The organism is Paenibacillus sp. FSL H7-0716 (genome assembly GCF_038002705.1).
Classification (GTDB): Bacteria; Bacillota; Bacilli; order Paenibacillales; family Paenibacillaceae; genus Paenibacillus_AQ; species Paenibacillus_AQ odorifer.
Genome location: NZ_JBBODA010000002.1, coordinates 346028 through 403698, shown reverse-complemented (window position 1 = coordinate 403698; position 57671 = coordinate 346028). Strand labels below are relative to the sequence as shown.

At 41.7% G+C, this 57671-nt stretch carries 60 protein-coding genes and 1 pseudogene (1 of these 61 cut by a window edge); 46 read left to right on the top strand and 15 right to left on the bottom strand.

Annotated elements, in window-relative coordinates:
- Positions 1–896 carry the 3' portion of a hypothetical protein gene (locus MHH60_RS04725; protein ID WP_076134596.1) on the top strand. 250 nt of this gene lie to the left of the window's left edge, so the window shows 896 of its 1146 coding nt (coding positions 251–1146); the start codon falls outside the window, past its left edge; it ends in the stop codon at positions 894–896.
- Positions 897–1304: 408 nt separating this feature from the next.
- On the opposite strand, the gene MHH60_RS04720 is transcribed toward MHH60_RS04725, so the two are convergent.
- From MHH60_RS04720 to MHH60_RS04710, 3 genes are all read right to left on the bottom strand, one after another.
- A complete protein-coding gene (locus tag MHH60_RS04720; protein WP_081388938.1) occupies positions 1305–1664 on the bottom strand; it encodes a hypothetical protein in 360 nt (119 codons plus the stop codon).
- 119 nt (positions 1665–1783) lie between these two features.
- Positions 1784–2185: a VOC family protein gene (locus tag MHH60_RS04715; RefSeq protein WP_076134595.1), complete on the bottom strand. Its 402-nt coding sequence runs from the start codon at positions 2183–2185 to the stop codon at positions 1784–1786.
- 80 nt (positions 2186–2265) lie between these two features.
- Entirely contained in the window at positions 2266–3126 is an 861-nt protein-coding gene (locus MHH60_RS04710; RefSeq protein ID WP_232061427.1) for a LysR family transcriptional regulator, read from the bottom strand.
- Positions 3127–3309: 183 nt separating this feature from the next.
- On the opposite strand from MHH60_RS04710, the gene MHH60_RS04705 reads away from it, so the two are divergent.
- The 12 genes and pseudogenes from MHH60_RS04705 to MHH60_RS04655 all read left to right on the top strand — a co-directional run bounded on the left by MHH60_RS04705 (position 3310) and on the right by MHH60_RS04655 (position 14388).
- Positions 3310–4491: an MFS transporter gene (locus MHH60_RS04705; RefSeq protein WP_076134593.1), complete on the top strand. Its 1182-nt coding sequence runs from the start codon at positions 3310–3312 to the stop codon at positions 4489–4491.
- 277 nt (positions 4492–4768) lie between these two features.
- A complete protein-coding gene (locus MHH60_RS04700; RefSeq protein WP_076134592.1) occupies positions 4769–5692 on the top strand; it encodes a helix-turn-helix transcriptional regulator in 924 nt (307 codons plus the stop codon).
- 248 nt (positions 5693–5940) lie between these two features.
- Positions 5941–6918 carry a phosphotransferase enzyme family protein gene (locus MHH60_RS04695; protein WP_076134591.1) on the top strand — a complete coding sequence of 326 codons (978 nt, stop codon included), beginning with the start codon at positions 5941–5943 and terminating at the stop codon, positions 6916–6918.
- Positions 6919–7543: 625 nt separating this feature from the next.
- Positions 7544–8362 carry a MerR family transcriptional regulator gene (locus MHH60_RS04690; protein ID WP_076134590.1) on the top strand — a complete coding sequence of 273 codons (819 nt, stop codon included), beginning with the start codon at positions 7544–7546 and terminating at the stop codon, positions 8360–8362.
- A 24-nt stretch (positions 8363–8386) separates the two neighbouring features.
- Positions 8387–9535 (top strand): MFS transporter, encoded by a 1149-nt coding sequence (locus MHH60_RS04685; protein ID WP_076134589.1) that lies wholly within the window; start codon positions 8387–8389, stop codon positions 9533–9535.
- A 124-nt stretch (positions 9536–9659) separates the two neighbouring features.
- Positions 9660–9941: a hypothetical protein gene (locus MHH60_RS04680; protein WP_076134588.1), complete on the top strand. Its 282-nt coding sequence runs from the start codon at positions 9660–9662 to the stop codon at positions 9939–9941.
- A gap of 159 nt (positions 9942–10100) precedes the next feature.
- Positions 10101–10193 (top strand): annotated as a pseudogene (locus MHH60_RS04675) (MerR family transcriptional regulator); the annotation flags it as partial.
- The gene (locus MHH60_RS33215; RefSeq protein ID WP_111506369.1) at positions 10186–10320 is read left to right on the top strand and encodes a pyridoxamine 5'-phosphate oxidase family protein; all 135 of its coding nucleotides are present in this window, start codon (positions 10186–10188) and stop codon (positions 10318–10320) included. The pseudogene MHH60_RS04675 and the gene MHH60_RS33215, both read left to right, overlap by 8 nt.
- A gap of 199 nt (positions 10321–10519) precedes the next feature.
- Positions 10520–11068, top strand: a complete 549-nt coding sequence (locus MHH60_RS04670) for an RNA polymerase sigma factor (protein ID WP_256715091.1) — start codon at positions 10520–10522, stop codon at positions 11066–11068.
- The gene (locus MHH60_RS04665; protein ID WP_076134586.1) at positions 11050–12189 is read left to right on the top strand and encodes a DUF4367 domain-containing protein; all 1140 of its coding nucleotides are present in this window, start codon (positions 11050–11052) and stop codon (positions 12187–12189) included. The genes MHH60_RS04670 and MHH60_RS04665 overlap by 19 nt, the downstream gene beginning before the upstream one ends.
- A gap of 782 nt (positions 12190–12971) precedes the next feature.
- Entirely contained in the window at positions 12972–13808 is an 837-nt protein-coding gene (locus tag MHH60_RS04660; protein ID WP_076134585.1) for a hypothetical protein, read from the top strand.
- A gap of 136 nt (positions 13809–13944) precedes the next feature.
- Positions 13945–14388: a GNAT family N-acetyltransferase gene (locus tag MHH60_RS04655; protein ID WP_076134584.1), complete on the top strand. Its 444-nt coding sequence runs from the start codon at positions 13945–13947 to the stop codon at positions 14386–14388.
- Between the two features lie 188 nt (positions 14389–14576).
- On the opposite strand, the gene MHH60_RS04650 is transcribed toward MHH60_RS04655, so the two are convergent.
- Complete coding sequence (locus MHH60_RS04650) at positions 14577–15284, bottom strand: SDR family NAD(P)-dependent oxidoreductase (protein ID WP_076134583.1); 708 nt, start codon at positions 15282–15284, stop codon at positions 14577–14579.
- A 170-nt stretch (positions 15285–15454) separates the two neighbouring features.
- Here MHH60_RS04650 and MHH60_RS04645 point away from each other — a divergent pair, with 170 nt between their 5' ends.
- The 8 genes from MHH60_RS04645 (at position 15455) to MHH60_RS04610 (ending at position 22877) form a co-directional block, all read left to right on the top strand.
- A complete protein-coding gene (locus MHH60_RS04645; RefSeq protein ID WP_076134582.1) occupies positions 15455–16039 on the top strand; it encodes a TetR/AcrR family transcriptional regulator in 585 nt (194 codons plus the stop codon).
- A 276-nt stretch (positions 16040–16315) separates the two neighbouring features.
- The gene (locus MHH60_RS04640) at positions 16316–17314 is read left to right on the top strand and encodes an MGDG synthase family glycosyltransferase (protein WP_076134581.1); all 999 of its coding nucleotides are present in this window, start codon (positions 16316–16318) and stop codon (positions 17312–17314) included.
- A gap of 42 nt (positions 17315–17356) precedes the next feature.
- Positions 17357–17500, top strand: coding sequence for a hypothetical protein (locus MHH60_RS04635; RefSeq protein WP_179088883.1), 144 nt, complete (start codon positions 17357–17359; stop codon positions 17498–17500).
- A 202-nt stretch (positions 17501–17702) separates the two neighbouring features.
- A complete protein-coding gene (locus tag MHH60_RS04630) occupies positions 17703–18767 on the top strand; it encodes a serine hydrolase domain-containing protein (protein ID WP_076134579.1) in 1065 nt (354 codons plus the stop codon).
- Between the two features lie 114 nt (positions 18768–18881).
- On the top strand, positions 18882–19991 hold the full coding sequence (locus MHH60_RS04625) for a hypothetical protein (protein WP_076134578.1): 1110 nt from the start codon (positions 18882–18884) through the stop codon (positions 19989–19991).
- 152 nt (positions 19992–20143) lie between these two features.
- Positions 20144–20602 (top strand): GNAT family N-acetyltransferase, encoded by a 459-nt coding sequence (locus MHH60_RS04620; RefSeq protein ID WP_076134577.1) that lies wholly within the window; start codon positions 20144–20146, stop codon positions 20600–20602.
- A gap of 28 nt (positions 20603–20630) precedes the next feature.
- Positions 20631–22103: an amidase family protein gene (locus tag MHH60_RS04615; protein ID WP_076134576.1), complete on the top strand. Its 1473-nt coding sequence runs from the start codon at positions 20631–20633 to the stop codon at positions 22101–22103.
- A 198-nt stretch (positions 22104–22301) separates the two neighbouring features.
- The gene (locus MHH60_RS04610; RefSeq protein WP_076134575.1) at positions 22302–22877 is read left to right on the top strand and encodes a dihydrofolate reductase family protein; all 576 of its coding nucleotides are present in this window, start codon (positions 22302–22304) and stop codon (positions 22875–22877) included.
- A gap of 140 nt (positions 22878–23017) precedes the next feature.
- Here MHH60_RS04610 and MHH60_RS04605 read toward each other — a convergent pair whose 3' ends face one another.
- Positions 23018–23215 (bottom strand): hypothetical protein, encoded by a 198-nt coding sequence (locus tag MHH60_RS04605; RefSeq protein ID WP_036683067.1) that lies wholly within the window; start codon positions 23213–23215, stop codon positions 23018–23020.
- Positions 23216–23312: 97 nt separating this feature from the next.
- On the opposite strand from MHH60_RS04605, the gene MHH60_RS04600 reads away from it, so the two are divergent.
- The 6 genes from MHH60_RS04600 (at position 23313) to MHH60_RS04575 (ending at position 26899) form a co-directional block, all read left to right on the top strand.
- Positions 23313–23936 (top strand): hypothetical protein, encoded by a 624-nt coding sequence (locus MHH60_RS04600; protein WP_076134574.1) that lies wholly within the window; start codon positions 23313–23315, stop codon positions 23934–23936.
- Between the two features lie 23 nt (positions 23937–23959).
- On the top strand, positions 23960–24310 hold the full coding sequence (locus MHH60_RS04595; RefSeq protein ID WP_076134573.1) for an MmcQ/YjbR family DNA-binding protein: 351 nt from the start codon (positions 23960–23962) through the stop codon (positions 24308–24310).
- 77 nt (positions 24311–24387) lie between these two features.
- Complete coding sequence (locus tag MHH60_RS04590) at positions 24388–24579, top strand: hypothetical protein (protein ID WP_076104342.1); 192 nt, start codon at positions 24388–24390, stop codon at positions 24577–24579.
- 136 nt (positions 24580–24715) lie between these two features.
- Positions 24716–25264: a GNAT family N-acetyltransferase gene (locus MHH60_RS04585; RefSeq protein ID WP_076134572.1), complete on the top strand. Its 549-nt coding sequence runs from the start codon at positions 24716–24718 to the stop codon at positions 25262–25264.
- Between the two features lie 27 nt (positions 25265–25291).
- Positions 25292–25588: a GNAT family N-acetyltransferase gene (locus MHH60_RS04580; RefSeq protein ID WP_256715090.1), complete on the top strand. Its 297-nt coding sequence runs from the start codon at positions 25292–25294 to the stop codon at positions 25586–25588.
- 171 nt (positions 25589–25759) lie between these two features.
- Complete coding sequence (locus MHH60_RS04575) at positions 25760–26899, top strand: 5-methyltetrahydropteroyltriglutamate--homocysteine S-methyltransferase (protein ID WP_076134570.1); 1140 nt, start codon at positions 25760–25762, stop codon at positions 26897–26899.
- 593 nt (positions 26900–27492) lie between these two features.
- Here the strand turns inward: MHH60_RS04575 and MHH60_RS04570 are convergent.
- The 3 genes from MHH60_RS04570 to MHH60_RS04560 form a co-directional block, all read right to left on the bottom strand.
- The gene (locus MHH60_RS04570) at positions 27493–28434 is read right to left on the bottom strand and encodes an NAD(P)H-binding protein (RefSeq protein ID WP_076134569.1); all 942 of its coding nucleotides are present in this window, start codon (positions 28432–28434) and stop codon (positions 27493–27495) included.
- A 78-nt stretch (positions 28435–28512) separates the two neighbouring features.
- Entirely contained in the window at positions 28513–29412 is a 900-nt protein-coding gene (locus tag MHH60_RS04565; RefSeq protein WP_076134568.1) for a LysR family transcriptional regulator, read from the bottom strand.
- A 91-nt stretch (positions 29413–29503) separates the two neighbouring features.
- Positions 29504–30694 carry a coenzyme F420-0:L-glutamate ligase gene (locus MHH60_RS04560; RefSeq protein ID WP_076134567.1) on the bottom strand — a complete coding sequence of 397 codons (1191 nt, stop codon included), beginning with the start codon at positions 30692–30694 and terminating at the stop codon, positions 29504–29506.
- Between the two features lie 147 nt (positions 30695–30841).
- Here MHH60_RS04560 and MHH60_RS04555 point away from each other — a divergent pair, with 147 nt between their 5' ends.
- The 5 genes from MHH60_RS04555 to MHH60_RS04535 all read left to right on the top strand — a co-directional run bounded on the left by MHH60_RS04555 (position 30842) and on the right by MHH60_RS04535 (position 36047).
- Positions 30842–32038: a macrolide family glycosyltransferase gene (locus tag MHH60_RS04555; RefSeq protein WP_076134566.1), complete on the top strand. Its 1197-nt coding sequence runs from the start codon at positions 30842–30844 to the stop codon at positions 32036–32038.
- Positions 32035–32982, top strand: coding sequence for a helix-turn-helix transcriptional regulator (locus tag MHH60_RS04550; RefSeq protein ID WP_076134565.1), 948 nt, complete (start codon positions 32035–32037; stop codon positions 32980–32982). The genes MHH60_RS04555 and MHH60_RS04550 overlap by 4 nt, the downstream gene beginning before the upstream one ends.
- Before the next feature lie 67 nt (positions 32983–33049).
- Positions 33050–33592: a DinB family protein gene (locus tag MHH60_RS04545; RefSeq protein ID WP_076134628.1), complete on the top strand. Its 543-nt coding sequence runs from the start codon at positions 33050–33052 to the stop codon at positions 33590–33592.
- A 465-nt stretch (positions 33593–34057) separates the two neighbouring features.
- Positions 34058–34948 (top strand): hypothetical protein, encoded by an 891-nt coding sequence (locus MHH60_RS04540; protein ID WP_076134564.1) that lies wholly within the window; start codon positions 34058–34060, stop codon positions 34946–34948.
- Between the two features lie 76 nt (positions 34949–35024).
- Positions 35025–36047, top strand: a complete 1023-nt coding sequence (locus tag MHH60_RS04535) for a hypothetical protein (protein WP_076134563.1) — start codon at positions 35025–35027, stop codon at positions 36045–36047.
- Between the two features lie 39 nt (positions 36048–36086).
- Here the strand turns inward: MHH60_RS04535 and MHH60_RS04530 are convergent, their stop codons facing one another.
- Entirely contained in the window at positions 36087–37703 is a 1617-nt protein-coding gene (locus MHH60_RS04530; RefSeq protein ID WP_076134562.1) for a response regulator transcription factor, read from the bottom strand.
- Positions 37704–37707: 4 nt separating this feature from the next.
- Positions 37708–39447: a cache domain-containing sensor histidine kinase gene (locus MHH60_RS04525; RefSeq protein ID WP_076104348.1), complete on the bottom strand. Its 1740-nt coding sequence runs from the start codon at positions 39445–39447 to the stop codon at positions 37708–37710.
- A 347-nt stretch (positions 39448–39794) separates the two neighbouring features.
- Between MHH60_RS04525 and MHH60_RS04520 the strand changes: the two genes are divergently transcribed.
- From MHH60_RS04520 to gnpA, 4 genes are all read left to right on the top strand, one after another.
- Positions 39795–41270, top strand: a complete 1476-nt coding sequence (locus MHH60_RS04520; protein WP_076134561.1) for a carbohydrate ABC transporter substrate-binding protein — start codon at positions 39795–39797, stop codon at positions 41268–41270.
- A gap of 90 nt (positions 41271–41360) precedes the next feature.
- Positions 41361–42302 (top strand): carbohydrate ABC transporter permease, encoded by a 942-nt coding sequence (locus tag MHH60_RS04515; RefSeq protein WP_244886367.1) that lies wholly within the window; start codon positions 41361–41363, stop codon positions 42300–42302.
- 9 nt (positions 42303–42311) lie between these two features.
- Complete coding sequence (locus tag MHH60_RS04510) at positions 42312–43166, top strand: carbohydrate ABC transporter permease (protein ID WP_076134560.1); 855 nt, start codon at positions 42312–42314, stop codon at positions 43164–43166.
- Positions 43167–43192: 26 nt separating this feature from the next.
- Positions 43193–45352, top strand: a complete 2160-nt coding sequence (gene gnpA / locus MHH60_RS04505; RefSeq protein WP_218640672.1) for a 1,3-beta-galactosyl-N-acetylhexosamine phosphorylase — start codon at positions 43193–43195, stop codon at positions 45350–45352.
- Positions 45353–45821: 469 nt separating this feature from the next.
- On the opposite strand, the gene MHH60_RS04500 is transcribed toward gnpA, so the two are convergent.
- Complete coding sequence (locus MHH60_RS04500; RefSeq protein WP_076134558.1) at positions 45822–46727, bottom strand: AraC family transcriptional regulator; 906 nt, start codon at positions 46725–46727, stop codon at positions 45822–45824.
- 182 nt (positions 46728–46909) lie between these two features.
- On the opposite strand from MHH60_RS04500, the gene MHH60_RS04495 reads away from it, so the two are divergent.
- Genes MHH60_RS04495 through MHH60_RS04485 form a run of 3 tightly spaced genes read left to right on the top strand, consistent with a single transcriptional unit; the run spans position 46910 to position 49837 of the window.
- Complete coding sequence (locus tag MHH60_RS04495; protein WP_076134557.1) at positions 46910–47758, top strand: sugar phosphate isomerase/epimerase family protein; 849 nt, start codon at positions 46910–46912, stop codon at positions 47756–47758.
- 20 nt (positions 47759–47778) lie between these two features.
- The gene (locus tag MHH60_RS04490; protein ID WP_076134556.1) at positions 47779–48792 is read left to right on the top strand and encodes a Gfo/Idh/MocA family protein; all 1014 of its coding nucleotides are present in this window, start codon (positions 47779–47781) and stop codon (positions 48790–48792) included.
- 31 nt (positions 48793–48823) lie between these two features.
- Positions 48824–49837: a Gfo/Idh/MocA family protein gene (locus MHH60_RS04485; RefSeq protein ID WP_076134555.1), complete on the top strand. Its 1014-nt coding sequence runs from the start codon at positions 48824–48826 to the stop codon at positions 49835–49837.
- Between the two features lie 77 nt (positions 49838–49914).
- On the opposite strand, the gene MHH60_RS04480 is transcribed toward MHH60_RS04485, so the two are convergent.
- Positions 49915–50124, bottom strand: a complete 210-nt coding sequence (locus MHH60_RS04480; RefSeq protein ID WP_036683023.1) for a hypothetical protein — start codon at positions 50122–50124, stop codon at positions 49915–49917.
- Positions 50125–50329: 205 nt separating this feature from the next.
- On the opposite strand from MHH60_RS04480, the gene MHH60_RS04475 reads away from it, so the two are divergent.
- From MHH60_RS04475 to MHH60_RS04460, 4 genes are all read left to right on the top strand, one after another.
- The gene (locus MHH60_RS04475; protein ID WP_076134554.1) at positions 50330–50644 is read left to right on the top strand and encodes a hypothetical protein; all 315 of its coding nucleotides are present in this window, start codon (positions 50330–50332) and stop codon (positions 50642–50644) included.
- A gap of 118 nt (positions 50645–50762) precedes the next feature.
- Positions 50763–51296, top strand: a complete 534-nt coding sequence (locus MHH60_RS04470; RefSeq protein WP_076134553.1) for a hypothetical protein — start codon at positions 50763–50765, stop codon at positions 51294–51296.
- 97 nt (positions 51297–51393) lie between these two features.
- The gene (locus MHH60_RS04465) at positions 51394–52512 is read left to right on the top strand and encodes a DNA alkylation repair protein (RefSeq protein ID WP_076134552.1); all 1119 of its coding nucleotides are present in this window, start codon (positions 51394–51396) and stop codon (positions 52510–52512) included.
- Positions 52509–53081 carry a type 1 glutamine amidotransferase family protein gene (locus MHH60_RS04460; RefSeq protein WP_076134551.1) on the top strand — a complete coding sequence of 191 codons (573 nt, stop codon included), beginning with the start codon at positions 52509–52511 and terminating at the stop codon, positions 53079–53081. Before MHH60_RS04465 ends, MHH60_RS04460 begins: the two co-directional genes overlap by 4 nt.
- 66 nt (positions 53082–53147) lie before the next feature.
- Here the strand turns inward: MHH60_RS04460 and MHH60_RS04455 are convergent, their stop codons facing one another.
- Positions 53148–53741 (bottom strand): hypothetical protein, encoded by a 594-nt coding sequence (locus MHH60_RS04455; RefSeq protein WP_076134550.1) that lies wholly within the window; start codon positions 53739–53741, stop codon positions 53148–53150.
- Between the two features lie 208 nt (positions 53742–53949).
- Here MHH60_RS04455 and rnhA point away from each other — a divergent pair, with 208 nt between their 5' ends.
- Genes rnhA through MHH60_RS04440 form a run of 3 tightly spaced genes read left to right on the top strand, consistent with a single transcriptional unit; the run spans position 53950 to position 55751 of the window.
- On the top strand, positions 53950–54603 hold the full coding sequence (gene rnhA, locus MHH60_RS04450; RefSeq protein WP_076134549.1) for a ribonuclease H: 654 nt from the start codon (positions 53950–53952) through the stop codon (positions 54601–54603).
- A 44-nt stretch (positions 54604–54647) separates the two neighbouring features.
- A complete protein-coding gene (gene ung / locus MHH60_RS04445; RefSeq protein ID WP_076134548.1) occupies positions 54648–55316 on the top strand; it encodes a uracil-DNA glycosylase in 669 nt (222 codons plus the stop codon).
- Between the two features lie 30 nt (positions 55317–55346).
- The gene (locus MHH60_RS04440; RefSeq protein WP_036683006.1) at positions 55347–55751 is read left to right on the top strand and encodes a hypothetical protein; all 405 of its coding nucleotides are present in this window, start codon (positions 55347–55349) and stop codon (positions 55749–55751) included.
- Between the two features lie 110 nt (positions 55752–55861).
- On the opposite strand, the gene MHH60_RS04435 is transcribed toward MHH60_RS04440, so the two are convergent.
- Both MHH60_RS04435 and MHH60_RS04430 read right to left on the bottom strand, forming a co-directional pair.
- Positions 55862–56971 (bottom strand): AI-2E family transporter, encoded by a 1110-nt coding sequence (locus MHH60_RS04435; protein WP_076134547.1) that lies wholly within the window; start codon positions 56969–56971, stop codon positions 55862–55864.
- A 189-nt stretch (positions 56972–57160) separates the two neighbouring features.
- Positions 57161–57433 carry a hypothetical protein gene (locus MHH60_RS04430; protein WP_076134546.1) on the bottom strand — a complete coding sequence of 91 codons (273 nt, stop codon included), beginning with the start codon at positions 57431–57433 and terminating at the stop codon, positions 57161–57163.
- Between the last annotated feature and the right edge of the window lie 238 nt (positions 57434–57671).

Sequence of the window (57671 nt, the reverse complement as noted above, 5' to 3'; positions counted from 1 at the left end):
TGTGGTCTCAATACTACCATAACGAGGGCATGAGGCACTTATTCGTCGAGCTGTCCTATTTTACCGCCGAATACTTGAATCTATGGATGCAGTCGGACAATGACGATATTTTAGAGGAGATTTATGATGATTGGGAACGGACACTTAATCACAACCCTGATATCAAAGAGTTCTACAAAAAAATAAAGAGCGAGTGTCCTGAGACGATTTTCCACGGTACAGACATCGGGCATCAATATGATATTACCGGGAGCCGCTTTTTATCTTATCTTGCGGCAAACGATCTGGGAGAATCGGAGAAGTATACTTTAACAATGGAAGCGATCCGGCAAGGTCGTGTTTTTTACAGCAAAGAAGACGGTGTATATCGGGAAAACAAGATGACCAAAAATTTTATCCGAGAATTTGAAAAGTTGAGCAACGAGAGTGTCATGGGCATTTACGGCTCAGCACATACCGGGCTTGATGAAATGGACTATACTACCCAAACCATCCCTTGTATGGCCAATCAATTACAGGAGCATTATGGTTTTAACATTTATTCTGAGAACCTAAGCAAGATTGCTAAAGATATTGAGCCATCCAGAGCAGATTACATCTCCTTACAGGGCAAGGAATATGCAGCATCTTATTTTGGTAAGCAGGATTTGAACGGGTTCAAGGATTACGCCCATCGAGAATTTTGGCGATTGGAGGACGCCTATGAAGATGTCCAAGACCTTCCGCTGGTGGACAATTATCTTCCTTACGATAACTATCTGATGCCGATAGAAGTAGGCCAGGTCTTTGTGGTCAATAGCACCAAAACAGACGGTTCAGTGCAAAGAGATTACTATCTGTCTAGCGGCCAAGTTGTGGAGGGTGTGAACTCAACACAACAATTCACAGCAGAGTGACGATCAGTAATATGATGATTATCTCAAGTACAACACGCTCGCTCATACATCGTGCGTTCATAAAAGCTAATTGGGAAAATTGTCACGTGCCGAAAATGAGTGCTCGGTTTATATAAGAGTGGATCCAAAATTCACCGCTTCAACCAAAGCGGTGAACCGTAGGTAGGGGTGAGTTTTTTACTGATTGCATTACGCTAACAGGAGACGTTATCTCAAATACGATTAGGCAGCCCGTCAGTCAAAGCGATCAGCTGCTTTTTTTAATGAACAGGTAGGATAGCGTAGCCACGATATTTGAATATAATACAGTTCACCGTAATGTGTCCAAACACAAAGTACAGTTTGACCACAAATGTATATCCGTATATAAAGCAAAAAAACACTCCTGACAATGGAGTGTTTTTTCTTTTATTCAAATTTATTTGAAGTCCATGTAGCAACTCCATTCATTGGACTTGCAACAACTAGCCAGTTATCAGATTCTACTCCCACCTGCCAACATTCATACTTCTCATGAAAACCAATACCAAATAATATGCTTCCCGATTCAAAGCTTATAATTAAATGTGGAGTGCTGTCTCCCAATTGTATATCTATAATCTTTTCACGTCTCATCTTTATGATCTGACTGTATTTTTCTTCCTCAGAAACATCTGCAATTCGACTTTCGTTGCTAGGGTATTGAGAGGGAACTGAATCAAATATAGTCCACTTTGATTCAATGTTTAGGTACAGTTGACCAGCTAAATCATCGAACTCGTTCAGCAAAGTCCCTATTTTCTTTATTCATTCCGTTCCCCAGCTCTTTTCATCAACGTATAAGCCAGAATCATTACACCATATCTTGGATATCTTGGATTTGTCGGTGTTGGCTTTTCGCTTCAAATTTAGCGTTTTGGCATTTTGCTCTCATCCATGTACAGCAGATTCCAGCGGTGACCGTCCAGGTCGGCAAATCCTGCGCCGTACATCCAACCGTCAGTCTCACTTGGCTTGCCAAAGATGTTTCCTCCGGCAGCCTCTACTTTTTGGATAAAGGCATCTACTTCTTCTCTGCTTTCAGCACCAATGGAGAATATTACTTCAGCGTTATGGGAAGTATCTGCGGTTTTTGAACCAGTAAATTTCTCAAACGCCGCATCCGGGAACAGCAGAATTGTTGTTTGACTTATAACAAGCTTAGCTCTCTCGTTCCCAACACTCACCGCTTGAAATCCAATCTCATTGAAAAAGGCAGTTGACCTCTCAACATCTTTGACTGGCAGGTTAATCCAAATCTCCTGTGACATGGCTGTAGCCTCCTAATATATTTTCATTCCTACTATACTCTACTTCTGGCAGCAGAAGCGATCTCTTTCGCATCTCACCTTTAGTTGAAATACTCGATAGTTTTCTCAATAAATGCCTTGGCCGATTTTGTCAGAAAACGGTCGGACCGATGAATGATCTCAAAGTGACGATATGGCGGATCGTCTGTAATTCGGATGCAGCGTAATGTTGGTTCATTCATTGCTTGGATCAAACGGTAAGGCAGCAATGTTCCTCCGACATTGGCTTTCACCAAGCTAATAATGGAAGTTGCCGAACTGGTCTCCATGATCGTATCTAAGCTGAATCCATATTTACGACAATAGCCATCAACCAATTCTCTGCCTGTAAATCCTTCGGGGAACATCACAGTTTGGATATTACGCAGTTCCTGGATTACGATCGTGCTTCGTTCAGCCCAATCATGATTCTCAGAAACGACAAGTACATATTCTTCACTGCACAAGGGAATGCGTACAAGCCGATCATCTGGAGCAGAGGTGATCTCGATCCCGATGTCTACTTCATTATCCAGTACTTGATTCAAGACGTAGATCGATGAGATAACCTTCAGCTGCACCTTGGGGAATCGCGTATGAAAATTCACGAGCAATGGGGTGAGCCGGTAGTCTAGATCGGAAGGGAGAACACCAATTACCAACCGACCTCGTTGATCATTGCGTAATTCAGCTAACGCATCCTGGGTATTCTGTAAATGCCGAATCATCTGTACACAGTGCTCCAAAAACAGATTTCCTGCTTGAGTCATCACAATCTTTTTGCCGACTCGGTCAAATAAGGGAACTCCGAGTTCATCCTCGAGCGCGCGTATTTGTTGACTTAACGTAGGCTGAGATATGCCAAGCTTCTCAGCTGCTCGTGTAAAATGAAGCTCCTCACACACAGCAATGAAGTTTTCCATCTGACGAATCTCCATAAGAATGACCTCTAATCATTGGTTTTAGTAATCATTTTAATAGAAACAATAGTATTGTTCAATCATTCTAATGATTCTATACTTAATCGTGCACCGACCAAAGATCTGTTATTAACAAAAAGGGTCATCGGTGAATGCATCGATACTACTACCATGAGGTGATTCATAATGAAAATTTTTTATATCGTCTTGGCGCTTATTCTGGCTTCACTGAATTTACGCCCCCCCATTACATCCATTTCTCCTCTAATGAGCACCATCCAGAATGATTTGGGTATAAGCGGGATTACCGCCAGTCTGTTAACCACACTTCCGGTATTATGTATGGGTATATTTGCTCCGTTCTCCGTAAGATTAAGTAGAAAGTGGGGAAATGAGGGCGCGATTGTTCTGGCTTTAATTCTCATTGGGTTAGGTACGGGATTACGATGGTTTGTTGGTACAACTCCTTTGATGATGTTCACTTCTTTTCTATCCGGTGTAGGGATTGCATTGGCAGGGCCGCTCTTGTCCAGCTTCATTAAGCAGTACTTCCCTGACCGAGTGGCATCCATGGTGGGTATTTACTCTACAGCGATGGTGATGGGGGCCAGCATTAGTGTGGGACTATCGGTCCCGCTACAGCATACGCTGGGTGGTTCGTGGAGAGGCTCGTTGGCTGTATGGGCATTACTCGCAGCTATTGCATTGCCGATCTGGTTGAGACTAGCCAGGTCTGCTCGCACAGATCGCCAATCCGGTAAAATCTCGAGTGTACTCAATGCACCACTTCCGGTGAACAACAGACGTGCCTGGGTGCTGACATTATTCTTCGGGCTGATGGCAGCGATCTTCTATTCGTTGACCGCTTGGCTTGCGCCAGCGATCCAAAGCCAGGGGTATAGCCAAGAGACTGCCGGCAAAATCCAAACTTTATTTACATTGATATCGCTGCCCTCTACTTTGTTCATTCCGATGCTTGTACATCATTACCAAAGACGTGTATTCTGGCTTGTCGGGTGTGCTTTATTGGAGTTGATGGGTGTCCTGATGCTTAACCTATCCGTTAGCCCCTGGCTCGCGGCGATTCCACTCGGTATTGGGGCGGGAGGGCTGTTCCCGATTGCACTGATGTTGCCCATTGATGAAACAAGTAATGCTCAGGAAGCCAGTAGCTGGTCCGCAATGAACCAATCTGGTGGCTACATTCTCGGAGCGCTTGGGCCGCTAGCCATTGGCTGGCTGCACGATGCAACAGGCAGCTTCGTTCAAGCATTTTATGGATTGGCTGTAATCATCGTGCTTCAGATTATCGTTCAAATGGCTATAGGAAATAAAAAAAGTTATCCATCCATTTCTCGTCTCCATTAAAGGTTTCGTGTGATAGCTTCATGTTGTTCAATTAGTGAAGTTGTGCTTGCATGGACCTGTGAACGTACGTGGTGTAATTCAACTAGCGGGCAGGATAATGGAAGTGATTTGTAGAAAAAAACCTATAAATGAAAATGACAAAAGTGGACAATTCTACCGACAGTTGAATAAAGCGCCTGTGAAAATTCAACCACCGCTTGATAGGATTGCGTTTGAGGAAATGCTATGCTGTTTTCGACAGTGCGCACTGTACATTTTGTTTTATTGGAGGTATACAATGCTCGACTTGCGTAAAATTGGAGCTTATATTTCGAAGCTTCGCAAAGACCAGGATTTGACCCAATTGGAACTTGCCGATCAACTGAATGTAAGTCATCAAGCGGTATCGAAATGGGAACGGGGCGACTCGCTACCGGATATCGGGACGCTTCCGCAGTTTGCGAGGTTATTCGGCAAAACGGTAGATGACATTTTAAATGCAGGAGACAACGCAGAAAATCGGGAGCACCTTCACCTAGGAACGATCGTTGAGGAGATCGCAGAGAACAGGCCGGACCAAGTTGCAGAGATGGTCAATATCGGTGAGATGAAGGTGGAAGAACTTGTTGAAGTAGCACCGTTTGTAAAAGCAAGCGCTCTGCATAAGGTTACAGAACGATTAGACAGCAGCGTCCTTAAGTTAGACTTGATCATGCGGCTGGCTCCGTTCCTGGGAACAGATACATTGGATGAACTGGTTCGTCAGGCAGAAGAGGGCGAAATTGTGTGGAATGTCATTACTGGACTCGCTCCGTTCGTCAGCAGCGACACATTAAGCCGACTGGTAGATAAATCGATTGACGGTTCCTTAGAAGTGCACAATCTTGTTGGAATTGCCCCGTTTCTTGAAAGAGAACATGTAGATCGGTTGGTTCAACAAACAGAAGAGGGTAGCTTGAGCTGGCATTTCGTTCAAGGGCTGGCACCCTTTATTAGCAGAAAAACGTTAAGCCGCTTGGTAGACCGGGTTGCAGATGGCACTATTGATGCGAACCGGATCATAAGCCTCGCCCCTTTTCTGGACAGGGAAAGTCTCGAGAAGTTAATTAGTGGAGTCGAAGCTGAACATATTAGCCCAGATCTGCTGGCAAGCCTTGCTCCTTTCGTCGATCAAGGGACATTGAGCAGAATGGTGACAAACTTATTAAATAAAGTAAAGTAGACACGTTAACGGAGATTGGTGATGCATAGGCAATGGCGTTAAGCTAACGGGAAACGCTAGTTCAATAAACACGATAAAGGCAGCCCGTCAGTAAATGTGATCGGCTGCCTTTATTCAACTAACGGCTAAGTTACCTTAATCAACTAAGTGGTGGATAAAATATAAATATAAGAGTTCTCTCCCGAACTATTAGAAAAAGTCATGGTACGATGTCCTTATTCGGTTGTTTCAGGGGGAGTGAGGAAAACATGTTAAATACTCATGATGTTGCAATAGAAGCATTAACTTGTTATTCAATTACTTATCAATCAATAGATCATATTGGTCAAAATGCAAACACTATCTATAAAGTGACAGATGAAGAAAGTAACTGCTATAGTTTGCGGATACATCTATCAAAAAATGATTCGATGGAAAGGATTTGGTCTGAGGAAAAAGTCATTCATTCAGAAATGATTTGGCTGGAATCATTAATAAATGATACTGATCTGGTGTTACCGTCACCTATAAAAAATAACATTGGTGAATATGTTACTAAGATAGCTGACATGAACTGTACATTGGTAAAATGGGTGGAGGGTGAGCAAAAACAATTTGTTCCAACAGTCAATGATGCCGAGTACGTAGGCGAATTGATCGGAAAGCTTCATAAACAATCAGCTATTTGGAAGGTTCCGCAATCATTTACTAGACCATCCTTTGATAATACTAGAATTTCACAATCATTAGAAAAGCTCAAACAGCTTGCTGACGGTGGTGAGCTCAATAAAAATGATGTGGCAATTCTGCAATTGGCCGGTGAACGTGCAATTTTAATGATGAACGATATAGAAAGAACGCCTGGTAACTGGGGGATAATTCACGCAGACTTGATTCCAAGTAATTTTGTGTTTCATAAACAAGAAGCTAGAGCCATTGATTTTGGTGCTTGCGGGTTCGGATATTATTTATTCGATTTAGGTTGGACACTTTCTTATATCCACCCAGCGTTCAGAAGCCAGTTGCTAGAATCATACGCCAAACAATTCGACCTGCCTCATAACTATGTTCAACAGTTAGAAGGCTTCTTTGTAGCGGCCCAACTCGAAACAATGAATTTTTGGCTTGGGTTGCCTGAATCTAATGAGTGGTTACCCAGTCACATTAGTAGATTAGCAAGTCGAGAATTTAAGTTATATGTAAATAAAGAAGAATTTCTTTTTAGTGGGACTCCTTACTGGGAATAGTTTGTTTAATTAACGGGAAACGATGGCTCGATAATCACAATCTGGCAGCTGCATGACCGCCTGCCTTTTACTTGATCTTGACCGTATCGGACCGTATTGCAGCTATTTCAGCATATGGGTTTATATTGCGAAGGTTTCGGACTGTATAGCTCTTATTGCCCTTGATTTGCGCAGAAAAGAAGTACATTTGAGAGAATAGCTGCAACTGAGTCCGATAGTGTGGCAAAACGAGCTGAATTATGGAAATAAGAGCAACTGAGTCCGAACAGTTGGTGAAAAGAACGCCGCCTGCAAATTTGCTCCTAAACGTGCTATCCAGTGTTTAAACTAGCCGTCTATAGCTCAAGCTATCTACACCGTGCGCGGAATTAGCTACCACTAGCCTAAGCTAACTACTCCGTGCGATAATTTAAGGATGGGCAAAGGTGAAAACGTTTATTCGCATATTACGCACCAATTAAACATTGGAAAGAAGCTTAATATAAACAAGAAGGCAGCCGATCAACACGATCAGCTGCTTTTGTTCATCTAAGAGTAATTCCTCAAATAAATAAAAGCATCCCTTGACTTTCCCCTACACGGGAAACTGTATACTCACATTATGTTATAGATTGGAGATGATATTTTGTTCAAAATCAGTGCTTTTTCTAGGCTAAGCAAGGTATCCTTAAAAACACTGCGTTATTACGACCAGATTGGTATACTTAGGCCGAAAAAAGTGGATCAGGATACGTGCTACCGTTACTATTCCGCAGATCAGCTTCTTGAGCTCAACCGAATTTTAATCTATAAGGAATTGGGTTTTACATTGCCTCAAATTAAACAGCTGCTTCAGGAAAATATTTCATTAGAAAATATTCAAGGCATGTTTAAGCTGAAAAGAAGCGAAATCCAGCATATCATCGATACGGAACAAGCTAAACTCGTCAGGATTGAGGAGCGTATGCAGCTTATAGAAAAAGAGGGTCAATTCGAAACGGGTCAAGAAATCAGAGTCAAGGCAGAGGCTGCTCAATGGTTTCTTTATCAGAAAGCATGCGGGAAAGAAGAGGACATTCCGGATTTGCTTCGCCAATTTGATCAGTTTATAACGACGGAAAATCGTCAATTATTTCAAGGTCCTCAGGTTGTTTTGTGGAAAGAAGTCGAAGGAAAAGAGGATGAGTTTGAGTTTGAAGTCGGGTATTTTTTAACCTGTGAGCTGCGATCATTTCCAGAACCGTTTCAGCTACGGACTCTTCCTCCTGAACCGATGATGGCCACAATGGCTTTTCATTCAAATACTAATTTTGATTGTGCGGCCTGTGTTCATTTAGCTAAATGGATTGAGAAAAACAACTATCAGATCAAGGAGAACGAACCGGGCAGGGAGTTGTATTTACCGTTAACTCCAGAACAAGATGCACAATTCATAGAAATACAAATTCCCATTATAAATAGATAACTGAAGAAGGTGGAGTGGGGGAAATTGAAAAATAAACGGATCATTTATATTCTGGCACTGGCTGTTTTTCTGATTGGAACCATTGAATATATTATTACGGGAGTTATTGAGATGATCGCTGTGGACTTGGGAGTATCTACTTCTGAAGTTGGATTATTGGTGACTGTGTTTGCCCTCTCTGCAGCCATTGTCGCTCCTGTTTTGATTGCATTAACGATCAATGCAGATCGCAAGAAACTACTAATGATCACCCTAGGTGTGTTTATTGCCAGCAACGGACTTATGTTTGTAGATCTTGCTTATGAGACAGTACTATGGATACGTATTATCCAAGGGGCTAGCGGAGGAATCGCTACCGTTGTAGCCATGGCAATAGCGACCCGACTCGTTGAAAAAGAAAAAAGGGGCAATGCCATCGGTATCATTTTGATGGGGCTTAGCAGTTCACTAGTGCTTGGTGTTCCTTTGGGCACATTTTTTAGTGAGATGTTTGGATGGAGAGTACTATTTATTTTAATCGGATTATTAAGTATTTTCCCATTACTTATCATTTATAAAAAGGTTCCGGCAATCAAAGAAGAGGAGAAGGTTACTCTTAGAATGCAGCTTTCTATTTTAAAAAATCCAACCCTTCTGATGGCCTTGGTTATTACGCTATTTTATGTCGGCGGCTATTCCACACTGTTTACTTATATTACGCCTTTCTTGCAAGCCACGTCCCCCCTTTCCATGACCGAAATCAGCGGTGTTCTGTTCCTAGCTGGCATTTGCAGCTTTGTCGGATCAAGGCTGGGCGGACAATTGGCAGATGCAAAGGGATCGAAATTTACCATTTGTCTCGGGCTCCTGTTACAAGGGGCGACTCTGCTTTTATTCGCTCTAGCTGGAGTCAATCTCTTGGTTTTAATATTGGTTTTAATGATTTTTATGTTAGCAACGTGGAGTATTTCCCCGGCCCAGCAACTATATCTGGTTACTCTGGCGCCTAGAAATCCGGACATTGCTCTTAGTGTAAATACTTCGTTCATCCAATTTGGCTTTGCACTGGGATCTGGATTAGGCGGGTTAGTCATCAGTCGTACATCTGTCCTATATTTGAATTGGCTGGGTTTTGCCACTGTATGCATAGCTTTACTTCTTGCCATCTTACTATTTAAAAAAAATGAGCAGTAGGACTAAAACTACTATGGTTATTAAATAAGAAATGGATTGGAGAACGACAAAGGGAGCTTTATCGTCGAATTTTTCATGGTAAAATAAACGTATTAGTGATCGATCTAAGGTGGAGTGGTGAAAAATGGATAAAAAGTGGTTGGCATATCGAATTTATCCAGAGCCATCTGGGACTGAGTATCAGCATTCCAATTTAATGGACAGAGCTAATGTTGAGTGTTTATTTGATTACTGTCAGATATTAGAAGCGACGATTTCGAGAGCCGGGTGGATAGAATTAATTGCCTATCATGGTTTTCAAGTGCTATATGAAATTAATGAAAAAAGTGGTTGGTTTGACTGCGATAACCTCGAAGAATTTATTTTTGAAATCGAATCACATGTCGATTCATTACCTGAACTTTAAGCTAGAGTGAAACGATATCTTAATAAAAACAAGAAGGCAGCCGATCAACACGATCGGCTGCTTTTGTTCATCTAAGAGTAATTTCTCGAATGAATAAAAGCATCCTTGACGTTTCCCAGCAAGGGAAACTGTATACTCATATTATGTTGTAGATAAAAGATGACACTGCGTTATTACGACCAGATTGGCATACTTAGGCCGAGAAAAGTGGATCACGATACGTGCTATCGTTACTATTCCGTAGATCAGCTTTGATGACCCGGACGTAATTCTGATTAAGGTCCATGCCGATGCAGCCCAATACTGGAAAAGCGGGAAGCTGGCTGAGAAGGTGATGCACATGTTCAAGCGGATCATAACCGGGATACCGGAGAGCTGAAACTCAACCAGACCGTCGAGTTAGAGCAGAGCAGACGGTTTCGGAAGCAGGCTCTACACACCTGGGAGATCAACAGGGATTCATCTGTAGGTCTCATTTGCTGTACAGCCGGAAGAAATAAATGTCACGCCTGAGGCTACTCAAGTGTTATATCTATAGAAACAGAAGAAATAGAAGAAAGGAGACCAACGTGGATTCTATGGAAGAGAAGATTAGGAGAATACAGGCCGGAGATGCCCGCCTGTTCTCAGATGTAATCAAGCTGTACCAGCAGCGGATATACCTCTACTGCTTCCGGATGCTGAACAGCAGGGAAGAGGCGGAGGATGCGGTGCAGGATGTCCTGATTAAGGCCTATCAGAATATCGGGCAATACAAGCCGCAAGCGGATTTCGTATCATGGCTCTACAAGATCGCTTACCACCATTGTCTGAATCAGTTGCGGCGGCAGAAATTTCAGCTTCAACTGCGCAAGCTGCTTCGGCAGGAGGTTGCGGTGGACAGTGCCGAACAGATGGTCGAGGACCGCCTGTTCAGCGAGCCAGTCTCAACCGCCCTGGGGAAGCTGAATGTGGAAGACCGGAATTTGTTGATTCTGCGTATTTATGAAGATAAATCGTTTGCGGAAATCGGCGAAATTCTGGGCGTCAGTACGGCTACCGTACGCAAAAGATATGAACGGGCCAAAGGCAAGCTTAAAAAGGTGTTGGAGAGAAAGGAGAAACAACTATGGACAAGAGTGAATTAACCTCGGAGGAGCGGTTTCTGAAGCACGGAGACCGGTCCGCCAATTTTATCCCCGTTGATGTTCATGAACAGGTAATGACAGCGCTCGGGCTTGGCGGGATCTTACCTGCTGCAGAAGAGCAGACCCCTCTGCAGACAATTCCGCCAAACGAAGGGGCTCCTAACGTTATGCGCAGGCTAAAGACAGAAGCCGGAACGGGACGGAGCCGGAGGAGAATCCTGCGGATTCCGGTGCAGGGCTGGGTGGCGGCACTACTTGTAATGGTCTTGTTGGGCGGCGGCTATACCCAGTATTCCGGTGAACTCCGGCAGGGGGCCCAAATTCAGTACAAGGTGCTGCCCTATAAGCCACTTCTGGCAACGAAATCAGGTGGTATGATAGAGAAGCCGAATGAACCCTTGATTCCCTGGCCTGCCAAAGTGCAGCTGAGCAAAGAGGATGAACTCTACAAGATGAAATATGCAAAGGGCTACAATGCCATTGAGAAGTTGCTGCTTCCTGGAGAGTATGCCACCTATGTTATCAAACGTGAAGACGGGAAAGAAGAATCTCATCTTGGCTTATACTGCCCGCCGATCATAGTCAAGGACTATTCCACTTATAAGACCAGTGTTGAGAAGCACCACGCTCCCGAAGTGAAGCAACCGGGATATATGCCGGACGGGTATACCTTGGACGAGGCGTTTATCAAGCCTTCTTTTATAAAGGTTGAAGATGACAAGCAGTTTAAAGGCGAAAGCGAGATTGACCTAGGAGACAACTTCCGGATGACCTGGAAACGGGAGAAGGCGGAGAACATTGCCTATGATTCTTCTACACTTGTGTACAAGAAGGGGAAGATTCAGGTGAGAATCAGTGCCTCACTTGTTGATGAAAAAGCTAAACCGGCAGAAAGCTTGATGTGGACCAAAACGACAACGGTGGAGAATATTGATATTGGCGGCAATCAGCTCATTTATCTCGAACCCTCCAGCAAAGAAAAGATTGACCTGGGGTATAAGTATAGACTGGTCTGGTCTGACCCGGAGGCGCAGATCATCTATAATGTGTCGGTTCGCCAGGAGAAGTCTGAGTTGACCAAGGATGAGGTCATCCGTATTGCAGCCAGTATGATGAATTAAACGAACACAGATATTATGCTCAGGGCTGTTTCGCTATCTATGATAGCGGGACAGCCCTCGAGCGTTTTTTGTATGTGCGAAGGACTGCATCGAAGGACTGCATATTCGTGAGATTTTATAAGAATTCGTGCATGGCTCTCATATGAACTTCCAATTCATATTATTATTTGTGATGGCTTATACAAAACCAAGTAGTCAATATTATGATAATTACCTCCATAAGGTTCACGGTCTTAAATGTGACAGTTCCGAAAGCGCAAATTACTTTCATACTATTAATGACTTGAAATCATCAAGTCTCACACATCAGATTATTTTTATGACAGCAGAAACAAAAATTTTTGGAGAGGCAGATAATAAAATACGAGTAGTAGGTATTTTCAATCATTTTTTTGTAATAGAAAATCGTCTTCATCCTAAATCAGATAATAACAATAATATCGAAGTTCCGTTAAGCTAACGGGCAGGATTGTTTAGAAAGTCCTGATTGTATTTACCTATGCTTACTGTTAATCTAAACAATAGAGATGCTAACAAAGGAGCATAAACCTTATCATGTGGAATACTCTGTAAAGATTAACAATTTGAAAGGATGCCTGAAATAGTGACTACACTATTTTATTAGGTATGCTTTTCTTTAATCTTACAGGGTGTGCAGGGAAAGGTGTATCATATACCCCTCTTGCGGATACCTGATGGTATCCGCTTTTATTTGTGGGAAACAGCATCTCTATTGATTCCTACCTGTTTATCCTTCTACTAGCGAGTGGAGGAACATTATTATGCGATCGAAGTTAGTCTTGATTGAGGGAATTCCAGGATCTGGTAAAACAACAACTGCTCAGCTCGTTCATGAAATTTTTACGGAAGTGAACATTACATCCCAGCTTTTTTTAGAAGGGAATCTGGAACATCCTGCTGATTATGATGGAGTAGCTTTCTTTAAGAAAACTGAATGCGATGAATTATTGAATACCCATAGAAAGTTTAAAGATTTGTTGAGTAATCTAATGATTCAACAAGATAACGATTACTTCCTAGAATATCGGAAAATAAAAAATGAAGTCTGGTCAAGTTTTCCAGCTGAATTGCATCACGCATTTTTTAAACATGATATTTATGAATTACCGCTAGATCAAAATAGGAAACTGATAACAGAACGATGGAAGAAGTTTGCGGATCGTGTTTTGTATGGCGCAGACACCTTTGTTTTTGATTGTTGTTTTATACAAAACCCTGTAACTATAGGGATGATTAAACATGGTGCGAAGAAAGAAGAAGTTATAAGTTATGTTATAGAACTGGCTACAATTGTAGAGCGGCTGAATCCATTGTTGATATACGTACAGCAGAATGATCTTGATCATTCTTTCAAAAAGGCTGTAAAGGAAAGACCTCAGGAATGGTCAGAGGGATTTATTGAATATTACACGAATCAGGGGTATGGAAAAGAACAAAATTATAAAGGGTTAGATGGAGCACTACAGGTTCTTAAAGCAAGAAGGGAACTAGAAGAAGAGATTTTTAACAGATTAAACATTACTAAAATAAAAGTTGATAACTCTTCTTATAATAAAAACGATTATAAGGAAGTTTTAGAGGGCATTTTATCAGAATAATATAAATCAATAAACTAATGAGAGATTGGATTCTTATGATTGCAGGCTGAGAAAGAGGGCAATCTATTAAGCTTACGGGCAGGATTACTTCATCAATTGTCGAATCCTTTGCTTGAATATTTCTATAAAGGAGGGGATGGAAATTCAGATACGAGAAGTTGTAGCAAATGATTATGCTGAAGTTGTTTTTTTATGGAACGATGTACTTGGTGTTCGCAATGTTAATATTGAAAACTTCCGAGTTACTATGGAAAACATGAATAAGGCTGGAAATTACAAAACATTCGTTGCATTATTTGAAAATGATGTGGTTGGTTTTGTCACTATAGTTCAGGCGTTATCCGTAGGGTCTTTGAGTGGTTATCTACATATTCAAGGGCTTGCCGTTAAAAAGGAATTACAGCATAGCGGGATAGGTACAGAACTACTAAAACACACTGAGAATTATGCTAAAGAAATGGGAATCTCAAGTATTATTTTATGTAGCGGATTTAAACGAACCGACGCCCATGCTTTCTATGTACATAATGGTTATGGCAAAGATTCATATTGCTTTGATAAGTTTATTAAACTTGACTAATTCTGAATATGTAATAGCAGAGAAGCCATTTTGTATTAAGTTAACGGATAACGATAACTCAATAGCGACACACGGGCAAGTCAGCGTGGAAGAACAAAAGAGACTCCAGAACAGTAGGAGCCTCTTTTTGCTACGGCATCATTTTTTTTTAAAAAAATATGTTGCATTCCCAAGTTACATCTCCAGCTTTAATTGTTGCTATTGTGGAAGGATAAGAGGGCTTCGGGAGTAATGCCTTCAGGATACTCTTGTTCCCAAACGGCTTTCTCGGTATAAGCTTTATACCACATATCAGCGATCACATCTGGATCACTCACTTTGCCCGACCCTGGTTCCGTAATGAATAAAGCTAATGAACGGTGACCAACGTAAATCTCTTTGTCTGATAGTTCAGTATGAAGATTCGCAACATAGTTACGCAGACCCGCAATACCAACGCCTATATTACCCATCATAGCCATTGGATGTAATGCTGAGAAGCCGGTTGTAAATAGTAATGCGCCGTCTTTGCGCTCAAGCATATCTGGCAAAACTGCATTTACGATATTGATTGAACTGGCTGCGTAACCTTCGAATGAATCACGAGCATTTTCTATTGTTAATTCTAAAACTGAAGTTGGAGGATAGTTACTGGGTACAGGACTAACTTCTAAAACATCGATTTTTCCGTATTTTTCTTTAATTGCTGCAATAGCCGTTTCGATTTCTTCTCTGCTGTAAATATCAGCTGTAAAGTAAGAAGATTCGATACCAATAGCTGTTAGTTCATTTACCATTTCTTGAAGTTTCACTGCATTTCGCGCAACTAATGCGACTTGAAAGCCTTCCTTACCGAATCGTTTTGCCAAAGATAATCCTAATCCTTTACCTGCTCCAATGACCGCTAATGTTTTCATTTGTTAATCTCCCTTATCCTTGATTTTTCATTGCAATTGTAGTTACATTTGATGCTATACATCATATTATGTATAATTAATATGCTCAATGGTCAATATTTATCAATGTGATAATTAATAGTCATAATGGTGACAAATGATCGATATCTTTATTGAAAGGAAGCTTTTAAATGGGAAAAGATAAGGTAGACCTCCGTATTTTAAAAACAAGGAAGGCTATTAAAGAAGCCTTCTTGACATTAGTTCAAACAAAAGGTTACGAACGGATAACGATACAGGACATTGCCGTGGAAGCTATGATAAATCGAAACACTTTTTATTTACACTATGTGGACAAACCTAGTTTGATGGAGGATTTATGTCAGGAAAGTATTGGGAAATTAAACGCTTGTATTAACTTAGAGATAAGAGATATCGATGAAATGAATAGGGACATATTTATTTCAATCTTAAGCGAAACGTTCAAAGCGATCGAAGCGGACATTATTTTCTTTAAAGCGATGCTTAGTCAGAATGGTCATCCTAACTTTTCGACATATTTAAAAGAAGCATTAAAAAATATTATGCTCTCCGGTATCGGTGAGCTTTATAATAATCAAAAAATGAAAATTGGTTTAGAGTACATGATTTCAGGATTAGTAGGTGTGATTTGTATGTGGATTACAGATTCTAAGAATTTGGTAGTGGAAGAGGTCGTCGAACATTTGAGCGAAATTCATTTTCATAACGTAATGGACTTGTTAAAAAACAAATAACTGCAATAGAACTACGCTCAGACACCAATTTTCGTTAAATTTGATCATATTACACGTTCCAAGATGCTACCGGATTCAATTGGCCTTTAACTAAACACAGAACATTAATCCTAGAGTTACTGGAGGTTGATGCGCTGTGTTTTTTTCTGAGGATTTCTTCGTTTGCTTCGCGCTATAGAAAATGTTGAAGTTAATATTCAGTTGAGGATGTCATCACTATCTGTTTACGATTTAGAGTTAGAGTTAGAGAAGGTCAAGCGAAAAAGGAGCTTTCTCATGAACACAGATCCTAAAGTACTTATTGTAACTTCGGCATTTGGAGACGGGCATATCAAAGTAGCAGAAGCGATAGATCATTCTTTTAGACGTAGAGGGATCAGCCGGATTGTCACCATGGATCTTTTTGCTGCAGTCTACCCTAGTCTGAATGAGCTGTCCCGCAGATTCTATCTGAACACCACAGGTTATACTCAAGAATTTTATGGATTAGTGTACAAGTTGACGAGTAGGATGAAACCAGACCAATTCATGGGCAGATGGATTCATTCTATGGGCAAGCGGAAAGTGCAAAGGATCATCGACGAGATCGGACCGGATATTATCATTCATACCTTTCCTTATTTGGCCGCTGCAGAGCTTGCATCAACAAAGGGAAGACGAATCCCCCTTTTCACTGTCATGACGGATTATGTGGTTCATGGCAGATGGCTTCATCCACAAACCACAAAGTATTTTGTCGCTACGGAAAGCATGAAAGCAGAACTGATGTCATTAGGTATTACTGAAGAAAAGCTTGTGGTTAGCGGGATTCCGATTCGTGAAGCTTTTGAACAGACTCAGGAACGTGAAGCCCTTTTGCGTAAGCATGGACTAGATGGAAATCGGCATTATCTATTACTTGCGGCAGGGGCTTACGGTGTGTTGAGTGATATTAACCATTTAATAATAAGGGTGCTGCAGCAATCAAACTTCGATGTAGTGGTATTGTGCGGGAATAATCATAAGCTCCAGATGGCTACGGAAGAGCTTTTTCAAGAGAATCCTCGGGTTCACATACGGGGTTATACAGAAGAAATGCAGGAGCTAATGTGCATATCCTCCTGTCTGTTGACCAAAGCAGGGGGGATTACCTTGACTGAGGCGATGGCTCTAGCACTTCCTGTAATTGTCTATCGTCCGCTCCCCGGTCAGGAGGCAGGCAATGCAGAATGGTTGTCTGAGCACAATTTAATAGAGATTGCCCGAGACGAGGAGCAGTTAGTAGAGCAGCTCTAGAGATTGGAACATCTTGGGTACAAGGATGAAAAGGTACAGGGTATGAAGAGTTTTTCCCGGAAATCAGCCGCGGATGCTATCGTTACTGAGGCTTTAGAGGTTATCAAGCTGCGGCAGCCGTCTGTTTCAGCTGTAAAATCTATGATTGTTGAAGGGCAGGCGAAGACGATTCCTGGATATTATTAGCAAGGTAGGAAGACTACGGGTTTGGGTCCTCTAATTTGAGGCTGGCTCGGAAGCTCGGGGGAATGAAGTGCTGCCTTTTCAAGTAATCACCTGTTTATTTGATTATAATTATTTATTACCAGATAAAGGGTGGATAAGATGTTATTATTTGTATGGGTGAATTTATTGAAAATGGTGCTTTATTGTCATTGGGGAGGACAAAATGTACACGAATCAGAAGATAGAGGATATTTTGCATGAAATGCTTATTAAGTCTGTGGAAATTGAAAAGTTTCCGGGATTAGCGGTCGGAATCGTAAAGGACAACCAAGTTCTGTTTACTGGTGAATATGGGACGGCAAATTTATCGACGGGTGATCCTGTAGTTCGTGGCACTTTGTTTCACCAAGCCTCTGTCTCCAAAACCTTCGTAGCTACCGCCATTATGCAATTAGTTGAGCGTGGTAAGGTAGAATTGGATGCTCCCATCACTAAATATCTGTCTTATTTTAAGTTAGTGGATGAGCGGTATCGAAATATAACAATAAGACAGCTTATGAATCATACCTCCGGTATGCCTGATGAGGAAGATTACGCGTGGGACCGCCCTGAATACGACGAGCAAAGTCTTGAACGATATGTAAAAGGGATAGGTCACCACAAGCTGTTAAGCCAACCGGGAGAGAAATTTGCCTATAGTAATATAGGATATGAGATCTTGGGAGATATGATAGCAAAAGTCAGCGATATGAGCTTCGAGCAGTATATGGAAAAAAATATTCTGGAACCGACAGGAATGCAGTCCAGTTCTTTTCTTAAACAGGAGGTTGAAGCTTATATTGCTGCACCTCATGTACTTGGAGCTACCCATGAATGCGGTGGCTGCGTTAGTAGTATTTTCCCATATAACAGGGCCCATGCCCCTAGCTCCACTTTATATACCCATGCCGAAGATATGTGCCAATATCTGCTGATGCAGCTAAACGGTGGAACAGCCGGGAACGGTAATGTAGTCCTACAGTCAGGTAGCTATAATGAAATGTGGAAACCTCATGCGCAAACAGGCTATGATCCGGAAAATGCACAGATAGGATTGGGCTGGTTTCTAGGAGAATATAAGGGTTCTCGTATTCTCTCACATTCCGGCTGGGATACTGGATTCTTGAGCAATTTGTTCCTGCTTCCCGATAAAAAAATCGCTATTTCTGTTATGAGTAATTGTGACTATGTCAACATGGGCAGCGTATGTTTCCCAATTCTTGATCTGTTACTTGGCTCCAATATTTAGAACTAGTTTGTAATTGATTTTACAACTTCATAACAAGGGGCTTCGTACTTTATAACATTCGTATCTTAAAGTACATGTAAGTCAAGCCCACTTACACTATGGAGGTTATAAGAAATGAAGAGTAAAGATGTGAAATCAGCCCTCGGGGTGATCGCGATATCCGCTGGTCTGCTGGCCCTTACTGCTTTGGCAGTGCCCAAAATCGTCGCTTATACTACAGTGAACCAGAATGTGTCTCAAGCGAACGTTTCCTACACGCAAGAACTCAACCAGAAGCCTGCTGTTCAACTGGCGAGCAGCCAGATCCCGGTACTTAAGGTTGCAACCAAAACACCGGTCTCGACGATCAAGTCGTATTTTGAGCGCACAGTCACCGCTGAAGAAATCAAGCAGATTAATGAGTATGCAGAAAAGGCCAGGCTCACTGGCAAGGATGAACAGCTTACGCGGCAATTTACGGACCAGGAGAATAAGCGGCGGATGTTATTGGATGATCAATACAAGTACGATGGCTTACGGCCCAAGCAGAAGCTACCTTTGAAATCAGGGAGCTCCGAATTTTATCTGGATCAAAGCAAATTCACCTATGTATTTCCTAACCGCGAACTGACCGATGAAGAAATGCTGCAATTGATCGACTGGAATTATCGTTTTAATTATGTGGTAAGCCTCAATCTTGTCGTGGCACAGCCAGATAAGAAGGACATCAGTCAGGATGAAGCCCTACGCAGAGCAAAAGAGAGTGTAAGCCGTCTATTCGGTGTCGATCTCTCAAAGTTGCAGGCTCAGACCTCATATTATAAACCTTTCCCTGATTCGAAAGGGCAATGGTTCGTTAATTTTTTACCTTACCGGGCAGAGACACTGCGGGCTCAGGATAAGTCTTATTTCATGTATAATACGTTCGTGGATGCAAAGAGCGGGACCGTACTTGATACCACGATAGTGGATCTGTCCTATAAGAGAACTCCGATTACAGCAGCTATGAATAAACAGATTAGCCAGGACTCAAGCTGGCTTCAAGCCGCTAAAACCATTGTGGTGGACAAGCAGGGCGAGACCCGTCCGATAACCAGCTCCTCTATCATTAAAGACAGTGCATATGACAAAAGCGGAGTAGTAGCGGTCTTGGCCAAACTGAAAGACGGTAGCTCCTACACGGTAGAGCTGCGCTATCCGGAGAAGACTCTGCGCTGCCTGATCTATACACCGGTTTCCAAGTAATGAAGTGAACCAGCGTTATAAACCACTTTAGTATTTACAACCTACAGCAAGCCCCACTCGGGGCTTGCTGCTCTGCATTTTGAGAGCTGGTGGATGACTATTGTGAGAGCAGGCATGGGTATAGGAATTTTTTTACAAGAAGGGATGGTTAGATGCTAGATATTAAATCCATACAAGAATGTCCTCTTCGTCAAAATGAGCTTATTGAGTATGTCAAAAAACGGTGGCCAAAAGTACAACAAGCTGTGCTCCCCAATATACAAAAAAGTTTAATCTCAAAAGGTGAGGAGTTCCCTTTTACATTTTTGCTCTTGAAACATGATGTAATCATCGGGTTTTATCAATTAATTGAGCAGGAATTTATAACTCGAAAAGATTTATCACCTTGGATTGCGCCATTGTTTATTGACGAAAGTGAGAGGGGCAAAGCACTAGGAGCCGTTTTGTTGGAGCATGCCAGAAAAATAGCTGGGCAACTAGGTTATGCAAAAGTCTACTTGGCGACGGATCATATTCTTTATTATGAGAAATATGGATTTAAAGAGATAGGTCTGGATAACTTCGAGTGGGGACGGCCCACCAAAATATATGAACATGACACTATTACATAAACGACCTAAATGGAAAGCAGGAGTTATCATGGAACATATCTTCGAATTAGCAAAAATAAAGAGTGAAGAAATAACGATACTCGAACTGCAGGATGCAATGGATAGAGGGGATGTTAGTTCTAGGGAACTTGTTATGTATTACATGTATCGGATAGCAACGTTTGACCAGAGTGGTCCCATGATAAACTCTATTATGGAAATGAATCCAGATGCGATTTTTATTGCTGAGGCATTAGATCAGGAGAGGAAATTAAGCGGAGCACGAAGTCTTCTACATGGTGTGCCTGTATTATTGAAAGGAAATATTGAAACGAATGATAAAATGCATACAACTGCGGGCGCATTAGCTTTGGAAAACCATGTTAGCTCAAACGATGCTTTTCTTGTCCAAAAACTAAGGGATGCTGGGGCGATCATACTTGCAAAAACAAATATGACGGAATGGGCAAATGGGATGTCATCATCCATGTGGGCTGGATATAGCTCAATAGGAGGACAAACCAAAAATCCATACGGGGATCATTTTCCAGGGGGTTCCAGTACGGGTTCTGCCGCTTCCGTTGCAGCCAATTTTTCAACAGTAGCCGTGGGGACAGAGACATCTGGCTCTATTTTAAGTCCAGCTGTGCAAAACGCGATTGTTGGTTTAAAGCCAACTGTAGGTCTAATAAGTAGATCAGGCCTAATTCCATGGTCATATTCTCAGGATACAGCTGGACCTATGGCAAGGAATGTGACAGATGTTGCGATCTTATTAAATGCGCTTACGGGAAAAGCTGAAAGTGATCCTGCAACTTGGAAAAATGAATATTCTACTATGGATTACACCGCATTTTTGGATAAAGACGGATTAAATAAAGCGACCATAGGCGTTTTTAGAAATGCTCTACCTAATAATTATTGTGACATGGGTGAATATGATGAACATTTATTTAATGATGCTGTGGCTAAATTAAAAGATTCTGGAGCCAACATAATAGAAGATATAGATATTCCATCGTTCCATAGAGAGTGGAAATATAACAAAATGAATCTTGAATTTAAGCATTCCGTTGAAAATTACTTATATAACCTTCCGGCTCAACTTCCTGTCCATAACCTAAATGAATTGATGGATTGGAACGAGCGGAATTCGGAAAAGGCTTTGAAATATGGACAAGATATGCTGAACTATCGATCACAGCTAGATAAACCGTTGAATCATTCGGAATATATTGTAGAGTCTATCTCTGACCTATATTATTCGCAAAATATGGGGATCGATCATGCTTTAGAAAAGTATGGATTGGATGCAATCCTGTTTCCTGCTTATGTCGGAGCTGATTTAAGTGCTAGAGCAGGTTATCCAACTATAGCAGTGCCCGCAGGCTTTCAAGAGAATGGAAGAGCCTTTGGGATCACATTTGCAGGAACGGCATTTAGTGAACCGACACTCATTCGGATTGCATTTGCATTCGAACAACAAACGAAACACAGAAAAATGCCGGCTCTAAAGAAATGAAAGATGAATTGAAAAATAGAAAAAGGTGCATTTACAAACGAACGTACGTTTGCTAAAATGTTAATGTGGATAAAAATACCAAAGTGAAGAAAAAAGCTTTTGAGATTAGCAATCCATAAAAAAAATCCAAGTAGAAATCTGCTAAAATGTAGTTAATGTCTGATGTAGGTATCCCTCATGAATAAAGGAGAACTGAAAATGAGAAAACTCGTTCTATTTCTTCACGCATCACTTGACGGTTTTGTAGAAGGGCCGAATGGTGAGACGGACATTGGCTGGGTTTCCTACGATGCTGATTTGGAGAACCATGCGAAAGAAATTCTGAGTACTGCCGACACTGTCATTTGGGGACGTGGGACTTATCAGATGATGCACAGTTACTGGCCATCTGTCCCTTCGAACCCCTCAGCTTCGCAGTATGAACGGAATCATGCCGAGTGGATCGAAAAGACAGCCAAAATCGTTTTTTCTACGACGCTGGAGAAAGTCGAATGGAATAATTCCAGACTCGTGAAAGAAGCTGTCGAGGAAGAGATCAATAACCTCAAACAGCAGCCCGGCAAGGATATGGTCATCCTCGGCAGCCCTAGATTCGCACACCACCTTATGCAGCTTGATTTAATTGATGAGTATAAAATTACGGTTTCTCCCGTCCTGATCGGTAAGGGATTGCCGTTATTCCAAGGTCTCAAGGAGAAGAGAAATCTTAAGCTAATCGAAAACAAGACCTTTGATTCTGGAGCCATAGGTCTCGTTTACCAGACGGTAAGATGACTTTTCACTTAAGGTGATTACGCTAACGTGAAACGTTAATGGAACGACAACAGCGGCAGTCTAAGACTTTATTTATCAAGTCTTGGTCCGCCGCTGCTTGTTTTAATGGATCCAGTCTAATACATTATTTCTACCAAACACTAATCAGATGTTGGTTCCTTCATAAACCATGAAATATGGGTGCATCGCTTACAAATAAGGATGGCAGCGTTTTTGTTCGCCCAGTCAAAGCCTAAAAATGATGCGCCGCTTGTGTTAAGCAGCTTATAATCCAGATCAAAGGTATCGTTCTGACAACAAGGACAGGTTATTGGTGCGCCTGCAGCACTGTATCTCATTTTAAAAACCTCCTGTGGATTTCTATAATACTTTAACGTATTTGAGGTTATTCAGGTTTCGTGCACTTGAACTTACTAGTTAATTTGGGGTGAAGTTATGTATAGCTGGAAAAAAGCTTTGTCAAAGGTATGTGAACTTTATTTTTCATCCAAAATGAATTCGAATTTAGAATGGATCTTGGTTGGCTCGGTTGGTTCGGTTCTTCAGGGCTGTGAAATGACCCCAGGAGACGTTGATATTTATACAAGGAATAAGGAAGGGCTTGACCAATTTGCAGAACTTCTTAAAGGATTTTCCCTTTTAGATAAATGTGAATTTCCTCATGGGGATAACTGGCTATCTTCTTTTGAAGAACCTACATTCACTCAAACCTTTTCTTCGGGATTTTCTTGGACAAAAGGGAGTTGGATAATCGATGGGTTTAAGGTGGAGGTTGTTCATATTTCCAATTCAGCTGGAATTCCTGATTCTATGGATGGTGATGGGATATGGGAAGGTGGACAATTCATTTGGAGCCATTTCAAAAACGTGGATATCGGACCGTATACTATTCCTACGGTTCCGTTAGAAATACAGTTGGAATCTAATTTAAGACGAAAAAGATCAGATAGGACACAAGCGATTATCGCTGCATTACAAAAAAAAGGCTATGATAAAGAACTAATCGATAAAGCCTTGTCAAAGGAACATTTATCTTATTTTTATTCCCAAATTGGTTAGGCTGAGAAGGCGAGGGACTGATTTTGACCCGTAATATTATTGAATACTGTTTAAAAAAGAACGGAGCTACAAAGGACTATCCTTTCGGATTCGATCCATTGGCGATTAAGATTGCCGGTAAAATGTTTGCACTTATTTTTGAGAATAAGGGGAATTATGCTTACATAAATCTTAAATGTGATCCGGTGATTGCAGGGAACTTGCGAGAGCAGCATGAGAGCGTTCAGCCAGGATACCACATGAACAAAAAACACTGGAATACGATTGTTTTGGATGGCTCCTTACCAGAGTCGGATATCTATTTAATGATTGATCACTCTTACGATATGGTTGTCAAAAATCTCCCTAAAGCCCTCCGACAAACGATATACTGAATGTGGCATTAAGTGGTCGTTTAAATGGCAATGAACTGGTATAATATGGTTTATAATCATGGGAAGGAGTTGTATTTATGTCTGACTTTTTTAATTCAGGACCTAATCCCAATTTGTCGGACCCTGCAGGCCATAAAGCAAACCATGATGTAAATGCGCAAAAATATCATACTGAAGGCGTTCCTGGATTTTGGAGCGAGGTAACCAATCTGTTGATCGTTGTGGCTATAATTGCCGTCATTTTTTTAGTTATAAGGTTTGTTTTATGATTACCCTGGTTTAGAGTGAAGATATTGACTTTTAGGAGGCGGTTCCATTGGTAACTAACATTAGGTGGACAGAATTTAGAAGGATAACGCCTACTCGTCCATAAACTGCGTATTTTCTTCTTAATGAGGGTACTAGATGCAAGAATATAAAATTTGTACAATGAAAGACTTTTCAAAGCATTACATTGATCAAATCCGGACATTAGAATATCTTTGCAAGACGTCCGACAGGTCAAGTTTGAGGGTGGGTGTAGAAAGCCTTAAGGAGATAGACGGAGATGAGGCATTCTTGTGCCAGATCGATAACCAATTAGTCGGATTTCTCAGTTGGTATACTTCGGATGGCATCGAAGCTAATATTAACGGAATGGTTCACCCGGACTTTCGTCGCCAAGGTGTATTCCACAGCTTACTGAAAAGTGCCGCATCAGATATGCTAATGCAAGGCATACAAACTTGTCGTTTTAGGATACCTTCTAATTCTCAATCAGGTATGGATTATATCCGGCATTTAGGGGCAAGTGCTGCACCGTCTGAATTCCTCATGGTTTTTAATCGGGCACAAATCGCTGGATCAAGCCAATCCGGTTTAGTTGTACGATTGGAAGAAGATCAGGATTTAGAGTTTATGGTTAAATGTTCATCACAAGCCTTTGGTGATTCAGAGTCCTGGACTAGGAATTAATTAACTCGTACAAGAGAACCTGCACGGATTACTTACATTGCTGTGGACAACATGATTCCGGTTGGGATGATCAGAGTCAATGATTTAGATACAAATACTGCGGTTATACATGATTTTTGTGTGCTTCCTTCGTGTCAAGGCAGAGAATACGGCCGTGAAATTCTTTCAGAGGTAGTTAAAGTCTTGCGAGATCATAAAAATACTCAGATTCGTCTTGGCGTGGTCACTCAAAATAGAAATGCATTATCCCTCTATCAGTCGGTTGGGTTCGAGGTGACTGCGGAGTTTAATTACTATGGAATATCCGTCGATATGATTTGTTAAGGAAGAGGCGCTACTCATGCGCCTCTTCTTTTTTTATCATGCGCTTCTCATTATCACGCTGAATCTAGCTATAGTTAATACTTATAACCTGCCATAGTGCATTGGTAGATCGGTTAGTCAGTCGGTTATGATATATTAATTCTAATAATTTGTTTACGAGGAGATTAATATATGAGCATTCAGACCAAACCCCAAAAACGAACCGTTACTCCATTTAGATATGATATCGTGGGCAGCTTCCTGCGCCCCCAAGCGTTGAAAGAGGCTAGATTGAAATTCAAGAACGGCGAAATTACTGCCGAGCAGTTGAAGGAAGTAGAGAACGACGAAATCGTTAAGCTCGTGCAGAAACAAAAAGAGGTGGGTCTTCAAGCGGTAACCGATGGTGAATTCCGCCGCTCTTGGTGGCACCTCGACTTCTTCTGGGGACTTGACGGTGTGGAACGGACAATCATTGATCAAGGTTACCAATTTAACGGTGCAGAATCCAGACCAGAAACAGCCCGACTGACCGGGAAAATAAGCTACAGCAGCCATCCTTTTGTTTCACATTTTGAATTTTTAAAAGATGCTGCTGGTGAGGACGTTGTTGCGCGTCAATCGATTCCTGCAGCTGCACAATTCCTGTTTGAGCTAGATCGGGCGGAAAACAAGGAAAGCACAAATGAATTATACCCGAATCGCGAAGAGCTTATCTCGGATATTGCCAAAGCATACAAAGCATCGATTCTTGCCTTTTATGCAGCGGGCTGCCGCAGTATTCAAATTGACGATTGTACGTGGGGAGCGCTTTGCGACGAACAGTTTATAGCGTTTATGAATCAGATTGGCGTGAACGTAGCTGAATATGCAAGCGAACTTGCAAAATTGAACGAGGCAGTTGTAACTGGTCTGCCGGAAGATCTTGTTGTAACGACCCATGTATGCCGGGGCAATTATGTTTCGACTTATGCTGGAGTAGGTGGAGGTTATGAGCCTATCGCGCAAACGCTTCTTAATATCAATAACTACTCGGGTTATTATCTGGAGTTTGATACCGAACGTGCAGGCGACTTCAAGCCATTGCGCTTCTTGAAAGACAATCAGCAGGTTGTGTTAGGTCTGTTCTCATCCAAATTTGGTGAGCTTGAAAGCAAGGAGGATATTCTGAAGCGTATTGAGGAAGCGAAGCAATATGTTGATCTAAATCGGATTTGCCTTAGCCCGCAATGTGGCTTTGCTTCCACGGAAGAAGGCAACCACCTGACAGAAGAGCAGCAATGGCGTAAGCTTGCTTATATTAAAGAAATTGCTGAAGAGATTTGGAACTAACTTTAATTAAAAAGTAGACAGAGATAAAGATAAAGCACCTTTAGCCATTCGGATGTTTATCCGTACGGTTAAAGGTGTATTTTGTTCTACAGTGAGCATACCGATATACTTGGCGAGTTCTATCTATACCGTGACGGAGGAATAGGGAAAACCTCCCTAATAAAAGCCGATAATTGTTCTAAATGAATGAAATTAGGGAATAACTCTCTAAAAACAGAGCAATATCAAGATTTACCATCAAATCAGTCGAATTTCAGGGAAGAAATTCCCTGATTATTAGTCTGATGACCAGAATCTTCTGAATATTAGGGAGGATTTCCCTGATTATCACCAGGGCGAGCATATGATTGAGCTTTACGGAGCAGAGAGTCAGAGAATTAATTAGGAATTATTAACTTGCGGTACTTGCTGAGTTGCCCACGATTGTGGTTGCAATGGCAGATAATTGTGTGTGTTCAGTAAGTAGAGGAAGCTTGGAGTGCTCCTACTGACCTCGGAAAAAGGGTTGTTTTTGTGCCACGCTCAGTATAAAAGAAATCACCCCCGTTAAATAAACGGGGGTGATTTAGCCTAAAAAGTAAGAGTGTCAGCTTTTAATTGTCTTTAGAGTGTCTTTCGCCAACCTGGAATTCATCGGCATGTTCAAACATATATTTCACAGTCAGAGGGTCTTGACCAGTAAGTTGTTTGAAGTCCTCCGTATAAACATCCATTTTTCCTTCACGAATAGCTTGTCCGAAAGTAACCATACCTTCTGAAGAAAAGGGGGCTTCGGAGCCTTCTTTAAACGCACCATCGGTGGTTCTAGGCACGCCCATTGCTTCGAATACGGCATAGTTTTCTTCATCCGTGTTTTCTTTGTAGGTGATATGATTGCCCGTTACTTCATTACCAATCTTAATGAAGTCGGTAATTGTCATCAATTCAAGCCCGTTGATATTTAGAATCGCTTCCTGATAATTATTGGAGGCTAGGGCATACGCAACGGCTTTTGCGCAATCCTTCCGCGAGATATAAGCCATTTTACCGTCACCTTGATTGTTTGTTAATACCCCGTCACCCTTCACATACGTGAAGTAATTGGTAATCATGGCTTCCGCGTATTGGGAATTCCGAAGGAAGATATAATCTAGCCCAACGCTTTGAATATAACGTTCGGTATACACATGGTCGATTTTTTCTACGCTTGGATTGCTTTCATCGGCTGCGTTGACCAAAGATGTATAAATGATCTGTTTGACTCCAGCTTCTTTGGCAGCATCGACTACATTTTTTTGTGCATTTTGACGTTTCTCTCCAACAAAAGGCATGGAGATTAGAGCGAGTTTATCGGCATGAGCAAAAGCTTCGGCAAGGCCATCCTTGTTATTAAAGTTGGTCACATGTGTTTCAATCCCTTGTTCCGCATATTCTTTCAAACATGCTGGATCATAAGCGCAAAAAATGATTTGGTCTTTATCTACCAGCTCCAACAAATATTCCGCAGCTTGCTTCCCTAGATTTCCATCGACACCAGTCAACAATAATTTACCCATGATCGTTGTCACTCCTTGTTGAAATGAATTATATCCTTATAGTATGTGAAAAAAATAACATAGTCCAAGACATAAAACTTATGGTCGATTGCTAAATCCAATTTGGACTTGTTGCAGGAAGAAGGGCAATGCCGGGTTTGTATTATTTTTGAGATAACCTGCTTCGATTGCAAAGGTATGGTGTGAATCATCTAAGGGAATTAGCCGGACTTCATCTTGAAGATAAGCGAGCTGATAGTTATCCGGGAAAAAGCCAATCAAATTCTCCGTGATGATATAAAACAATTCTGTCTCCACATCGTCTGCGGTTCGAAGAATGTTCGGCTGATAGCCGTCTTCAATTGCATGCTGGATCATTAGATGATAAGAGTTTCCAATAGCTGTTGGATTCAGCATGACTAGCGGATGTTCATATAACTCCTCTTTGGCGATCGATTCATGATGAAACAGGGGATGGTGATGACTCACAGCCGCACAATAACGTCCCTTATATAAGGGATAGGTTACAATGTCCTCTTTTCCCTGAAACTCGGAATCAAAGGCAATAGCCACGTCGTAAATCCCTTTTAGCAAGTATTCTGCAATATCTTTTAGCAATACTTTATTCAGTTCCAGCTTAATATTCGGATGATGATCCTGAAACGAGGGAATCAATTTCAATAAACTTTGCATATCCGTCATCGCCGCATATTCGATACTCAGGGATTGCGTATTATACTTTTGAAAGTTTTCCATGCTCATCTTCATATGGTTATATTGCTTCCAGAGGATCAGAGCTTCGCCATAGAAAAGCCATCCGGCTTTGGTTGGCTCAATAGGGATCTGCCTTCTGTCAATCAATTGAATGTTGAATTCCTCTTCAAGCGCGGCGATTTGTTGACTAATGGTGGTCTGCGATACATAGTTTTTTTTAGCTGTTTCCGTAAAATTTCTGCATTCTACGAGATCGATAAAATATTTAATCCTTCTTATGTTCATAGTATCCTCCGCCTGCCGCTGTTTGCTTTTATTATAACCCAGAAAGTGAAAAAGAGAGCCTCGTTTAGAGACCCCCTTTGTTGTACTACTCTTATTTTGTATAGTTATCGAAATAACCTTGAATATAAATCATTGGTGTTCCTTTATCGCCACTACCAGAAGTTAAATCAGATAATGATCCAATCAGGTCAGTTAATCTACGAGGTGTAGTCCCTTGGGCTTCCATCGCACCAACTAGATCATCATTTTTATTCTGGATGTAGTTAGAAATGGCTTGTTTTAACTCTTCACCACGAAGATGAGAGAAGTTGTTATCGGCCAAGTATTTCAATTTTACTTCATTTGGTGTTCCATCAAGTCCGGCAGTGTAAGCAGGGGAGACAACTGGATCTGCCAGCTCCCAGATTTTTCCGACTGGATCTTTGAATGCTCCATCGCCATAAACCATAACTTCTACAGTTTTACCTGTAATTTCTTTGATTTTTGCTTGGATACCATCTACGATAGGCTGACAGTTGTTTGGAAATAGCTTTACACTTTCTTCTGTAGCCTTATTTGATCCTAGCAGACCAAAAGCTTCGTTAAAGCCGCTGCCATCGATTGATTGTGTAAGAATATCATCCAAACCAAATACTTTTTCAGCACCGTTGTTTGTGAGAATGCGTTTGGTTCTGAAGCGAGTGTGAATATCGCAAGTTAATACATTTTTTGTATAGTTTAAAATGGTTTTTGGGTTGTTGGAGAAGATGACTTCACAAGCCACACCTTCAGCTTCAATTAAACCTTTATAATATTCAATATAGTCAACACCTGTGAATGGGTGCTTAATATAGCCGAAAAACTCACGGAACTGAGCTTCTGTTAATACATCCGTCCATGGGTTGATACCTTTAGCATCTAGTTCGTCGATGTCTACAAGGTGGTTGCCTACTTCATCAGCTGGATAGCTTAACATTAGGACTACTTTTTGTGCACCTTTGGCAATACCGCGTAAGCAGTTAGCAAACCGGTTACGGCTAAGGATTGGAAAAATGACCCCTACGGTTTCTTCGCCGAATTTCCCCTTTATATCAGCAGCAATATTGTCAATCGTCGCATAGTTTCCTTGTGCCCGAGCAACAATGGATTCAGTTACGGTCACAATGTCACGATCTTCAATCGAAAAACCCTCGACTGTTGCTGCATTCAATACCGTCTGAACTACGATTTCTTCAATGTTATCCCCATTGTTAATGATAGGTCCGCGAAGTCCACGTACAACTGTTCCAACTACTCTTTCCAATATGATCTCTCCTCTAATAAGGGTATACTCTATATTATTAAAATGGTTTTAAAGCCTATATTACTATACCCTTTTAGAACGATATAAGTAAAATTAATGTTTATAATATCTAATATAAAAATGATTTATAGTTAAGGGGGATTACAATTGGCGCGTGTGTTATTTATTAATGGTGGATCAGAGGGACATATTAATCCCACGATGGGCGTTGTGGAAGAGCTTATTTCGCGTGGCGAAGAGGTAGTATACTTTTGTATAGAAGCTTACAGAGAGCGTATGGAAATGACGGGGGCTACAGCACGAACATTTGACGATCAGAAATTTATACAAGCTTTTATCTCAGGTGGAAGAAATTATGTACTCGAAAGAATCAACGGTCTTTTACTTACGGCAGATATAGTTATTCCAAGCGTTCTTGAACAGATTAAAGGGGAGCATTTTGATTACATCATCCATGATTCTATGTTTGGTTGTGGACGTTTGCTAGCTCAAATTCTTAAGCTTCCGGCCATTAGCTCCTGTACTTCTTTTGCGCAGACAAAAGCAGCATTCGATGAAATGTTAGAACAATTTTATACTACCGTTCCTGCAGAAGTAACTAATCCTATAAAGGATAAATTCCAAAGCTTGACGCAAATGGTGAAGGGCAAATATGATGTGGACATCGAATCCCCTTATGAAGTGTTTTGTAATCCTGCCCCACTTACTATCGTTTATACAACTAGGGAGTTTCAACCTGAGGGAGAAGCTTTCGACCCGTCTTATATCTTTGTAGGACCCTCCATCTCTTCACGATTAGCTCCAGAAAACTTCGACCTCATGGCAATTAAGGGGAAAAGTCTAATTTACATTTCACTCGGCACAGTTTTTAACCAAGCCATTGAATTCTATAAACTTTGTATTGAAGCATTGGGGAACACGGAGCACACTATTGTGATGTCAATTGGAGATAAAGTCCAAATCACTGATTTAGGGGGAATTCCGCAAAACTTTTTCGTGAAAAATTATGTTCCACAAACGGATATACTGCAATACACAAAATTATTTATTACACATGGTGGAATGAACAGTATCCATGAAGGGCTTTATTACGGGGTTCCGCTAATTGTAATTCCACAAAGTGCGGATCAGCCAATAATTGCGGAGCAAGTCGTCCATGTCGGAGCAGGCATTAAGTTACAAATGCAAAGTTTAACTGCAACTCAACTACGAGAAGCCGTAGATCATATTTTAAGCGATTTATCTTATAAAAAAGCTGTCTCCAATATCAGTGAATCGTTTCGGAACTCGGGTGGGTATCGACGAGCTGTTGATGAGATTGTTCGGGGAGGGGGAGTCATATGAACAAAATGGACCGGTTGTTAGCTATAGTGCTTGAACTGCAGCGTAACAAAATGTTACGGGCGGAGGATTTGGCTGCTACGTTTGAAACGAGCGTAAGAACGATCTATCGGGATATTCAGGCACTGAGTGAAGCGGGCGTATCCATTATAGGAGCGCCCGGGCAGGGTTACTCCTTAATCGAGGGGTATTTCCTGCCACCCGTTAGTTTCACGCTGGACGAAGCAGTGACATTGCTTATCGGAACTGATTTTATCGAGCAGCGGTTTGATGCACACTATGGTAATAAGGCTAGAAGTTCTAAAGCAAAGATAGAAGCCATCCTGCCGGAAGCTATCCGCAGTGAAGCATCACAGATTCGCAAAAGTTTTCGTTTATTTGCATCCGCAGAAGATATAGCACCCATACAAGAGAAGGCATGTTTGGAGGCCATTCGTGGAGCGATATCGGAGGGAAGGAAAATAAGATTTCGTTATTCCAAAAGAATCGCCGAAGCCGATGGGAACCGTCAAAGTATTCGTACGGTTGCTCCTTATGGACTTGTGCTTCATCACGGGTCATGGGTACTCATCGCCTGGTGTGAATTGCGTCAAGACATCCGTCATTTCCGGTTATCCCGAATGAGGGAGCTTATTAATCTGGAAGATGAATTTATACTGCCAGCAGATTTTCATCTGGAGGTATACCAACCTCCTGATGATCGCAACGTTCATGTGCTTATCTTAGTCCAAGCTGACATAGCCGATAAGGTAAGGGAATCAAATAATTTCTATATGGAAACTATTGAGGAGCATGCGAAGGGGTTACTTGTTACTTTTCGCGTTCGCGAGCCAGGGGAATTGCTGCAATGGGTGCTTGGCTGGGGAGGCGGTATGGTTGTGCTGGAGCCCGAATCTTTCCGTGATCAGGTTAGAAATGAAATAGAAATAATGTTAAAACGCTACTGACATAACGCTGTCAGTAGCATTTTTGTATACTTGGACCATCAATGACTACAGGAGCTGATATATGATGATTACAACAAAAGAAGTCTTACAACGATTTGAAGAAACTGCGACATACTATATTCAAGAATTGGAGCGATTCAATCTGGAGCAGCTGAAGCAAAAGCCGAGTGAAAACGAGTGGTCCATCGGACAGATGTTTCAGCATCTCATTAACTCGGCGCTGTATATGCAGCTTCGTAATATTGATCAATGCCTTGTGCTCGACCAAGATCCCTTAGTAGCTCATGTGGGGAAAACTGAGGATGGTGCGGCTATATTTGCGCAAGGAAGCTTTCCGCCCATTCGTATTCAGGTTCCGCCTTCCGCCCAATATACGCCGGAGCAGCCGGAGAGCAAAGAACAATTAATTCAAGGGTTACGTACAGTCATCCAAAGAATGAGAGAGATCGAACCCTCTCTTGAGAAAGCGTCCAAACAAAATACCATATCTCACCCGCGATTCGGTGGACTATGCGCGGAGGAATGGTTCCTACTTATTGAAATGCACTATCGTCATCATCTCCTGCAGCTGGAGCGGTTAAACAAAGAGTTGTTTCTGAAAGTGATGTAATACCAAAAAAGAGGCCTTTGCTAATCTACGGCAAAGGCCTCTTTTTTGGTATTAAAAGGGATCTGATAGATGGATTAGAAGTACCTTCGATGATTCACTACTCTATTACTGTTTCTGGCTTAAAAAGTTGCTCATGCTGTTCTTTGAGTTTTCCATGAGTACTGTCAGCATGAAATTGTCCACGCCGTGAAAATCTCATAGAAGGAAATTTTAGAGGAGCCCCTTTTGATTAATGTTTTAAAAAATTTAAATATATATAATGGGATTTTTTCATAAAGTTAGAAAATGGTAATGAATTTGAAGTTGGGTTGTAACATAATATTAGCAAATTTTAGTATATAATTACATAATTGATTGTTGAAAGGAGGTTAGTGTTTTACACGTTAGGTTTTTTTAGAAACGTAGAAATAAGCTGCAATATTTAAAATCTTCAATATATTACTTATACCAAGGAGCCAAGTTAAGATGAAATTAAAAAAAAGTATGAAATTGGTAACTGTAAGCTTATCTACTGCCTTATTTTTGTCCAGTTCTTTAATGGTAAATGCTTCCAGCGATTCTCAACTTAATAGTATTGCTCTAGTAAAAGCACAAATTGATTTGGAAGCGGTGAAGAATAAGATACCAACAACTTTAGAACCAGGCGCAATTCTAACTTATGATGCAGAGCAAGAACCAACCATAACATATGATACAAGTTCAGCGAATCATGCTGGGGACAAACAAGGCATAATGCGTGCATTAGAAGTACCAGATATTAAAGGAAGAGCTGCTGAGGATGATTATTTTAAAGCTGTAGCAGAATCTGTTAAAGATTTACCAGTGACAGATCTTGGATTTGGCCTTCCAGAACCATCTCCAGGCACGGTAGTTATGTATGGTTCTGATGGACATATAAATCGTGTCTATGTTGATGAAAGTATTGCCCCTAAGCAAGTAGTAGCAGCTGATGTTCCAAGTACAACAGTCCCTTATCCAGGACGTTTAGCTGCAGGTACTTACACATACGGATCAGGTCAAAAAGTAGTTATCTCGGGAGGTGCTGTAACTGGTGAGGGTAGATTTACTGTTTTTCGGGCTGGTGTAGGTGGATCTGGCACAAAAGGATCAAGTGGTAAGACATTAGAAGCAGGTGACGTCGCAACCAAGCGACAAATTGATAATGCAATCCATGGAACTCCAATCACCGCTAGAGCATTAGACACTGAAATTGTTAAAACTGTATATAAAAACGACATTGGTACTCTATATGATGCAGTTTTAGATAATTATTTTTGGGGCTGGAGTAGTCAACAATTCGGTTATACTTACAGTGATACCTTATCTTTTTCAGGTAGATACTACTATCAGTTTTAAGATGTATAGATTATGCCTGTGGCTTAAAGCCATAGGCATAATCGATTATAGAGATGGATTTTAAGGAGTGAGTGTCATGAAAAGAATAATGAACTTGACATGTTTGTTACTGGTAGTAGCATTACTGAGCTCATGCTCATCTAAGGAAGCTAGTCTGGAAACAATAAGCACACCAACAGCGGATTACATTACGATGACTTATTCAGAGTATGCTACTGCGGATGAAAACGGAGCGATAAAGACTCAAATACTAAGTTATGATACAGCTACTAAAGAGATGGAGAACGTCTTTCAATTCGATTATACAGCTCAATATCCGCTGGGCTTTTATGATAAGCCTAATCAATTAGTGTACTATACTCAAAGAGTAGGTACAGACAAAGATTATGGAGATCAGATCTTTGTTAGAGATTTGGCGAATGAAAAAAGTACTCAAATAACGAATAATCTATTTGCTGTTAACTATATTATTCCTTCAGGAAATCAACTGTTTTTTGTGGCTAATGTTAAAGGAGAGCAAGCTATACGATTAGGAGCTATTGATCTCGATACGCACAAGATGAAACTCTGGGGTAATGATGACATGCTCGTAGAGGCTATTACATTAGATCACGACAACCAAAAAATCTATGCTTCAGCTTATTCTTTGAAACAAAGAAAATATAGTGTAACTCATCAAGATGGTCCTGCGGGACAGAACAATTTTAAAATGCCAACCTATACTGTGTACGAAACAGACTACGATTTGAAAGAGAATACAAAACTTTTCAGTAAAAATTATTGGATTCGTATGCTAATGAAAAAAGAGGGCCATGTGATTGCTTTTTGTGACAAAGAATATAATAAGGGACAAGTACCCTCAACGGTTATGGATTATGATACAGTCTTGAAAACATCCAGTTTGAGTAAGTGGGAAACTACAAGATTGCAAAGAGGAGAGGCCAATTACTCAAAAGACGCTAGTAAAATTTATACAATAGCCATCGTTAAAAACGAACGAGGGTTATTCGAGTATGATGTACAGACTAAGACGTTTAATTCCATATTTGCACCTAAAGAAGGGTTCATCAATAACATTCAGGTTGTGAAAGGATCATAAAATCAGGAACCGCGTCCCATAAAAAGAGTTGGAATGGTCTTAATTTCCTGAGCCAAGCGTGGCCTGAACGTGATTCTTATATTCACTAGGATTAACACCAAAGTGTTTTTTGAATAACCGGGTGAAATAAAATTGATCGTGTATACCGATTTGCGTGGAAATTTCTTTAATGTATGGATTCCCTTTAAGTATTAAATCTGCGGCTTTTTCCATTTTTACAGTATTAATGTAGTGAATGATGCTTTGCCCCACTTCTTCTTTGAAGATTCTGGACAGATAGTTCTCACTTAAGTTGACATGCTTGGCAATCAGAGATAAGGTCAGCTTCTTCTGATAATGTGCGTTGATATAGTCAATCGCTTGTTTAACATCTCTATTGTGTGTAGTTAAGATCTGTTGCTTTTGATGGGAGAATAATTGGAACACAAGCTCCATTATAGATAGAACGTCAGTGGTACGTTTACTGCTGGCGATATTTTCTATATAGGTCTTCAAAAGCTTTGGATCCTCGACAATGAGATGAGCATCGCATAAGGGAAGATAATGCAGACAATTTACGATGAACTTTTTGGTTTCAGCAGGATTAATTTGCTTGGATTTACAGGTGTCGAGAAATTGCTGAGTTGCTTGAGTAACGGCTTCAACCCCTGAAAGCTTCCAGTTCTGAATTAATTGCGTCGAGAAATCATGTACATCCTCGAAGTCCAGCGTATCCTTTAAATGGACATCCTTTGGATCTATGATCGTTATTTCGTTGTAAAATTGGATTTGCAAGGATTCTTTACATTGCTCTAGGGTTCGTTTTGCTTCAGCATATCCCCGTACAGGATCAGAAAAAACAATAGTAGGGGTGATAGAAATATACATTTTGATTAACCGAATGACCCTCTGGATAAAGTCTGTCCGGATAATTTGATGACCGTCTAAGGTATCACAGGAGATTAGAAGCAGCAGCCCATTAGATTCTAGCTGAATAATTTCTAACTGATCTACGGTCTCCAAGATATCCAAGATGATGTTTTCAATAAAGGATACGGAGATGTGATTTTGTCTTTCGTTTTGGGTGGCGTTATTCTGCTCAAAAGTTACGTAGAATAAATAACAGCTGCTTTCGCTGAAAGCGAATGTTATAGCATCATGCTGATCAAGCTGCTGCACATCGTAATAAGGATCGGTGAAATAATCTTTTAGAAGCGCATTTTTCACGCTTTTTAAGTTGTGTTGTAATAACTGTGTTTGGGTCTCCTGCTGCTGCCTAGATTGAAGCTGCTCTTGAATTAGCTTCGTAGATTTCTCCAGCAAATGGATCAAATCCCCCGTTTTCATACTAATCTTCAGCATATAATCTATAGCACCAAGCACTAAGGCTTCACGAACTAACTCATACTCCCCGTGGTTGCTGGCCACCAGAATTTTTCCTGCAAACCCTCTGTTATTCAGTTCTTTTATCAGCTGCAAACCATCCATATTAGGCATTTTGAGATCTGTAATGATGATATGGGGATTAAACTTGTCTACCAGTGTTAAGGCTTCAACTCCGTCCGAGGCAGTAGCACAGATCATGTATCCAAGCTCTTCCCATGGAATCATGGTTCTGAGCGCGACTTTAACAATAGGTTCGTCATCCACTAGCATTACATTATACATAGGATACATAGTATCACCCCTTAAGTTCGTATGTTTGTTTAGGGATAATTAGGCGGCAGCAGGTTCCGTGACCCATAGAGCTTGTGATGAACAGCCCGTAACTCTCACCGTATTGAAGTTTAATACGATCGGCCACATTTGAAATTCCGATACCCGACAGATTGTCAGCCTTTTCAGATTTGGTGGTGTCAAACCCTTTTCCGTTATCGATGATTTCAATAATAAGGGTATATTCATTTTTTGCGTATACCTTAATTTGGATTAGAACTTTTCCTCCTATATCCGTAACTCCATGAAGAATCGCGTTCTCTGCGATCGGCTGCAGGATGAGCTTGGGGATCATGCTCTGTAATAAAGACTCATCCAAGTCATATTCAATGTCAAACCTGTCGGCATAACGTATTTTTTGAATGGCAAAATAATGATCCAGATTGTTTAGCTCCTGCTTGATGGTGATTTGCTCATCTTGATCGATAATGGTACTACGCAGCAATTCAGCTAGTGAGGAGATGCCGTCGCTAAGGACGGGAACCTGGTTAATCATCGCCAGCCATCGTAAGGAGTTAAGTGTATTAAAAAGAAAGTGAGGATTAATCTGCGATTGCAGCATTTGCAATTCGAGAGAACGTCTTCTTTTCAGATCTTTCTTTTGATCCTTCATTAACTGTTCCATTCTACTGACCATACTGTTAATTCTATTGGCCAACACGCCCATTTCATCGTTGCTGTGATCTTCGATCCGACTCGATAGATCACCATAAAAAATTTGATTGCAGAAGACGATGATTTGTTTGATTGGTTTCAGGATGCTTTTATACAATACGATAATAATTAGAATACACACGACTACAATGATGCTGACAACAATAAGTAGTCCAGTGGTGATTTTACTTGTCTCTGAATTGATATAAGAGAAGGGCACGGTAGAAATCATGTACCAGCCTAATTGATTATTGTTAATATAGGAGATTTGCTGCATTTTTCCATTGACCATGCCTTGGAAGGAATGGTTTTTCTTTGCCTCTTGTGTCTTGATTTGCTTAAAAAGCTCATCTTTATAATAGGGTTCTCCTAGCGGCGTATCCTTTTGATTCGAGGACATTACTTTTCCCTCCCTATTCATAATAAGGAGACTGGAACCTGTACCTAAATCCACACTGGAAAGAATGACTTTTGAAAATAACTCCCCACCAATAAAAACAAACACATGACCTAAGGGAACGCCAATGTCATCTTGATCAAAAATTTTCCGGCCCAGGACAATGGTATTGTAAGCGCGATAGCTTTTTACATAGTTAAGACTGTCATAAGGGGCATTCAGCTCTACTTGTTTCATAATTTCTTCATACTTAGGATTGGGGATGCCGTCGTAGCCTAATTCATAAATAGGTTGGTTCTTGGCGTCGATGACCCGAACGTTCTGGACATATCCGGGGTAGATGGTTCTATATAAATTGTCCATGGCATGATTAATGGCAGCATTGCTAGGAGCGGGTTCATTTGGTGCTGCCGATAAACGCTCCTGAATAATACTATTGGTAGAAACAGAGCCTGCAAGATATTGATAGTTGTTAAGTTCACTTAACATCGTTCGATTAAGCAGTGTTAAAGCCTGAAATGTGGATTTACTTAATTTATTGTTAATAGATTTGGAGTAAATGGTGTAGGAGTAGAAACCTATAAAGATGATTGGGATCACGGATACGATTAAGAAAATGACGGTTAAGCGATTTTGAATTTTAACCTTGCGCATGATTTGCGGAGGATTAGGAAAATGCAGCTTCCCTTTGCGTCGACTCAGGTGGATGACCTCCCATTCACTATCTTTTACTTACAAGTTAACATAAAAAGAACTATGGAATATATATGCAGCGGCGAAAAGTGAGAATAATCTATGGAATGGATAATATTATCCATTCCGTTAACGGCTAAGTTTACAGGTTATGTGACCCTGATGAATAAGCTTATACGAGCTCGCATTGGAAGATGGATAAGATAATACATAGGTAGGTTTGTATTGTAAATGTAAATATAGCGTAAATCCTTCTATACTTAGATTATTAAAAAAGCGTTTACAAGAAAATCTTAAGGAGGGCGTTTATGAAAAAGACTATGAGTACATTATTAGCAGTAATGCTGCTAGGTGTGGGGTTGCTCGGCTGTGGGAACAGCAATAATAAACCTGCTGCCTCGAATGAATCTGATTCAACGAAAGCTGCGAGCACCGCGCAAGCTACAAGTACAACGAACGCCGAGAATACTAAAGAAGAACCTGCTAAAGATTTTGATAACAAGGAACTTAGCATTGCTGTATTCCAAGGGGGATATGGTGCGGATTATTGGAATGAAATTGTCAGCAAATTCGAAAGTGCTTATCCAGGTGTGAAAGTGAACATGACGATTAATCCTAAAGTTGGTGAAGTAATCCGGCCGCAGATTGTTGCGGGTAATCCTCCCGACTTCCTTTCCGTTACAGATACAGAGCAAAGTGGCATCGTGCTTTCACTGATTAAAGAAAAAGGACTGCTAGATATCAGCGATGTATTTGAAAGCAAAGCGCTTGATAAAGAGGAGACGCTTAAGGATATGATTCTACCGGGGATGCTGGACAGTACAAGATTTCAGCCCTATCAAGATGGAAAGACGTATCTCGCACCTTTTAATGCTGGACCGATGGGCTTGATTTACAATAAAACACTGTTCGCAGAAAAAGGCTGGAGTGTTCCTGAGACTTGGGAGGAGTTCTTTGCTTTAGGTGATGAGCTGAACAAAGAGGAGAACTACCTGGTTAATGCAGATGGAACCAAAACGAAGCGGGCTTTATTCACTTACCAAGGTATCTATCCGGATTATTTGGAGGAAATTCTCTACCCGGCCATTGCGAGTGCGGGGGGAAAAGAAACGCTGGATAAAGTCTTTGCTTATGAGGAAGGTTCATTTAAGAACGACACGATCAAAAAAGTACTGGATATTTTCTATAAAATCTCTAAAGACGGTTATCTGATGGACGGCACGGTTGCCTTGAACCATACACAGTCGCAGACCGATATGATGATGGGTAAAGCTTTGTTTATCGTAAACGGGAACTGGATGGAAAATGAAATGAAGGATTCACCTAGAGAAAATGGGTTTGAATTTGGAATGACAACTGTACCTGTGTTCAATAAAGGCGATCAGAAGTATGTGCTTTCCAGCTACGAGCAATTCTCCATCCCTGCTAAGGCCAAAAATCCTGAGCTCGCTAAGGAATTCTTGAAGTTCCTGTATACCGATGAGTCTGTGAAACTATTCGCGGAAAAAGCGAATGGGGCGTATGCGCTTAACGATGCGAAGGAGCTGTCTAAGCCATTTTTGACTAAAGGTGTCTATGACATGTTTGAGGCTTATAATGGTTCCATTTCTATTCTACAGGGCTGGCAATCGTTACCGAAGGGCTCCAAGGTTAGTGTAGTCACTGAAATGTTCAAGAATACGGTCACACCAGTGATGACAGGCCAAATGACCACAGATCAATGGATGGATAATGTGGAAAAAGCTTTTGCACAGATTCGTAAAGAGAAAGCGGCTAGTAAATAATCTATAGTATCTCATGCAAATGCATCCTGTTAAGAATGGATAAGGTTATCTATGAACGGGATGCATTTTGTATGAAGAGGAGTGAGAAAGATGTCTGAAATGCAGCTGGCAGAAGTAGCTCCTAGACAGAGGAAATCAAAGATTAGGACAGCGAAAACCAGAAATCCTAAGCTATTCATAGCGGTATGCACGATTCCAACGCTCCTGTTAACCCTCGTATTTATGATTATTCCAACCTTTCGGGCATTTTTTATGTCTTTTACGGATGCTACCGGGATGAGTGATGAGAACAAGTTTATCTTTTTGGATAACTATAAATATATGTTTCAAGATGAGATGTTCCTCAAAGCTCTGAGCAATACATTTAAACTGATGCTGGTTGTGCCAGTGATTACGTTGATTTTTGGGCTGGTGCTCGCTTTTCTATTAACGCAGACGAAGCTGAAGGAAAGAGGATTTTACCGAACCGTATTTTTCTTTCCTAGTATCATCTCTTTGACGGTAGTCGGAATTATCTGGTCCTTTGTGTTTCATCCCAATATGGGCATTTTGAATAATATTCTGGGGAGCATCGGATTAGATCAACTGAGCAGACCCTGGCTTGGAGATAGCCGAACAGCATTGTGGTGTGTAGCCGTTACGCTGATTTGGCAAGCGGTTGGTTATTATATGGTCATGTATATCGCTGCGATTGATGGAATTTCTGCGGATGTGTTTGAATCGGCGACTATTGATGGTGCGGGATATTTCCGGAAGCTTACCAGTATTACGATCCCTCTGCTAAAAGATATTATTGGCATTACGTTTGTGTTGTCTCTGGCAGGTACGATCAATTTAAGTTTTATAGTTGTAACTGTAATGACTGGCGGTGGTCCGGCAGGTGGAACTACTGTTTTACTCCACTACATGTACACGCAGGCCTTCCAGAATGCGAACTTTGGTTATGCCATGGCCATAGCTATATTTACGCTGGTGTTCGCCTTTGTGCTTTCTTTTCTGTCCAGACTACTTACAAATCGAGCAGAAGGGTAGGGGAGAAGGATGACGAGCAATCAACAAAGTCTTCTAAAAATGAATATTGCCAACTGGATCACACGGCTGTTTCTGATTGTAGCCACCATTGTTTTGTTATATCCGTTTGTATGGAATCTCTTAGCTTCATTTAAAAGCAATACGGAATTTCTGACCGACCCCTTCTCCTTTCCACAAGCCTTACACTTTGATAACTATGTACGTGCTTTTCAGAAATCCAAGATGGGGAGTTATTTCCTGAACTCTATCTTTCTTGTGGTGTTATCCACGGCGATTTTAGTTATTTTTGTGGTTCCTATGGCTTATGTCTTAACGAGATTTAAGTTTTGGGGCTCCAAACTAATCCTTAACCTTTATATGGCCTGTATCTTTCTGCAAGCCTCCTACATTATGGTTCCTTTATTTCTGCAGGTGAATTCATTCGGGATGTTGGACAATCGCGGGATGCTCAGTTTGATCTACGCTGTTCTGCAGTTTCCCTTTGCCATCTTTGTATTAAGTGGATTTCTGAGGTCCGTCCCTAGAGATTATGAAGAAGCCGCTAAGATTGACGGTTGTGGCAACACAGGAGTGCTCGTCAGAATTGTTGCGCCGCTTGCTAAACCGGGGATTGTGACGGTCTGTATGCTGGCAGCGATGGGCTTTTGGAATGAGTATCCGCTGGCATTGGTCTTAATTCAAAGTGATAGCAAAAAAACATTGCCAGTAGGTTTAGCCAATCTTTTTGAGGTTCAACGTTATGCTACAGATTGGAGTGCACTATTTGCCGCGCTGATCCTAGTGCTGATTCCAACAATTCTTTTATATGTGATAGGACAAAAGCAATTGCTCCAAGGAATAAGCGCAGGCGGAATTAAGGGCTGAACAACAAAGACATGGAGGGAATTTACGTGGACAAAGGAAGATTTACCCTGCCTGGTGAAACAGGGATGGAAGAGGTCATAGGTGATCTCGTCGAAAGATGGGGTGTAGATGCCGTACGTGACAGTGATGGCACGAATCTATCGCAGGACATTCTCGATATGGGTCTGCAAATTTATTCAACGCTTTGTCTTGTCCGTGAGGACAACGAGTGGGCGAAGCAGCATCCGCAATATAGACAGCAGATTTATCTGATGTCTGCTCCAGTAATAGTAACTTCAAAGGTGAAGACCATCGATATTATGGCTGATTATTTTGCCGATCAATTTATTCCTAACACAGATGTGGATATAAAAAAATATTGGCAGGTTGTAAACCGGACTACAGGAGAGGTATTACCTTCTGAATGTTGGAGTTATGCAGAGGGGATTGTCACGCTTGAGCAGGGGGTACAATTTCACAAATATACGGTCAGTTTCTTGGCCTACCAGAAATGGGAGCCAGTCTCCATGTACAATCACATCACGAATGATTGGGATGAGGAGCATCGTTTACCGTTGGATGTTCGTTATCCCGAGGCTCAAGAGCATGTTTTGAAGGTGCTGGAGGATTGGCTGAAGAAACATCCCAAGACAGATATCGTACGTTTTACGACCTTCTTTTATAATTTTGATTTGATTTTTAACAAGGAAGGTAAGGAGAAACAGGTGAATTGGTTTGGCTATCTGAGTTGTGTGAGTCCACTTGCGTTAGAGCAATTCGAACAAGCTTATGGGTACCGATTGACTGCGGAAGATTTTGTGGATCAGGGGCGATATAACACACCATTTAAGAACCCGACCCAAAGATATCTGGACTGGATGGACTTCAATCAGAAATTCATCGCAGGTTATGCGAAACAATGTGTAGATATGGTGCATGATTTCGGGAAGAAAGCGATTATGTTTTTTGGGGATCACTGGGCGGGCACAGAGCCTTATGGCAAATATTTTCCGGAGATCGGGCTCGACGCAGTGGTTGGGGCAGCAGGAGATGGCGTTACAACCCGTATGATTGCGGATATACCTATTAAGGATACCGAGGCACGTTTCTATCCTTATTTCTTTCCAGATGTCTTTTTTGAAGGGGGAGACCCTGTCGGAGAGTCCATGCCGATCTGGATCAAATGCCGGCGTGCGCTCATGCGTAAACCAGTTGGCAGGATGGGGTATGGCGGATATTTAAGTCTAGCGCATCAATTCCCGGATTTTATAGATCATGTGACAGAGATTGCGACGCAGTTCAAAGGGATTCATGCCAATGCAGAAGGGACACAGCCTTTTAAAGCTCCTTTTAAAGTGGCGGTTCTGAATACTTGGGGCTCCCTTCGAAGCTGGCAGACACATCAAGTGGCTCATTCTTTATGGAATCAAAGATGTTATTCCTACATAGGGGCATTAGAGTCACTGGCGGGCTTGCCGTTCGACATTGAGTTTATAAGCTTTGATGACATCAGGTTGTGTGGGATTGATCCTAGTATCGGTGTGATTATTAACGCGGGTGATGTACACACCTCTTGGAGTGGTGGAGATCAATGGAGCGATCCGCAAGTTGTGGCAACACTTCGTGAGTGGGTGGATCAAGGGGGCGGTTTTATTGGGATTGGTGATCCATCAGCTTATGAACATCAAGGGGTTCTTTTTCAACTAGCGGATATTCTGGGTGTTCAGAAGGAAATTGGATTTACAGCAAGCATCAATAAGCCCAAGGTAACGCTTGTGCAGGATCATTTCATAACGGAAGATCTGGAAGGTGAGATTAATTATGGTGAAGGGATGACCATGATTTATCAAGCGGAGGCCGGAGCAGAAATATTGGACGTGCACCAAGGCAGCTGCAATCTTGCCGTGAACTCATTTGGTCAGGGGCGGGGCGTTTATATCGCTGGACTTCCGTACAGTATTCAGAATACCAGACTACTCAGCCGAGCGATCTTTTGGGCCGCACATCAAGAGGAGCAATTGTATTCATGGTTCTCAGTGAATCCGAATGTTGAATGTCACGCGTATCCTGAGACGGGTCGATATTGTGCCGTAAATAACACTTCCGAGATCCAAAAGACAACGATCCTGATGGACAACGCCGTGATCCAAGAAATAGAGTTGGGTGTGATGGAAAGTGTGTGGTTTCAATTTGAGATCACACATTAAGAGTCAGCCGTAACTACGGCGAATAATTAGACTTCCGGCTGCTGTTATCTCCAAATTTCCTGAATTGTACCGCTTCGATAGAGTGATTGGGGAATTTCTCCCTGAAATTCCGGGATTTTTGGTCATCAGACTAATGATCAGGGAAAATCTCCCCAAAGTTTAGCTGATTCGTTAGCAATTATAGAAATTCCTCTTATTATTAGGGAGGAATTCCCTGATTTCGTTCATTTAGAGCGAATATTGGCTGTTTTCAGGGAGTTTTTCCCTAATTATTTTTAGAGCCGTCCCCGCATACTGCATTAACGCAGAAAACACGAACGTTCGCCGCCCCCCATATTGCACATCTCACCGTACAATGTATATTGTTTATCGGCCCCCACAGGTATCATACAAAGCAGATGATCCATCCCCCTCAATGTTTTTGGCAGGTTTTTCTCACTTGGATTGAGATATTTTGAGTTTTCAGTATCTAGAGTATCCGGGACATTTTGCGATAAGCCCGCGGAGAAATCCCCTCATTCGCAGTAAATACCCTGCTGAAATAATGGATATCAGGATAACCAACCTTATCACCGACCTGTTCAATCGGCCAATCCGTTTCGCGCAGCAGCTTGCGAGCTTCCCGATGCCGGATGGAACGGAGATATTCACCAGGAGGCATGCCAGCTACCTCACGAAATAGCTTGGAGAAATGGTCTTCATGCATATTCATTGCACCAGCCATGGATTTATTGCTCCAGCGGTCTGCTAGCTTTGAATCCATCTCATCGATTAAAGCTCTGATCCGCCCGGTATGAACGGAAGATTTGGCAGCATTCCGGGAGCTTTGTGTTCGGAGCAGCGAGGTTAGAACGCCGAGCAGTAACCCCCGACAGACCCATTCATAACCGGCAGGCCGCATCGTAAATTCATGCACGAGCTGTTCCATCGCATGGATACATTCGGGTGGCGGGGTATAAATGGGCTCCTGTGACAATGGCATAAAAGGAGTGGTCACAGCTTCCAAGGCAAACTTCTCGGCCATAACCTCCTCCTCATTGACCAGCATGTCTTCATCGCTTGTAATAATCGATTCCCCAAAAAAATCAAAATGGATCCCAATGAGTTTGGTTTCCGAATCTGAGACAATCGCATTCTGATGATATACCCCGGAAGAAAGAAATATCAGTTGTCCTGAATTCAGGATATATTCCTTCGTATCCATCTTTGTTGATAATTTCCCCTGGCGAACGTATAGCAGCTCGAAATCATACAATCTTCTTCTTGGGAAGAGGCAAGGTGAGAGGGTTTGGAATTGTGCATAGTGAATGCCAGGTGACCACTCCCGGGAAGGGACCTGTTTTCTCAGGGGATAACGGGGTTCTTTTTCAGCCACGAATAAACCTCCCATACAGTATAAAATGATTTACTAAATAGACCGGAATCGTGCAAAAAATCTCTTGTTCACCTAAATAAATCTAACTTACAATCTATTATAATATAAATAAATCAAGGATATAAGGGTATTTAGGGCAGGATCTTAAAAGACGGAAAATAACAAATTTGAGGAGGATTCAGATGAAAAAGGGAATAAACATTTGGTCGTTTCGCGAAGGTACTGAGATCGAAGAATGTGCACGTCTGGCTAAAGCGGCGGGGTTCGATGGAATTGAATTGTCTTTGAATGAATCGGGTGAACTTGGCCTGCAAACCACTGAGAAAGAAGCTATTAAGATCAGAAATTCCATTCAGGAGATGGGGGTAGAAATTGCAGGACTGGCGACAGGACTATATTGGTCATATGCCATGACAAGTGAATCCGCGGCGAACCGGACGAAGGCTATCGATGTATGTAAAAAACAATTGGAGCTGGCAGCAACACTTGGCGTAGATACGATTCTTGTCATTCCTGGTGCGGTTGGTGTCGATTTTATTGAGGGCTGTGAAGTAGTCGATTATGAAAAAGCTTATGATCGAGCCTTGAAGGCGATCAGTGATCTAGCTCAGGATGCTAAAATGGCGGGTGTTTCTATTGGGATTGAAAATGTGTGGAATAAATTCCTGCTGTCTCCGCTCGAATTACGTTCTTTTATTGATGCTGTAGGCTCCAATTATGTAGGTTCCTATCTGGATGTAGGGAATATCGTTCATTCTGGTTATCCAGAGCAGTGGATACGGATTCTAGGCCATAGAATCAAGAAGGTGCATTTCAAAGATTACCGCCGGGCAGCGGGAGGACTTCATGGATTTGTTGATCTACTTGCTGGGGATGTGGATTATCCTGCTGTTATGGAAGCACTGCAAGAGATCGGCTACAGCAATTATGTTACAGGTGAAATGATACCGCCATATACGCATTATTCGGAGCAAATCATTTTTAATACATCTGCAGCGATGGATGCTATTTTAGGACGCACTAGTTACTAAGTTTAAGAGAGGTGAAGGCTGTGCTCAGAGTGGGGCTGGTGGGCTTTGGATTTATGGGCCGAATGAACTTTGATCAGTATGTTCAATTACAGGAAGACGGCCATCCGATTTCTCTGGTTGCCATTTGTGACCCGCAGATTGAAGTCCTTAAACATACTAAATCCGCGGGGAATATGAACACGGCCCACGAGGTATATGATTTATCCCCTTACAATCTTTATGAGAATTTGCAGCATATGCTCGAAAATGAAGAACTAGATGCTATTAGTCTTGCAGTACCTACGTACTTGCATGCTGAAATGGCTTGTTCGCTGCTGGAACGAGGGTATCATGTATTCTGTGAAAAGCCGATGGCGAGACATTCCGCAGAAGCTTGGAAGATGGTAGCGGTGGCGCAAAGCAGCGGAAAAAAATTGCTGATTGGTCATTGTCTTCGCTTCTGGCCGGGATATGAATATTTGAAGGGGATCATAGCTAGCGGTGAGTTCGGTGAAGTGACAGGGGCTTATTTTTACCGGGGTTCCGGTGCTCCTAAAGGGTGGCTGGTCAATGATGAGCTAAGTGGTGGCTGTATGCTGGATATGCATGTACACGATACGGACATCATCCATCACTTGTTTGGGAAACCGGATAAAGTATCGACGCTTGGGCGGAAGGTTTTACCGGGAAGTGGCTATGATATCGTCTCTACTCATTATTTTTATCAGGATGGAAAAGTGGTCAATGCCCAAGCGGACTGGACACTGGAAGGCGACTTTGGTTTTTACATGGGCTATCGGATTAATTTTGAACGGGGAAATGTAGTCTTCGATGGCGCGGAAGTTAAGGTGAATCCGAATTGTCAACCGGGGTTCATTGCGAAGCTTTCTTCGCATACCGGATATTACAGAGAGTTAGTATATTTCTTAAAAGTCATTCAGAACGGTGAGCCAGTGACTCTATGCATGCCCGAAAGTGCGGCCCAGTCCATAGAAATCATTGAGGCTGAAATCCAATCGGCTGATCAGGAAGGGGCCTGGATACGGATACGTTAAGTACCATACTTTTAGTAAAGGAGACTTCACGATGTTGAAAATAGGCTTGATCGGCTTTGGTTTTATGGGCCGGATGCATTTTGATAATTATGTGCGTTTAACGGAAGAGGGGCAGCCCATTGCCCTTAAAGCCATCTGTGATTTGCGAATTGAGGAATTAAAGAATGGAAAAGCAGCCGGGAATATGAGCACCGCTCAAGAAGTCTATGATTTGTCAGCTTACAATCTCTATGATGATCTGGAGAAAATGATAGCCAGTGAGGAACTGGATATGATCGACATTGCGGTTCCTACTTATCTGCATGCGGAAATGACTTGTTCGCTGCTGGAACGTGGATATCATGTTTTTTGTGAGAAACCGATGGCCAGAACTTCCGCACAAGCGCTGAAAATGGTGGAAACGGCAGCCCGGAGTGGGAAAAAACTGATGATCGGACATTGTCTCCGTTTTTGGCCGGGATATGAATATTTAAAAGAAGTGATAGAGAGCGGGCAGTTCGGTCAGGTCACGGAAGGGTATTTTTACAGGGGATCTGGTGCTCCTAAGGATTGGTTTCTTGATGAGACACTAAGCGGTGGAGGCATTATGGATATGCATATTCACGATACGGATATGATTAACTATCTGTTCGGCAGACCGGATAAAGTATCATCCTTAGGACGTAATGTCCTTCCGGGAAGCGGATATGATATCGCATCGACTCACTATTTTTATAAGGATGCAAAAGTAATTAATGCTCAGGTGGATTGGACGCTGGAAGGTGATTTTGGTTTTTACATGGGGTACCGGGTTAATTTTGAACGTGGAAATATAGTGTTTGACGGCAGCGAGGTCAAGGTCAATCCGAATGACGGGGCAGGCTATATAGCGGAACTTTCACCGGATGTTGGCTACTATAGAGAGCTTGTATATTTTCTGGATGTCATTATTCAGGATAAGCCTATCATTATTTGTACACCAGAGAGTACAGCGGAGTCTCTAAGAATCGTGGAAGCAGAAATGAAGTCAGCGGATGCTGAAGGCGAATGGATCGTGCTAGATTAGTTGTGTGCAGAGTGAGTAAGGACGTGAGCTGGAAGAGGATCATTCACAATGACCTTTTTCCAGTTCACGTCCTTTTGTCATCGCTGAAATTTGGTATTGTCTCTTGCATAATGGGATACTGATCCGTCATATCTTCTCAGCCGTACTTGTTCATCAGAGAACAGTTCAACAATTCCTGAAGCAACCTCTGAATACATTCCATCAGGATCAAGCTGTAGCGCAGAAATATAGGTTTGGGATAAGGCAGCTATAAAAAAATCAATATTTTTCACTAATGTTTGTGGCATGTTATTCCCTCCGGTGACATCTTGTACATGATGATATATTAAACCATAGGAGTTATTTTACCATGATTTATCGTTGAGTTTTAGGAAGAATTCTTTGGTAAAAGTCGAAAATATGAGAAATTTGGTTGAAATTGTATTTAAGATCATCTTTAATGAAATAAAGAGGGTAATTTTACCACTCTAAATAAATTAAGGGGATTACATAATGAAAGACTATGAAGTGCTGGAAATTAACAAAAAGAGTTTTTTTAAAACGACTATCTATTTTATGATCATTCCTACACTGCTATTGTTTATAGTAGGTTTAGGCATGGTGGTGGTCGGGCTTATCATTAAAGAGACGTTTATAGTGGTTATGGGTATCCCTTATTTGATTATGCCGGTTATTTTAATACTCATTTATGGTTTGGTGGGTATGCTGGTAGCGCTGGTATATAACAAGCTGGCGAGGAGATTCGGAGGACTAGAATTGAAAATAGTAGACAAAACCCCTCCGGTTGAAGCAAACTATTTATCATAACCCGAAGTTATTAAAGGGCAGGTATTGCGATGATTTCGCTACCTGTCCTTTTTTATTTTTAATTTGAAAAGAAACCGGGGAATGGATATGATTTGGATAATGAGAGGATGATTGCCAGATGACAGAACCGACACAGAGAGCCAAGGAGCTGTACATTCAGTTTTTGGGTCATTTTTTAAATATGCATAAAGCAGGAGTACTTAAGGAGTACAAAAGTTTTGAAATTCCAAGAGAAGTGGAGCTGGAATGGCTGCAGGAATGGGCTATGGAGCACGTCAAGCAGCTGTCGATACGGGACTGGGATGCGATTACGATACTGGAATCCATCTCGCGGAATTATCAGGATAGCTGGATTGTGGAAAAAGTGGCTTCTTTTGCTTCGCGGAATATTATGAGCGCCGATAGTTTGGTTAGACTGATTTATGCGGAAAAAATGCTTGAAATCATTCGTTCTCATAATCAAGTGATCACAAAAGAACTGTTATTTCAAGGCTGTAAGGTTGCTGTACAAATCCTCGAGGATGTAATCTCACAGCCGCTGGTCATTGATCCTGGACACGAACTTAAAGAACATAACCTTAAAGATAAGCGCGCGTTAAACAGTCGAGCCCAACAAGGGATTGAAGAGGTGAAGGTACTTATTAATTCTTAGCTGCCAAAGTTGACATACTGTTGTCAAATTGGGTGTGCTACGATTTCCTGACAGAATCAAGTCTGCTGATCTAAAGAAGAAAATGAGGGATTATTGAATGGCTGAACCTTTAAAAGCAATGTACAATGAACAATTTCTGCGTGAGTTCGGCGAAAAGATTCGTGGCGTACATAATGTCTTCGATACTGAGGCATTTGTAAGCTCAGCCATGACTGAACCGTGGGATACGCTTGAGCTGAAGGCAAGAATGCGTCGGATCACCGAGACGTTGGGCAGCCACTTACAGCTTCCTTATGAGGAAGCGCTGGCTATCCTATTCGCCATTGCTAAAGAATGTGTAGGATTTCCTTATTTAATTTTTCCGGATTTCGTTGAGGTATATGGCCAGGGAGATGAACATTGGGAGTTGTCTATGCAGGCGCTGGAAAGTTTCACAGCAAAATCATCGGCTGAATTTGCAGTTAGGCCATTTCTCTTACGGGAACCAGAGCGGATGATGGCTCAAATGCAGATATGGGCGAAGCACCCTGATGAGCATGTACGTAGGCTGGCTAGTGAGGGCTGCCGACCTCGTCTGCCTTGGGGACAGGCGCTTCCTATGTTCAAGCTTGACCCAGCTCCGGTATTACCTGTACTTGAGCAGCTTAAGGCGGATACATCCCTGTATGTGCGTAAAAGTGTCGCTAATCATTTGAATGATATTGCGAAGGATCATCCGGAAGTGGTGCTCGATACCGCTCGGCGCTGGAAGGGAACACATCCCGATACAGACTGGATTGTGCGGCACGGCTGCCGTTCTTTGATTCGTAAAGCTGAGCCAGAGATTATGGCTTTATTCGGATACGCAGAGCAGACAGACGAAGCTGCTCCACTTATAACGAGTGCTTCAATTCTATTGGAACCTTCAATTCTGACCATTGGCGAAAGCTCTGAATTGCAGTATAAGCTTCAAGTTCGTGAGGGAGCTCCGGTACGGATTCGGATTGAATACGGAATCTATTTCGTGAAAGCGGCAGGTAGAACCTCCCGTAAATCTTTTTTGTTATCGGATAAGACCGTACCTGGAGGTACAATTCTGTCAGGTAAACGGACACATCGTTGGGCTGATTTAACAACTCGGCGTCATTATCCAGGAGAGCACCGGATTGTGCTGCTGGTAAATGGGCGAGAAGTGGCAGAAGTGGCGTTAGAACTTAAAGGGAGTGCTAGTATATGAAAAAAGAAGTTTTGATGTTTCTATCCAATGGTTACGCTGATTGGGAAAGCGGATATATTAGTGCCGAACTAAATAAGCCGGAAAGTGAATATAAAGTAAGCACAGTTGCTTTAACTAGCGACAATGTCAAATCTATGGGTGGATTTACTGTTGTACCTGACTATACTTTAGACAGTTTACCTGCTCAGTATGAAATGTTAATTTTAATCGGGGGCACAGGCTGGAATGATAATTCAGCTATTACTCCAGTGATTGAAAAATGTCTGCAGGAGAGTGTACCTATAGCCGCTATATGTGACGCTACAACTTTTTTGGCTGAACATGGCTATTTAGACAACATACCGCATACCGGAAATTCATTGGATTATTTAAAACAAAATGCTCCTAATTATAAAGGAGGAGCAAATTATATAGAAAAACAGGCAGTTTCGAGTGAATATATTATTACAGCTAATGGCACAGCTTCTTTAGAATTTGCAAGGGAAGTTATGAAGAAGTTAGAGGGTTTCCCAATCGAAACCGTCGAGGGATGGTACAAATTTTTTAAAGATGGTTTTTATCAAGAATAAGCGTGTATATAAAAAAAGGTGGTCTCAAGTCTTAACGACTTCAGATCACCTTTTTGGGGTTGAAGCTTATTTTTTCACTTCTGCAACACCAGTTACTTTTCCTTGATCGGATGAATTAAAGGTGGATTTATATTGATCGTTTGCGAAGTAGACATTGCCTTCAACGGTTGCGTTCACCAGGGTAAAGCCATCCGCTTCTACGTATACATCTCCAATAAAGGTTCCGCCTTGGATGCGGGCGTTTTTACTCTTGATGGTCAATTTTGGAGCAGTCAGTTTGAAGGAGTTGGTGATGTTGTGATCCGCATCTTGTGTGTATAGAGCAATTTTTCTGGCAGGTTCCTCTTTATTCATGAATTCTCCATCCACCACGAGATCTTCGGTGAAGGTTAAGTCTTTAAGTGTGGCAGCAATCCAGGTTCCTTCTGGACTGATGGCGCGTTTGAAGGCTTCTTCATTATCTACTACGGAAGCTGAGGTTACAGCATCTGTGGTGTTATTTTGATTATTAGCGGTGCCTGCATTATTCGTGGTTCCCGCATTATTCGTGTTCTCAGGAGTGCTTGTTGCAGTAGCATTATTGGCATTGTTTGTTGCATTTCCACATCCGACCATTAACACAAAAGCAAATACCGCAGCAACACTTGCTATCTTTCTCATCTGTATAACCTCCCTAAGTAATTGTACTGATATCCTTCGAGCTTACTATAGAGTGATTAGTTAGTAATTTACCAATCAATCTACAAATGGTAATATAGGCCTGGACATCTCTGGCGTATAGTATGACCTGAAAAATGTGATTTATCCGATGAATTCACGAGCAATATGGATTACAATAAGTACAGGCAGTAGAAAAGGAGCATTATCCATGGCCAAGCAGAAATATTATGTAGTCTGGGAAGGTAAACAACCGGGAGTCTATGGCACTTGGGCAGAATGCCAGGCACAGACAGATCATTATACCGGTGCAAAATATAAATCCTATGAATCCAAAGCAGCAGCTGATGCGGCATATAAAGCGGGCTGGAAGGGGAATTGGGGAACAGGGGCAGCTGGTGCAAAGTCTAAGGGGACTAGTTCTTTTAAACGCAGTGCTACAGTAGAGACCTCTGAGGAGATAGATTATAACAGTATTTCAGTAGATGTGGGGACTCGTGGTAATCCGGGGCCTGTTGAATATAAGGGTGTAGATACACAAACGGGAGATATCATTTTCTCCTGTGGTCCGATCAAAAAGGGCACTAATAATTTAGGTGAATTTTTAGCGATTGTTCATGCCTTGGCGTTATTGAAGAAAGAGGGAAGCGATAAAACGGTCTACAGTGACTCTGTAAATGCAATGAAGTGGGTAAAACAGAAGAAAGTGGCAACAACCTTGCCGCGCGATTCTTCAACAGAGGAAATTTGGGTGCTTATTGATCGGGCAGAGCGTTGGTTGCAAACCAATACATATGACAATAAGGTGCTCAAGTGGCAGACCAAAGAGTGGGGCGAGATCAAAGCGGATTATGGTCGGAAATAAAAAAGCTATATCGCTATGATCTCGGTTAAAGGAGGAGTTTGGGGATGTTTGGCAACGATTGGGATGAGATATTGCAGGATGAAATGCAAAAGCCCTATTTTATAAAATTAATGGATGCACTAACACAAGAATATAAGGAGCATACCGTTTATCCGCCCAAAGAATTATTGTTCACAGCATTGAAATTAACGCCTTATAAGGAGACCGGAGTAGTTATTTTAGGTCAAGATCCTTATCATGGTCCCGGACAAGCGCACGGACTAAGCTTCTCTGTCAATCCGGGGGTACGTATCCCTCCGTCACTGCGTAATATTTATGCAGAGCTGAAGCAGGACGTCGGTGTGCCTGTTCCGAACCACGGCTCTTTGCTGCACTTAGCAGAGCAGGGAGTGTTGTTGCTGAACACCGTGCTGACGGTACGTGAGGGTGAGGCTGGTTCGCATAAAGGTCTGGGCTGGGAGACATTCACAGACACTATTATGCAAAAGCTAAATGAAAGATCTACGCCTATGGTGTTTATATTATGGGGAAGTCATGCGCAGAAAAAAGGCGCCTTCATCGACCAAAGCCGGCATAAGGTGCTGCAATCGCCTCATCCAAGCCCACTTTCATCGCATCGTGGATTTTTTGGCAGTCGTCCGTTCTCAAAGGCCAATCAATTTTTAGAGTCGCAGGGGGTGGCAGGAATAGATTGGTTCATTCCGGACTTATAATTTATGGAGTGATGCGAAGGGGAGGTAGCTATGAAGCATTGGGTAGGTAAACCCGTTATAATGTACTGCGGGGAGAAACCTTATACCATTATGAAGGGAATCCTGCGCAAATGGGACCTTTCCGCATCGGTGGCGGTGATTGGCCATCAGGAAATTGCTGTGCCGTTTCGGGATATTGTTGTTATTAAGGCTCTGGCTCCAAAAGAAAGAGCGTTGCCTCCAGTTCTCCATTCCGTGGGTTATGTGATGAGGGATCGGCAGCAATTTGACAATGCAGTGTATTTTAAATCGGCGGTTAGCGTCTGGAAAGAAGATCAGCTTATTGCCTTTAATACGATTATTACCTCACATACGAAAGGTTCAGTTACTCTTCAGAACGGCCAAAACCTGATGAAGGGCAATCACATCTTTGTAGTTCGTTCTTTACGAGGGTGATTTCAGGCACCTGTAAAGAATAAAAAAGGGTACGGCTCCGAGTGATTGGAGACGTACCCTTTTTTATTTTATAGATAAGCTCCGTCCGTTCACGAAGTAGATTTCAACCGTTATAGCTCCTCTTTTTTGATAGGCTCAGCTTCATCTATCCGGTCTGCAATAATAATCTCATACACGCGCAGGAAAACAATTTTTATAATCATATAAACAGGGAGCGCAATGAGAACTCCGATAATACCGTAGAAGTCTCCACCTATAAGGACAAGGATGACCGTAGTCAGTGGATGAACATCCAATGATTTTCCGTAAATAATCGGTGAGAGTACATTATCCTGGATCTGCTGGGCAATGAAGATTACAACCAGGGACCAGATGGCCATGGTCGGTGATTCAATGAAACCCACTATAATTACCGGAATCGCTGCTAAAAATGATCCCACATATGGAATGAAGTTAAGGGGCACTGAAATTACGGCGAGCAACAGGGAGTAAGGCAGTCCGATGATAAGGAACCCTATATATAACATAATACCGAGTACGACATTCAGCACCACGCGTGTGACGATGAAGCTGCTTAAGGCGCTGTCGATATCTCCAAACATCTCTTGACCTTCCTTACGATATTTTCTCGGAATTAAGCCTTGAAGCTTAGGCGATAGCTTATAGTCATCTTTTAGCATGTAGTACAGAATGATAGGCAAAGTAGCGATTAACACTACAATGCTGGAAACAACGCCAATCAAATTGGACATGGAATTGGTAACCCAGGTAATAGTATCGCTAAGAAATTCTGATAAACGGGCTGCGACGTCAGAGTCCCCTTTGAAAAAACGTGACAGTGTCGGATTCTCCCTCAATGCATTGAACTGATCCTGCAAACCTTGCACGAGGTAAGGAGTGTTATCAATAAAGTTCTGAATTTGTTCTTGAAGTGTCGGCCAGACTAGAATCCAGAAGAGAACGAACAAGCCGGCAATCAGAAAATAAATGAGCAGGATGGAGAACGCCCGGTTTAATTTTCTTTTCTCAAGGATTCTTACTAACGGACGCAGCAGGTAGTACATGAACCCTGATAACATCATGGGAACAAGTAATAATTTGAAAATGGCACCCAGTGGGGCGAAGAGAAACATTACTTTGGAGCCTAAGTACAAAATCAGTAAAAAGGCGATAATAGCAAGGCTTGTCCGAAAATACTTCTGTTGTGGCAATAAAAACATCCCCCAAAATTCAAATTTATATCTATGTAGTTTAATAACCCTAATTTGCAAGTATTGATTCAAAAGCGGACAATTCCTTTTAGGTAGTTCTTGGCATACCCATATAGAGGTTCTAGTTACAAAGGTTACGCCAAGTAAAAGTTCGCAATTTAACAAGGGAATATAACTATTTCTCTGCTTTTTCACAGATTATCTTGACTTTCGTCTATGAGATTTTCTAGTGGATAAAGTGAAGATTTCAGGAACTACTTCCTCGCCTCCAGTTTCTTTGGTAACTTGTCTTGCTTTAACAAGAGATAAAAAGGAAAAAATCTCACCTAAGGCTACAAGTCCAGCTGCGATGATCTCATAATCCTCAGCGCTAAGTTCTGCGGATTCCACTGGATTAGTGCTATTGGTGGTCCCATTTTTATTAGCATTGCTGTTGCCTTTATTTCTCCCGCTGTTTCTTCCATTGGCCATTTCTGATCACCCGCTTTTCCCGGTATGTATTATTCATATGTTATAAATGCCGCATATGAGATAGGCAATTCGGATGTAATTTTGCACTGTCTCTTTTTAGCACTTTACACAGGATGAAAACGCTGTTAAAATCATAAACGAGCACAAACGATCAATAACGGTCATATATAATCAATTAACGGTCAATAAAATTCATAGATGAGCGCAAGGGATTGCACAGGTCGCGCTGTCACATAAA

Bases quoted from the DNA above. Each gene is read 5' to 3' on its own strand.
- MHH60_RS04570 (WP_076134569.1), bottom strand. From the start codon at position 28,434: ATGGGTAAATTATTGTTGACTGGTGTCGATGGAAATCTAGGGAAGCAA.
- MHH60_RS04480 (WP_036683023.1), bottom strand. From the start codon at position 50,124: ATGCCACAAACATTAGTGAAAAATATTGATTTTTTTATAGCTGCCTTA.
- MHH60_RS04515 (WP_244886367.1), top strand. From the start codon at position 41,361: ATGTCTGAAATGCAGCTGGCAGAAGTAGCTCCTAGACAGAGGAAATCA.
- MHH60_RS04430 (WP_076134546.1), bottom strand. From the start codon at position 57,433: ATGGCCAATGGAAGAAACAGCGGGAGAAATAAAGGCAACAGCAATGCT.
- MHH60_RS04655 (WP_076134584.1), top strand. From the start codon at position 13,945: ATGGAAATTCAGATACGAGAAGTTGTAGCAAATGATTATGCTGAAGTT.
- MHH60_RS04470 (WP_076134553.1), top strand. From the start codon at position 50,763: ATGACAGAACCGACACAGAGAGCCAAGGAGCTGTACATTCAGTTTTTG.
- MHH60_RS04715 (WP_076134595.1), bottom strand. From the start codon at position 2,185: ATGTCACAGGAGATTTGGATTAACCTGCCAGTCAAAGATGTTGAGAGG.
- MHH60_RS04695 (WP_076134591.1), top strand. From the start codon at position 5,941: ATGTTAAATACTCATGATGTTGCAATAGAAGCATTAACTTGTTATTCA.
- MHH60_RS04540 (WP_076134564.1), top strand. From the start codon at position 34,058: ATGAAATTAAAAAAAAGTATGAAATTGGTAACTGTAAGCTTATCTACT.
- MHH60_RS04670 (WP_256715091.1), top strand. From the start codon at position 10,520: ATGGAAGAGAAGATTAGGAGAATACAGGCCGGAGATGCCCGCCTGTTC.
- MHH60_RS04550 (WP_076134565.1), top strand. From the start codon at position 32,035: ATGAACAAAATGGACCGGTTGTTAGCTATAGTGCTTGAACTGCAGCGT.
- MHH60_RS04680 (WP_076134588.1), top strand. From the start codon at position 9,660: ATGGATAAAAAGTGGTTGGCATATCGAATTTATCCAGAGCCATCTGGG.
- MHH60_RS04605 (WP_036683067.1), bottom strand. From the start codon at position 23,215: ATGAGATACAGTGCTGCAGGCGCACCAATAACCTGTCCTTGTTGTCAG.
- MHH60_RS04635 (WP_179088883.1), top strand. From the start codon at position 17,357: ATGAAGAGTTTTTCCCGGAAATCAGCCGCGGATGCTATCGTTACTGAG.
- MHH60_RS04645 (WP_076134582.1), top strand. From the start codon at position 15,455: ATGGGAAAAGATAAGGTAGACCTCCGTATTTTAAAAACAAGGAAGGCT.
- MHH60_RS04700 (WP_076134592.1), top strand. From the start codon at position 4,769: ATGCTCGACTTGCGTAAAATTGGAGCTTATATTTCGAAGCTTCGCAAA.
- MHH60_RS04650 (WP_076134583.1), bottom strand. From the start codon at position 15,284: ATGAAAACATTAGCGGTCATTGGAGCAGGTAAAGGATTAGGATTATCT.
- MHH60_RS04525 (WP_076104348.1), bottom strand. From the start codon at position 39,447: ATGCGCAAGGTTAAAATTCAAAATCGCTTAACCGTCATTTTCTTAATC.
- MHH60_RS04625 (WP_076134578.1), top strand. From the start codon at position 18,882: ATGAAGAGTAAAGATGTGAAATCAGCCCTCGGGGTGATCGCGATATCC.
- MHH60_RS04465 (WP_076134552.1), top strand. From the start codon at position 51,394: ATGGCTGAACCTTTAAAAGCAATGTACAATGAACAATTTCTGCGTGAG.
- MHH60_RS04460 (WP_076134551.1), top strand. From the start codon at position 52,509: ATGAAAAAAGAAGTTTTGATGTTTCTATCCAATGGTTACGCTGATTGG.
- MHH60_RS04705 (WP_076134593.1), top strand. From the start codon at position 3,310: ATGAAAATTTTTTATATCGTCTTGGCGCTTATTCTGGCTTCACTGAAT.
- MHH60_RS04600 (WP_076134574.1), top strand. From the start codon at position 23,313: ATGTATAGCTGGAAAAAAGCTTTGTCAAAGGTATGTGAACTTTATTTT.
- MHH60_RS04710 (WP_232061427.1), bottom strand. From the start codon at position 3,126: ATGGAAAACTTCATTGCTGTGTGTGAGGAGCTTCATTTTACACGAGCA.
- MHH60_RS04440 (WP_036683006.1), top strand. From the start codon at position 55,347: ATGAAGCATTGGGTAGGTAAACCCGTTATAATGTACTGCGGGGAGAAA.
- MHH60_RS04495 (WP_076134557.1), top strand. From the start codon at position 46,910: ATGAAAAAGGGAATAAACATTTGGTCGTTTCGCGAAGGTACTGAGATC.
- MHH60_RS04590 (WP_076104342.1), top strand. From the start codon at position 24,388: ATGTCTGACTTTTTTAATTCAGGACCTAATCCCAATTTGTCGGACCCT.
- MHH60_RS04575 (WP_076134570.1), top strand. From the start codon at position 25,760: ATGAGCATTCAGACCAAACCCCAAAAACGAACCGTTACTCCATTTAGA.
- MHH60_RS04630 (WP_076134579.1), top strand. From the start codon at position 17,703: ATGTACACGAATCAGAAGATAGAGGATATTTTGCATGAAATGCTTATT.
- MHH60_RS04565 (WP_076134568.1), bottom strand. From the start codon at position 29,412: ATGAACATAAGAAGGATTAAATATTTTATCGATCTCGTAGAATGCAGA.
- MHH60_RS04535 (WP_076134563.1), top strand. From the start codon at position 35,025: ATGAAAAGAATAATGAACTTGACATGTTTGTTACTGGTAGTAGCATTA.
- MHH60_RS04615 (WP_076134576.1), top strand. From the start codon at position 20,631: ATGGAACATATCTTCGAATTAGCAAAAATAAAGAGTGAAGAAATAACG.
- MHH60_RS04485 (WP_076134555.1), top strand. From the start codon at position 48,824: ATGTTGAAAATAGGCTTGATCGGCTTTGGTTTTATGGGCCGGATGCAT.
- MHH60_RS04620 (WP_076134577.1), top strand. From the start codon at position 20,144: ATGCTAGATATTAAATCCATACAAGAATGTCCTCTTCGTCAAAATGAG.
- rnhA (WP_076134549.1), top strand. From the start codon at position 53,950: ATGGCCAAGCAGAAATATTATGTAGTCTGGGAAGGTAAACAACCGGGA.
- ung (WP_076134548.1), top strand. From the start codon at position 54,648: ATGTTTGGCAACGATTGGGATGAGATATTGCAGGATGAAATGCAAAAG.
- MHH60_RS04455 (WP_076134550.1), bottom strand. From the start codon at position 53,741: ATGAGAAAGATAGCAAGTGTTGCTGCGGTATTTGCTTTTGTGTTAATG.
- MHH60_RS04585 (WP_076134572.1), top strand. From the start codon at position 24,716: ATGCAAGAATATAAAATTTGTACAATGAAAGACTTTTCAAAGCATTAC.
- MHH60_RS04640 (WP_076134581.1), top strand. From the start codon at position 16,316: ATGAACACAGATCCTAAAGTACTTATTGTAACTTCGGCATTTGGAGAC.
- MHH60_RS04435 (WP_076134547.1), bottom strand. From the start codon at position 56,971: ATGTTTTTATTGCCACAACAGAAGTATTTTCGGACAAGCCTTGCTATT.
- MHH60_RS04665 (WP_076134586.1), top strand. From the start codon at position 11,050: ATGGACAAGAGTGAATTAACCTCGGAGGAGCGGTTTCTGAAGCACGGA.
- MHH60_RS04610 (WP_076134575.1), top strand. From the start codon at position 22,302: ATGAGAAAACTCGTTCTATTTCTTCACGCATCACTTGACGGTTTTGTA.
- MHH60_RS04530 (WP_076134562.1), bottom strand. From the start codon at position 37,703: ATGTATCCTATGTATAATGTAATGCTAGTGGATGACGAACCTATTGTT.
- MHH60_RS04475 (WP_076134554.1), top strand. From the start codon at position 50,330: ATGAAAGACTATGAAGTGCTGGAAATTAACAAAAAGAGTTTTTTTAAA.
- MHH60_RS04510 (WP_076134560.1), top strand. From the start codon at position 42,312: ATGACGAGCAATCAACAAAGTCTTCTAAAAATGAATATTGCCAACTGG.
- MHH60_RS04520 (WP_076134561.1), top strand. From the start codon at position 39,795: ATGAAAAAGACTATGAGTACATTATTAGCAGTAATGCTGCTAGGTGTG.
- MHH60_RS04660 (WP_076134585.1), top strand. From the start codon at position 12,972: ATGCGATCGAAGTTAGTCTTGATTGAGGGAATTCCAGGATCTGGTAAA.